The sequence below is a fragment of the Haloarcula sediminis genome (genome assembly GCF_035656455.1).
Lineage (GTDB): Archaea > Halobacteriota > Halobacteria > Halobacteriales > Haloarculaceae > Haloarcula > Haloarcula sediminis.
The window spans coordinates 1-55559 of the sequence record NZ_JAYMGA010000004.1 but is presented as its reverse complement, the minus strand read 5'-3'; the positions used below and the strand labels follow the sequence as shown (position 1 = coordinate 55559).

At 68.3% G+C, this 55559-nt stretch carries 53 protein-coding genes, 1 tRNA gene and 1 rRNA gene (1 of these 55 running past the window's edge); 26 read left to right on the top strand and 29 right to left on the bottom strand.

Annotated elements, in window-relative coordinates; genetic code table 11:
- Nucleotides 1-94 carry the 5' portion of a DUF7838 family putative zinc beta-ribbon protein gene (locus tag VJ162_RS08940; RefSeq protein ID WP_324663758.1) on the bottom strand. 77 nt of this gene lie to the left of the window's left edge, so the window shows 94 of its 171 coding nt (coding positions 1-94); its start codon is at nucleotides 92-94; its stop codon lies beyond the left edge, outside the window.
- A gap of 138 nt (nucleotides 95-232) precedes the next feature.
- Between VJ162_RS08940 and msrA the strand changes: the two genes are divergently transcribed.
- The 3 genes from msrA (at nucleotide 233) to VJ162_RS08925 (ending at nucleotide 3058) form a co-directional block, all read left to right on the top strand.
- Nucleotides 233-901, top strand: a complete 669-nt coding sequence (msrA, locus tag VJ162_RS08935; RefSeq protein ID WP_324663757.1) for a peptide-methionine (S)-S-oxide reductase MsrA — start codon at nucleotides 233-235, stop codon at nucleotides 899-901.
- Between the two features lie 58 nt (nucleotides 902-959).
- Nucleotides 960-1496 carry a cob(I)yrinic acid a,c-diamide adenosyltransferase gene (locus tag VJ162_RS08930; RefSeq protein WP_324663773.1) on the top strand — a complete coding sequence of 179 codons (537 nt, stop codon included), beginning with the start codon at nucleotides 960-962 and terminating at the stop codon, nucleotides 1494-1496.
- A gap of 191 nt (nucleotides 1497-1687) precedes the next feature.
- Nucleotides 1688-3058, top strand: a complete 1371-nt coding sequence (locus VJ162_RS08925; RefSeq protein WP_324663756.1) for a methyl-accepting chemotaxis protein — start codon at nucleotides 1688-1690, stop codon at nucleotides 3056-3058.
- 189 nt (nucleotides 3059-3247) lie between these two features.
- Here the strand turns inward: VJ162_RS08925 and VJ162_RS08920 are convergent, their stop codons facing one another.
- Nucleotides 3248-3424: a DUF7317 family protein gene (locus VJ162_RS08920; RefSeq protein ID WP_324663755.1), complete on the bottom strand. Its 177-nt coding sequence runs from the start codon at nucleotides 3422-3424 to the stop codon at nucleotides 3248-3250.
- A 225-nt stretch (nucleotides 3425-3649) separates the two neighbouring features.
- On the opposite strand from VJ162_RS08920, the gene mvaD reads away from it, so the two are divergent.
- Genes mvaD through VJ162_RS08905 form a run of 3 tightly spaced genes read left to right on the top strand, consistent with a single transcriptional unit; the run spans nucleotide 3650 to nucleotide 6316 of the window.
- Nucleotides 3650-4624, top strand: a complete 975-nt coding sequence (gene mvaD / locus VJ162_RS08915; protein ID WP_324663754.1) for a phosphomevalonate decarboxylase MvaD — start codon at nucleotides 3650-3652, stop codon at nucleotides 4622-4624.
- 45 nt (nucleotides 4625-4669) lie between these two features.
- Nucleotides 4670-5068 carry a hypothetical protein gene (locus VJ162_RS08910; protein WP_324663753.1) on the top strand — a complete coding sequence of 133 codons (399 nt, stop codon included), beginning with the start codon at nucleotides 4670-4672 and terminating at the stop codon, nucleotides 5066-5068.
- A gap of 51 nt (nucleotides 5069-5119) precedes the next feature.
- A complete protein-coding gene (locus VJ162_RS08905; protein WP_324663752.1) occupies nucleotides 5120-6316 on the top strand; it encodes an NAD(P)/FAD-dependent oxidoreductase in 1197 nt (398 codons plus the stop codon).
- Nucleotides 6317-6349: 33 nt separating this feature from the next.
- Here the strand turns inward: VJ162_RS08905 and VJ162_RS08900 are convergent, their stop codons facing one another.
- The gene (locus VJ162_RS08900; RefSeq protein WP_324663751.1) at nucleotides 6350-7375 is read right to left on the bottom strand and encodes a PGF-CTERM-anchored ABC transporter substrate-binding protein; all 1026 of its coding nucleotides are present in this window, start codon (nucleotides 7373-7375) and stop codon (nucleotides 6350-6352) included.
- Nucleotides 7376-7434: 59 nt separating this feature from the next.
- Between VJ162_RS08900 and btuC the strand changes: the two genes are divergently transcribed.
- The 3 genes from btuC to VJ162_RS08885 are packed head-to-tail and all read left to right on the top strand — an operon-like array spanning nucleotide 7435 to nucleotide 12165.
- Entirely contained in the window at nucleotides 7435-8505 is a 1071-nt protein-coding gene (gene btuC / locus VJ162_RS08895) for a vitamin B12 ABC transporter permease BtuC (RefSeq protein ID WP_324663750.1), read from the top strand.
- A complete protein-coding gene (locus tag VJ162_RS08890; RefSeq protein WP_324663749.1) occupies nucleotides 8502-9767 on the top strand; it encodes a heme ABC transporter ATP-binding protein in 1266 nt (421 codons plus the stop codon). Before btuC ends, VJ162_RS08890 begins: the two co-directional genes overlap by 4 nt.
- Nucleotides 9768-9789: 22 nt before the next feature.
- Nucleotides 9790-12165 carry a DEAD/DEAH box helicase gene (locus VJ162_RS08885; RefSeq protein WP_324663748.1) on the top strand — a complete coding sequence of 792 codons (2376 nt, stop codon included), beginning with the start codon at nucleotides 9790-9792 and terminating at the stop codon, nucleotides 12163-12165.
- Here the strand turns inward: VJ162_RS08885 and VJ162_RS08880 are convergent.
- The 6 genes from VJ162_RS08880 to VJ162_RS08855 form a co-directional block, all read right to left on the bottom strand.
- On the bottom strand, nucleotides 12157-13029 hold the full coding sequence (locus VJ162_RS08880) for a mechanosensitive ion channel family protein (RefSeq protein ID WP_324663747.1): 873 nt from the start codon (nucleotides 13027-13029) through the stop codon (nucleotides 12157-12159). The genes VJ162_RS08885 and VJ162_RS08880 overlap by 9 nt on opposite strands.
- Before the next feature lie 58 nt (nucleotides 13030-13087).
- Nucleotides 13088-14095 carry an AIR synthase family protein gene (locus tag VJ162_RS08875; protein ID WP_324663746.1) on the bottom strand — a complete coding sequence of 336 codons (1008 nt, stop codon included), beginning with the start codon at nucleotides 14093-14095 and terminating at the stop codon, nucleotides 13088-13090.
- 52 nt (nucleotides 14096-14147) lie between these two features.
- Complete coding sequence (locus tag VJ162_RS08870; RefSeq protein ID WP_324663772.1) at nucleotides 14148-15161, bottom strand: ABC transporter ATP-binding protein; 1014 nt, start codon at nucleotides 15159-15161, stop codon at nucleotides 14148-14150.
- Nucleotides 15162-15187: 26 nt separating this feature from the next.
- Nucleotides 15188-16882, bottom strand: coding sequence for an ABC transporter permease (locus VJ162_RS08865; protein WP_324663745.1), 1695 nt, complete (start codon nucleotides 16880-16882; stop codon nucleotides 15188-15190).
- Nucleotides 16883-17944: a thiamine ABC transporter substrate-binding protein gene (locus VJ162_RS08860; protein ID WP_324663744.1), complete on the bottom strand. Its 1062-nt coding sequence runs from the start codon at nucleotides 17942-17944 to the stop codon at nucleotides 16883-16885.
- A 184-nt stretch (nucleotides 17945-18128) separates the two neighbouring features.
- On the bottom strand, nucleotides 18129-18542 hold the full coding sequence (locus tag VJ162_RS08855; RefSeq protein WP_324663742.1) for an Lrp/AsnC family transcriptional regulator: 414 nt from the start codon (nucleotides 18540-18542) through the stop codon (nucleotides 18129-18131).
- A 102-nt stretch (nucleotides 18543-18644) separates the two neighbouring features.
- On the opposite strand from VJ162_RS08855, the gene carA reads away from it, so the two are divergent.
- Nucleotides 18645-19691 (top strand): glutamine-hydrolyzing carbamoyl-phosphate synthase small subunit, encoded by a 1047-nt coding sequence (gene carA / locus VJ162_RS08850; RefSeq protein ID WP_324663741.1) that lies wholly within the window; start codon nucleotides 18645-18647, stop codon nucleotides 19689-19691.
- 380 nt (nucleotides 19692-20071) lie between these two features.
- Here the strand turns inward: carA and VJ162_RS08845 are convergent, their stop codons facing one another.
- The 9 genes from VJ162_RS08845 to VJ162_RS08805 all read right to left on the bottom strand — a co-directional run bounded on the left by VJ162_RS08845 (nucleotide 20072) and on the right by VJ162_RS08805 (nucleotide 29151).
- Complete coding sequence (locus VJ162_RS08845; protein ID WP_324663740.1) at nucleotides 20072-20695, bottom strand: hypothetical protein; 624 nt, start codon at nucleotides 20693-20695, stop codon at nucleotides 20072-20074.
- 166 nt (nucleotides 20696-20861) lie between these two features.
- On the bottom strand, nucleotides 20862-24113 hold the full coding sequence (gene carB, locus VJ162_RS08840; protein ID WP_324663738.1) for a carbamoyl-phosphate synthase large subunit: 3252 nt from the start codon (nucleotides 24111-24113) through the stop codon (nucleotides 20862-20864).
- Nucleotides 24114-24234: 121 nt separating this feature from the next.
- Nucleotides 24235-24465 (bottom strand): hypothetical protein, encoded by a 231-nt coding sequence (locus tag VJ162_RS08835; protein WP_324663737.1) that lies wholly within the window; start codon nucleotides 24463-24465, stop codon nucleotides 24235-24237.
- 155 nt (nucleotides 24466-24620) lie between these two features.
- Complete coding sequence (locus VJ162_RS08830; protein ID WP_324663736.1) at nucleotides 24621-25157, bottom strand: DUF5815 family protein; 537 nt, start codon at nucleotides 25155-25157, stop codon at nucleotides 24621-24623.
- Nucleotides 25158-25205: 48 nt separating this feature from the next.
- Nucleotides 25206-26036 carry a hypothetical protein gene (locus tag VJ162_RS08825; RefSeq protein ID WP_324663735.1) on the bottom strand — a complete coding sequence of 277 codons (831 nt, stop codon included), beginning with the start codon at nucleotides 26034-26036 and terminating at the stop codon, nucleotides 25206-25208.
- Nucleotides 26037-26098: 62 nt separating this feature from the next.
- On the bottom strand, nucleotides 26099-26518 hold the full coding sequence (locus tag VJ162_RS08820; protein ID WP_324663734.1) for a DUF7124 domain-containing protein: 420 nt from the start codon (nucleotides 26516-26518) through the stop codon (nucleotides 26099-26101).
- A 421-nt stretch (nucleotides 26519-26939) separates the two neighbouring features.
- Nucleotides 26940-27560, bottom strand: coding sequence for a histidine phosphatase family protein (locus VJ162_RS08815; protein ID WP_324663733.1), 621 nt, complete (start codon nucleotides 27558-27560; stop codon nucleotides 26940-26942).
- A gap of 47 nt (nucleotides 27561-27607) precedes the next feature.
- Nucleotides 27608-27823 (bottom strand): hypothetical protein, encoded by a 216-nt coding sequence (locus VJ162_RS08810; protein ID WP_324663732.1) that lies wholly within the window; start codon nucleotides 27821-27823, stop codon nucleotides 27608-27610.
- Between the two features lie 77 nt (nucleotides 27824-27900).
- Nucleotides 27901-29151: an NAD(P)/FAD-dependent oxidoreductase gene (locus tag VJ162_RS08805; RefSeq protein WP_324663731.1), complete on the bottom strand. Its 1251-nt coding sequence runs from the start codon at nucleotides 29149-29151 to the stop codon at nucleotides 27901-27903.
- Nucleotides 29152-29338: 187 nt separating this feature from the next.
- Here VJ162_RS08805 and VJ162_RS08800 point away from each other — a divergent pair, with 187 nt between their 5' ends.
- Nucleotides 29339-29914, top strand: a complete 576-nt coding sequence (locus VJ162_RS08800; RefSeq protein WP_324663730.1) for a DUF6149 family protein — start codon at nucleotides 29339-29341, stop codon at nucleotides 29912-29914.
- A 30-nt stretch (nucleotides 29915-29944) separates the two neighbouring features.
- Here the strand turns inward: VJ162_RS08800 and VJ162_RS08795 are convergent, their stop codons facing one another.
- Entirely contained in the window at nucleotides 29945-31309 is a 1365-nt protein-coding gene (locus VJ162_RS08795) for an NAD(P)/FAD-dependent oxidoreductase (RefSeq protein WP_324663729.1), read from the bottom strand.
- Nucleotides 31310-31320: 11 nt separating this feature from the next.
- Nucleotides 31321-33528, bottom strand: coding sequence for a sensor histidine kinase (locus VJ162_RS08790; RefSeq protein ID WP_324663728.1), 2208 nt, complete (start codon nucleotides 33526-33528; stop codon nucleotides 31321-31323).
- A gap of 115 nt (nucleotides 33529-33643) precedes the next feature.
- Here VJ162_RS08790 and VJ162_RS08785 point away from each other — a divergent pair, with 115 nt between their 5' ends.
- Complete coding sequence (locus tag VJ162_RS08785) at nucleotides 33644-34519, top strand: homoserine kinase (RefSeq protein WP_324663727.1); 876 nt, start codon at nucleotides 33644-33646, stop codon at nucleotides 34517-34519.
- 188 nt (nucleotides 34520-34707) lie between these two features.
- Here VJ162_RS08785 and VJ162_RS08780 read toward each other — a convergent pair whose 3' ends face one another.
- The gene (locus VJ162_RS08780) at nucleotides 34708-35160 is read right to left on the bottom strand and encodes a peroxiredoxin (protein ID WP_324663726.1); all 453 of its coding nucleotides are present in this window, start codon (nucleotides 35158-35160) and stop codon (nucleotides 34708-34710) included.
- 110 nt (nucleotides 35161-35270) lie between these two features.
- On the opposite strand from VJ162_RS08780, the gene VJ162_RS08775 reads away from it, so the two are divergent.
- The 5 genes from VJ162_RS08775 to VJ162_RS08755 all read left to right on the top strand — a co-directional run bounded on the left by VJ162_RS08775 (nucleotide 35271) and on the right by VJ162_RS08755 (nucleotide 38709).
- Entirely contained in the window at nucleotides 35271-35921 is a 651-nt protein-coding gene (locus tag VJ162_RS08775; RefSeq protein WP_324663725.1) for an adenylate kinase, read from the top strand.
- A gap of 33 nt (nucleotides 35922-35954) precedes the next feature.
- On the top strand, nucleotides 35955-36845 hold the full coding sequence (locus VJ162_RS08770) for a DUF106 domain-containing protein (RefSeq protein WP_324663724.1): 891 nt from the start codon (nucleotides 35955-35957) through the stop codon (nucleotides 36843-36845).
- A gap of 270 nt (nucleotides 36846-37115) precedes the next feature.
- Nucleotides 37116-37694: a (d)CMP kinase gene (gene cmk, locus VJ162_RS08765; RefSeq protein WP_324663723.1), complete on the top strand. Its 579-nt coding sequence runs from the start codon at nucleotides 37116-37118 to the stop codon at nucleotides 37692-37694.
- Complete coding sequence (locus VJ162_RS08760; protein WP_324663771.1) at nucleotides 37691-38581, top strand: RNA-guided pseudouridylation complex pseudouridine synthase subunit Cbf5; 891 nt, start codon at nucleotides 37691-37693, stop codon at nucleotides 38579-38581. The genes cmk and VJ162_RS08760 overlap by 4 nt, the downstream gene beginning before the upstream one ends.
- A gap of 57 nt (nucleotides 38582-38638) precedes the next feature.
- A tRNA-Pro gene (locus VJ162_RS08755) sits at nucleotides 38639-38709 on the top strand.
- 264 nt (nucleotides 38710-38973) lie between these two features.
- Here VJ162_RS08755 and VJ162_RS08750 read toward each other — a convergent pair.
- The gene (locus tag VJ162_RS08750) at nucleotides 38974-39915 is read right to left on the bottom strand and encodes a phosphotransferase family protein (protein ID WP_324663722.1); all 942 of its coding nucleotides are present in this window, start codon (nucleotides 39913-39915) and stop codon (nucleotides 38974-38976) included.
- 8 nt (nucleotides 39916-39923) lie between these two features.
- Complete coding sequence (locus VJ162_RS08745) at nucleotides 39924-40586, bottom strand: HAD family hydrolase (protein WP_407066847.1); 663 nt, start codon at nucleotides 40584-40586, stop codon at nucleotides 39924-39926.
- A 176-nt stretch (nucleotides 40587-40762) separates the two neighbouring features.
- Here VJ162_RS08745 and VJ162_RS08740 point away from each other — a divergent pair, with 176 nt between their 5' ends.
- The 4 genes from VJ162_RS08740 to VJ162_RS08725 are packed head-to-tail and all read left to right on the top strand — an operon-like array spanning nucleotide 40763 to nucleotide 45386.
- On the top strand, nucleotides 40763-41632 hold the full coding sequence (locus VJ162_RS08740; RefSeq protein ID WP_324663720.1) for a universal stress protein: 870 nt from the start codon (nucleotides 40763-40765) through the stop codon (nucleotides 41630-41632).
- A 51-nt stretch (nucleotides 41633-41683) separates the two neighbouring features.
- A complete protein-coding gene (locus VJ162_RS08735) occupies nucleotides 41684-42958 on the top strand; it encodes a Single-stranded DNA binding protein (protein ID WP_324663719.1) in 1275 nt (424 codons plus the stop codon).
- The gene (locus VJ162_RS08730) at nucleotides 42955-44589 is read left to right on the top strand and encodes a hypothetical protein (protein ID WP_324663718.1); all 1635 of its coding nucleotides are present in this window, start codon (nucleotides 42955-42957) and stop codon (nucleotides 44587-44589) included. The genes VJ162_RS08735 and VJ162_RS08730 overlap by 4 nt, the downstream gene beginning before the upstream one ends.
- Nucleotides 44590-44636: 47 nt before the next feature.
- Nucleotides 44637-45386 carry a metallophosphoesterase gene (locus VJ162_RS08725; protein ID WP_324663717.1) on the top strand — a complete coding sequence of 250 codons (750 nt, stop codon included), beginning with the start codon at nucleotides 44637-44639 and terminating at the stop codon, nucleotides 45384-45386.
- A 15-nt stretch (nucleotides 45387-45401) separates the two neighbouring features.
- On the opposite strand, the gene VJ162_RS08720 is transcribed toward VJ162_RS08725, so the two are convergent.
- The 3 genes from VJ162_RS08720 to VJ162_RS08710 all read right to left on the bottom strand — a co-directional run bounded on the left by VJ162_RS08720 (nucleotide 45402) and on the right by VJ162_RS08710 (nucleotide 47497).
- Complete coding sequence (locus VJ162_RS08720) at nucleotides 45402-46247, bottom strand: class 1 fructose-bisphosphatase (RefSeq protein ID WP_324663716.1); 846 nt, start codon at nucleotides 46245-46247, stop codon at nucleotides 45402-45404.
- Nucleotides 46248-46316: 69 nt separating this feature from the next.
- The gene (locus tag VJ162_RS08715) at nucleotides 46317-47087 is read right to left on the bottom strand and encodes a creatininase family protein (protein WP_324663715.1); all 771 of its coding nucleotides are present in this window, start codon (nucleotides 47085-47087) and stop codon (nucleotides 46317-46319) included.
- A 47-nt stretch (nucleotides 47088-47134) separates the two neighbouring features.
- Nucleotides 47135-47497: a winged helix-turn-helix transcriptional regulator gene (locus tag VJ162_RS08710; protein WP_324663714.1), complete on the bottom strand. Its 363-nt coding sequence runs from the start codon at nucleotides 47495-47497 to the stop codon at nucleotides 47135-47137.
- Nucleotides 47498-47626: 129 nt separating this feature from the next.
- On the opposite strand from VJ162_RS08710, the gene VJ162_RS08705 reads away from it, so the two are divergent.
- Nucleotides 47627-49045: an FAD-dependent oxidoreductase gene (locus VJ162_RS08705; protein ID WP_324663713.1), complete on the top strand. Its 1419-nt coding sequence runs from the start codon at nucleotides 47627-47629 to the stop codon at nucleotides 49043-49045.
- A gap of 2 nt (nucleotides 49046-49047) precedes the next feature.
- On the opposite strand, the gene VJ162_RS08700 is transcribed toward VJ162_RS08705, so the two are convergent.
- The 3 genes from VJ162_RS08700 to VJ162_RS08690 all read right to left on the bottom strand — a co-directional run bounded on the left by VJ162_RS08700 (nucleotide 49048) and on the right by VJ162_RS08690 (nucleotide 53444).
- Nucleotides 49048-50256 carry an iron-containing alcohol dehydrogenase family protein gene (locus VJ162_RS08700; RefSeq protein WP_324663712.1) on the bottom strand — a complete coding sequence of 403 codons (1209 nt, stop codon included), beginning with the start codon at nucleotides 50254-50256 and terminating at the stop codon, nucleotides 49048-49050.
- Between the two features lie 99 nt (nucleotides 50257-50355).
- Nucleotides 50356-52233: a molybdopterin biosynthesis protein gene (locus tag VJ162_RS08695; protein ID WP_324663711.1), complete on the bottom strand. Its 1878-nt coding sequence runs from the start codon at nucleotides 52231-52233 to the stop codon at nucleotides 50356-50358.
- Nucleotides 52230-53444 (bottom strand): molybdopterin molybdotransferase MoeA, encoded by a 1215-nt coding sequence (locus VJ162_RS08690; protein ID WP_324663710.1) that lies wholly within the window; start codon nucleotides 53442-53444, stop codon nucleotides 52230-52232. The genes VJ162_RS08695 and VJ162_RS08690 overlap by 4 nt, the downstream gene beginning before the upstream one ends.
- Before the next feature lie 69 nt (nucleotides 53445-53513).
- On the opposite strand from VJ162_RS08690, the gene VJ162_RS08685 reads away from it, so the two are divergent.
- The 4 genes from VJ162_RS08685 to VJ162_RS08670 all read left to right on the top strand — a co-directional run.
- Nucleotides 53514-53663, top strand: a complete 150-nt coding sequence (locus VJ162_RS08685; RefSeq protein ID WP_324663709.1) for a hypothetical protein — start codon at nucleotides 53514-53516, stop codon at nucleotides 53661-53663.
- Nucleotides 53664-53898: 235 nt separating this feature from the next.
- Entirely contained in the window at nucleotides 53899-54135 is a 237-nt protein-coding gene (locus VJ162_RS08680; protein WP_262180983.1) for a UPF0058 family protein, read from the top strand.
- Nucleotides 54136-54309: 174 nt separating this feature from the next.
- The gene (locus VJ162_RS08675; RefSeq protein WP_324663708.1) at nucleotides 54310-54606 is read left to right on the top strand and encodes a translation initiation factor eIF-1A; all 297 of its coding nucleotides are present in this window, start codon (nucleotides 54310-54312) and stop codon (nucleotides 54604-54606) included.
- Nucleotides 54607-55238: 632 nt separating this feature from the next.
- Nucleotides 55239-55559 (top strand): 16S ribosomal RNA (locus VJ162_RS08670); the annotation flags it as partial.

Here is a 55559-nt window from a genome sequence, read left to right as displayed (position 1 = left end):
CTTTCCGCCCGAGATGCATCGTCGTGCTGGCGACCTTCCAGAACTCGCTGTACTCCTCGCACTTCGGGCAGTAGTGCTCCAGTTCGAGGCTCATGGCAACCGGTTGTACGCCCGCGCCATTGAAGCTCCCGGTTCTGACACGTACTGCGTCTGCCGGAGCGGTCGGGACCGGTGCTATCAGTATCCGCTCTCGGACCCGAACACGCAAACCGTCCGCCCCCCTACCAGGGGTATGACCACGGTCGAGGACGACAAGGCGCCACTGACAGCGCTGGCGGTCGACGCCGATGCACTCTCGCCCGCCGAAACGGACACCGCGACGTTCGGGATGGGCTGTTTCTGGGGGCCCGACGCCCGGTTCGGGGCGATGGAAGGCGTTGTGCGGACCCGCGCCGGCTACGCCGGCGGGACGGAGCCGGACCCGAGCTACTACTCGCTGGGCGACCACACCGAGGTGGTACAGGTCGAGTATGACCCCGACGCGGTGGGCTACGAGGAGCTGCTGGACGTTTTCTGGGCGAACCACGACCCCTTCTCGGCGCCGCACAAGCGCCAGTACCGCGGCGTCGTGCTGGTCCACGACGACGCCCAGCGGGCGGCCGCCGAGGCGTCGGCGGCAGCGCTCTCCGAGCGAACCGGCCAGTCAGTCGAGACGGCCGTCGAGTCGCTCGACGCCTTCACGCTGGCCGAGGACTACCACCAGAAGTACGAGCTGCGCTCGACGCCGGTACTGGGCGACGAGCTGGCAGACATCTACGGCCCGTCGCTGGTCGATTCGACCGTCGCGGCGCGGCTCAACGGCTTCGTCGCGGGCCACGGCGACGCCGACCAGCGGGCGGCACTGCTTGCCGACGTGGCTCTTTCGCCCGCAGCGCTGTCGGAACTCGAACGGCGGCTGTGACGCGACGGTGTCGGGTCGCCGGCGAGCATATAAGGCCATGGCAGCCCCAGCCATCGACATGACCATCTACACCGGCCGCGGCGACCAGGGCCAGACCGACCTGCGAACGATGGACCGCGTCTCCAAGGACTCCCGGCGTATCGAGGCCTACGGCACCGTCGACGAGGTCAACGCACTGGTCGGTGTCGTCCGGCCGACCGGGCACGACGACATCGACGACGACCTGCGGACCGTCCAGAACCACCTCCACATCGTCCAGGCCGACTTCGCGAACCCCAGCCCCGACGAGGACGACCCCCAGATAACCGAGGACCACGTCGAAGAGATCGAGGACATGATAGACGAGGCCGACGAGGAGCTGGACCAGCTGTCGTCGTTTATACTGCCCTCGGGGTCGGAACCGGGCGCGAAGCTCCACCACGCGCGGGCGGTCTGTCGCCGGGCGGAGCGACGCTGTGTCTCGCTGGCCGCCGAGGAGGCCGGCGTCAACGAGACGGCCATCATCTACCTCAACCGGCTCTCGGATACGCTCTTTACGCTCGCCCGGCTGGTCAACAAGCGCGAGGGCGTTCGGGAAGAGAGCCCGGAGTACTGAGCGTGTCAGCCGTCGGGGTCGGCCAACGCCGACCGCGAGTGACGACTCCGGCTCATCAGCCTTTTCCGTAGTAGGGACGCTTGCGTCGGGTGCCCAGGGTTCGATCAGCCTGCACCACAACGACTCCGACAGTTTCAGCCTTGATAATTGCAGGAAATGGTTTTTATCAATTCAGAAGTCCTATCTTGCCGATGAGTTCAATCGAACAGGGAGAGACTGATTCTGTGGAAAAAGGTGGGAGTCTGAGCGATAACCTCTGGGATTCGTACACGGACGCGGCCGACTCGGAGCTCTCTGCACAGGACGAACCCGAGCGACTCCGACACGAGCGGGACTTCTGGCGGGCCATGTTCGACCAGCTCGTCGAAAGCTTTCCCGAGGGGGTGTTGGTGACGACGGCTGACGGGACGCTCACCCACTGGAACGACGAGCTCGCCGCTCACCTGAACATCCCCTCGGCGGACGCGCTCGGCGAGAACGCGTACGACGTTATCGGCACTGAAAACAAAGACGAAACGCTCGCAGAGACGGTCGCGCGCACCGGGGACGTTATTCAGGAGGACGGCGTCCGGGAAGTCCCCACGACGGACGCGATATTCCAGACCTACGGAGTGCCGCTTCGGGGTCCCGACGGTACGGTGGTCGGCGCGTTTGAGGTCGCTCCTGACGTCTCCGAACATATCGAACAGCAGCGGCAACTCGAAACGCTTCAGGAACAGGTCAGCGGGACGGTCCGTGGCGAGCTTTCGGACCTGTCTGATGCGATCGACGACATCGTCGCGCTCACCGACAGTATCGAGACCTTCGCAAAGCAACAGACGGACCGGGTCGACCAGGTCTCGGAGGAAGTCGCTGGCCAATCGGCGGTGATAGAGGAGATCGCGTCGAGCACCCAGCAGGTCAGCCAGTCCGCAAAGCGAGCACAGTCACGGGCTCAGGAGGGCGAAGAGACCGCCGAGGCTGCCATCGACCAGATGGAAGGCGTCCGGGAGTCGGCCAGTGCCGTCGGGGACACGATCGACGATCTCACCAACCAGGCCGACGAGATGAGCGAGATCATCGACCTGATAAACGACATCGCGGACCAGACGAACATGCTCGCACTGAACGCGAGTATCGAGGCCGCGCGTGCGGGCGAAGCCGGCGAGGGGTTTTCGGTCGTCGCCGATGAGGTCAAATCGCTCGCGGAGGAGTCACAGACCCAGGCCAGCGAAATCGAGGAGATGGTCACCGAGATGGTCGACGCCACCGAACGGACCGCGGCCGAACTCAGAGAGACAACTGACGAAATCGCCGATGCAATCGACGCGGTCGAGAGGACAGTCAACTCCCTGAACGAGATACACGAGCAGGTCAACGAAACCGCAACCGCCGCAGAGGAAGTGGCCGACGCCACCGACGACCACGCCGCAAGCACCGAAGAGGTGGCTGCGACGATTGACGAGGCGGCTGACGAGCTTGCCACGCTGAAACAGCAGCTCTCCGACCTGAGCGCCGTTGCCGACGAACAGTACGAACAGGTCGAGGAAATCGAGGGCTCGGTCGACGAGCTAGTTTCCTGACTGACTCGTCCACCGGCTCTTATCGGACCCGACGGCTGGGCAACGCCCCAGCCCGCCGACCAGCCGGCAACGCACACCCGCTGTGGGGACGGAAACTTGGCCCGGTCACGTGTCTGAGGGCCTCGTGACGTGGTGCCGAGCGGCTGAGTTTTCAGCGGTCGGCTCCCAGAGCGCCCGCTCCGGGGCCGCTCAGTTCGCGGTCTCGGCCAGGACGTCCCAGTCTTCCTCGCGGATGTCAAAGCCCCGCGAGCGAAGCTCCGAGGCCAGCTTGCCGGTCTCTACCCCGCCGTAGCTGGCAGCCTGCTTCAGGCTGAGGGTTCCGCCGCGGTACAGCGTCAGCGCCGTCGTGAGGGAGGTGTATGACATCGTGTCCTCGACTGAGAGATGACGCGACTCGGTCTTAAAGTTTCTCAGACAATAGCTAGCATTCATTGGGGATTAAACGCCGTATAATTGGTTGAACATACAGAAAAACAAATCTAGACTGGAGACATTAGAATTTGGTATGGTCGTATCGCGGCTCGATACAGACGAACGCGCGGAGCCGGCCCGGTTCGCAATAGCAAAGTGACCGGCCCGGAACGGTGAGGTATGAAAGCGACCGCGAAGGCTCACCCTATCCAGGGGCTGGTGAAGTACCACGGGATGCGCGACGAGGCGCGGCGGATGCCGTACCACGACAGCATCTCCGTCAGTACGGCGCCGAGTCGGACAAAGACCACTGTCGAGTTCGACCCGTCGCTCGACGCCGACCGCTACGTCATCGACGGCGAGGCAGTCGAGGGGCGGGGCGCCGAGCGCATCGATTCGGTCGTCGACTACGTCCGGGAGCTGGCCGGTATCGACCACCGCGTGCGGTTCGAGTCGACCAACGATTTCCCGACGAACATCGGCTTTGGCTCGTCCTCGTCGGGCTTTGCCGCGGCGGCGATGGCGCTGGTCGAAGCGGCCGGCCTCGATATGACTCACCCCGAGATATCGACGGTCGCGCGCCGGGGCTCCGCGTCGGCCGCCCGCGCGGTGACGGGCGCGTTCTCCCACCTCAAGACCGGCGTCAACGACCGTGACTGTCGCAGCGAGCGAATCCAGACCGACCTCGAAGACGACCTGCGCATCGTCGCCGGGATGGTCCCCTCCTACAAGGAGACCGAGCAGGCCCACAAGGAGGCCGCCGACAGCCACATGTTTCAGGCCCGGATGGCCCACATCCAGCGCCAGATATCCGATATGCGCGATGCCCTCTACGACGCCGACTTCGGCCGCGCCTTCGAACTGGCCGAACACGACTCCCTCTCGCTTGCGGCGACGACGATGACCGGCCCCGCCGGCTGGGTGTACTGGCAGCCACGGACCATCGAGATCTTCAACACCGTCCGGGAACTCCGAAACGAGGAGGACATCCCCGTCTACTTCTCCGTCGACACCGGCGCCAGCACCTATGTCAACACCACCGAAGAGTACGTCGACCGCGTCGAAGACGCCGTGGCCGACTGCGGTGTGGACACCCGTGTCTGGGAGGTCGGCGGTCCCGCCGAAGTGCTGGACGAATCCGAGGCGCTGTTCTGAGCGGACGAAAAGACTTTTCATTCTCACGACGGCCACTCGACAGTGATGGACGCCAGACGGCGACTCCTCCTGAGCCACTTCACTCTGGGTCTCGGCGGACTCGGGGTCTTTGCCCTCACCTGGCGTCGACTCCCGACGCTCGTCGACATCCCGGTGATGACCGTCGTCGCGCTGGTGGCCGCCGGTAGCCAGTACCTCTCTGAGCGGGAGGCGTTCCCGGCGTGGCTGTACGCGGCGCGGGACTACGGCCGTGCACACCCGCTCGTGCTCGTGGCGGGCACCACCGTCGTCGTCGCCGTCGTTCTCACTCCGATGTACGTCGCCCCGTCGACGATTCGGTGGTACTACGACGCGTTCTTCGGCCTCTATCTCGGGTTCATCGGCCACCGCATCGTCTACGGGCTGGTCCTCCCGGTTCCGGAGGCGGCGCTCGACCGCGTCTGAACCGGCCGTTGGCACAGGGTTAATCGGTCTCGACGCCAAGATGACGACACAATGCGTGTCGCCGTTCTCGGAGCCGGCTACGCCGGTCTGACACTCGCCCGAACGCTCGAACGGACCCTTCCCGCCGACGCCGACCTGGTCGTCGTCGACGAGTCGACCGACCACCTCGTGCAACACGAGCTCCACCGGGCGGTCCGCCGGCCGGGACTGGCCGACGAAATCACCGTTTCGCTCACCGACGCGCTCGACTGCGAAGTCAGGCAAGCGACGGTCACCGACGTCGACGCCGACGCCGGCGTCGCGACGCTCGAAACGCCGACGGGCGGCGAGGAGACGCTGGAGTACGATGTCGGCGCGGTTTGTCTCGGCGCCCGGACCGCTTTCTACGGGCTCGATGGGGTCCGAGAGCACGCCACGCCGCTGAAACGCCTGGCGGACGCCCGCGAGATACGTCGGGACTTCCTGGAGTTGGCCGACGGCGACCGCGTGGTCGTCGGTGGCGCGGGCCTTTCGGGTGTGCAGGTCGCGGGCGAACTGGCCGCGCTGGCCGACGAGGAGGGGATGGACGTCGAGGTCTGTCTGCTCGAACAGGCCGCCGAGGTCGCCCCGGCGTTCCCCGCCGCCTTCCAGCGAGCCGTCCACGACGCCCTGCTCGACGCCGGCGTGTCGGTCCGAACCGGGACCGGCGTCTCGGGGGCCGAGGCCGAGGCCGTCACGTTCGACACCGGCGAGGCGCTCGACTACGACCAGTTCGTCTGGACCGGCGGTATCCGGGGGTCGCCGGCTCTGGACGACGAGCGGCCGGTCGTCCGCGCGGACCTCAGACTGGGCGCGTCGACCTTTGCCGTGGGCGATGCGGCCCGCGTCGTCGACAGCGACGGCGCGGCCGTCCCGGCCAGCGCGTCGGCGGCTATCCGCGAGGCGAGTGTGGCCGCCGACAACGTCGCGGCGCTGGTCGAACACCGGCGCAACGGGGGCGGCGGGTTCGAGCCCCGGCTCGCCCGATATCGGTTCAACGTGCCCGGCTGGCTCGTCTCCGTCGGCGACGACGCCGTGGCGAAAGTGGGCCCCACGGTCCTGACGGGCCGGCCGGCGCTGGCGCTGAAAACGACTGTCGGCGCAGGGTATCTGGGCAGCGTCGGCGCGATACGGGAGGCCACGGACCTCGTCCGCGAGGAACTGGGTATCGGCGGCGATGCGGTCCCGGCGGTGCCCGACGACATCGTCGACGTCTCCGCGGCGGAGTGAGCCGACTGAACCACGCGACAGCGCGGCCGCGACTCACTGCCGTCGGCGTGCGAGCAGCACCGCTCCAGCGAGGGCACCGACTGCACCGACGGCGGTGAAGCCGGGGCCGTTCCCGTCGGTCGTCGCCGTCGGCGTGGCCGTCCCGGTCGCGCTGGCGGCCGCGTCCGGCCCGAAGTACAGCTGTCGGGTCAGGTTGCGGGTCACGTGGACGACGCTGCGCGGGGCCGGCTGGTTGAGGTCGCGGACGTTGACCCGAACGGTCGCGTTCGTCTGCCCGGCCCGCGTGCTCGCGAACGGTTCCTCGCTCGCGATGCCGGCCGTGCGCTCGGTGACGACCAGCACTTCCGGGTCGAGCTGTAACACGACCTCGTCGCTGAGCTGTGGGTAGCCGGTGTGGTCGCGCGCGGCGACGTTGTCGGCGCCCACGACGTCGAACAGCTCGTCGATGAAGGTGTCGCCGCCGGCGACGTAGCCCCCGCCCAGCGAGTACAGCACTCTCGGCCGGTCCTCGATGTCGGCGGTGAGGCTCCGGACGGTGTCGACGTTCGCGTTCATCCAGGTGTTCGTCTCGGCCGCGCCCTCGCAGTTGCCCGTCAGGCGGCCGATGGTCGCCGTCTTCTCGGCGATGTCGTCGACGGTCTTGGCCTCCCGCAGGTGATACACCGTCAGGCCCGCGTTGCGGAGCCCTTCGACGTCGCCCGCGCTGGCGTTGGGCGCGAGGACGAGGTCCGGGTTCGTCCCGGCCACGCGCTCGACGCTGACGCCGAAGCTGGCCGAGACGTTCGTCCGGCGCTCGGCGCCCTCCAGGTACGAGGCGTACTGGCTGAGCCCGACGACCTGGTCGCGGCCGCCGATCTCCCACATCGTCTGGGCGGCCGAGGGGTTCGTCGTCACCACCCGGTCGGGGCGCTCGCCGAGCGTGACCTCGGTCCCGGTCGCGTCGGTCAGCGTCACCGGGAACGAACAGTTCTGGCCGGCCGTCTGCGTGCTCGCGGCCACCGGGGTCGCAAGCGACGCGAGCACGAGGAGTCCGGCAACGAGTATCGCGAATCGTCGCATCGTCTGTCCGGGGGCGGAGTAACAATAAATATTTACCTACTGCAAGTCGGTTTTCAGCCGTGCGAACCCCCGGACGAACGGCCGCGTGGTCGCTGGCCCTCGCGGGGCTGCTGGTCGCCGTCATCACGGCGAGTGCAGCCGTCGGTCCGGTGTACGTTCCGCCGGGAGACGTCGCGCGGGTGCTTCTCAACGCCGTCGCGGTGCCGACGGCCGTCGAGTTCTCGGGGGCGGCCGCCGATGTGACGACCGTCCCGCTCTTCCGGTTCGAGGTCTCGCGGCTCCAGGAACAGATAGTGCTGGGGATTCGGCTCCCGCGCGTGCTGCTTGCCGCCATCGTCGGCTTCTCGCTGGCCGCGGCCGGCACTATCATGCAGGGCATCTTCCGGAACCCGATGGCAGACCCCTCGATAATCGGCGTCTCCTCGGGCGCGGCCGTCGGGGCCGTCGGCTTCATCGTCGTCGGCGGCTCCCTGCCGTTCGGTCTGGGGCTGCGCGGGGCGGCCTTTGCCGGCGCGCTCGTCGCCGCATTCGGCGTCTACCTCATCGCGACGGAGAACGGCCGGACGCCCGTGGCGACGCTCCTGCTTGCCGGCGTCGCCGTCCAGACGTTTCTCGGGGCGGTCGTCTCCTTTCTCCTGCTCAACGCCGGCGAGAGCATCCGCCGGGCGCTGTTCTGGCTGATGGGGCACCTCAAGGGGGCGTCCTGGCCCGAGGTGTGGTCGAGCCTCCCCCTCGTCGTCGTCCCGTTCGCCCTGCTGTTGCTCTACGCCCGGGACCTGAACGTCATGCTGCTGGGCGAGGAGGACGCCGCGAGCCTCGGTATCGAGGTCGAACGGACCAAGCGGATACTGCTGGCGCTGTCGGCGCTGGCGACGGCGGCCGGCGTCGCCGTCGCGGGTATCATCGGCTTCGTCGGCCTCATCGTCCCCCACGTGATGCGGCTGCTCGTGGGACCGGACCACCGAATCCTCCTCCCGACCTCGGCGCTGGCCGGGGCCTCCTTCCTCGTCGCGACGGACACGCTGGCCCGCTCGGGCAGCGCCGAGGTGCCGGTCGGCATCGTCACCGCCGCGCTGGGTGCGCCCTTCTTCCTCTACTTGCTGCGCCAGCGGGAGGTCCACGAGCTATGAGCGACTCCGAGCCGGGCCAGGATGGAGAGCCAACACCGATGCTCAGCGCAGAGGACATCTCCGTCTCGCTGGGCGGGACAGCGATACTCTCGGACGTGTCGCTGACCGCTGAGCGTGGATCCGTCGTCGGCCTCGTCGGCCCCAATGGCGCCGGCAAGACGACGACGCTGCGGGTGCTCCGGGCGACGCTCTCGCCCGACAGCGGAACCATCCGCGTCGCGGGCGACCCCATCGCGGGCCTCTCCTCGAAGCAGGTGAGCCGGCGCGTCGCCAGCACGCCCCAGGCGACGACGCTCTCGTTCGATTTCACCGTCCGCCAGACCGTCGAGATGGGACGGACTCCCCACCTCGGCCGGTTCGAGCGGGCCGACGGCGACGACGAGGACGCCGTCGCGGCCGCCATGGAGCGGGCCGACGTGGCCCGCTTTGCCGACCGGCCCGTCACCTCGCTGTCGGGCGGCGAGCGCCAGCGCGTGCTGCTTGCGCGCGCGCTCGCCCAGGAGACGCCTGTTCTGGTACTCGACGAACCAACGTCGAGTCTGGACATCAACCACGCCGTCAACACGCTGGAGCTGGTCGCGGCCCTCGCCCGGGAGGGCAAGACCGCCGTCGCGGCCATCCACGACCTCAATCTCGCCGCGCGCTACTGCGACGAACTCGTCTTGCTGGCCGACGGCACCGTCCGGGCGGCCGGCGACCCACGCGAGGTGCTCAAGCGACCGACGCTCCGGGACGCCTTCGACGCCGAGACGCTCGTCACCGACCAGCCGGGGGCCGACGCGCCGCTCGTGACTCCCTTCGCCGACCGCGAGCCGGTCGACCGGACCGTCCACGTCGTCGGCACCGGCGGGCCGGCCGCCGCGGTCGTGGCCCGACTGGTCGCCGCCGGCGCGACCGTCTCGGTCGGCGTCGTTCCCGCCGGCGACGCGGCCGCCGAGCGGGCCCGCGAACTCGACTGCGAGGCCGTCACCGTTCCGCCGTTTGCCGGCGTCGACGATAGTTCCCGCGAGCGGGCGACCGACCTGGCCCGGGCGGCCGACGCGGCGGTCGCGGCCGGCGGTATCACCGACGCGAACCAGTCGGTCCTCGCCGCGGCCGACCGGGTCGTCGCCGTCGACGGGGCGGACCTCCCCGCTATCGGGTCACCGCGGACGACGGTGGCGACTGTCGACGCACTGCCCGAGGCCGTTGCTGTGCTCCCCTCGGGCGCCAACGCAGGCGGTGACCGCCGCGTCGAGTCGGCAGAAGGGCAAGACCGATAGCCTCCCCGGCCCAACCCCGTCCGTGGACGAGACTATCGCGTGGCTGCGCGACCGGCCCTACTACGAGGGCCAGATTGTCGACGAGCGGACGGTCCCTGGCCGGGCGGCGACGACGGCCGACTGCGACCTCGACTCGCGGCTCGCCGGGGTACTTGCCGACGAAGGTATCACCGACCTCTACGCCCACCAGACCGCGGCTATCGACGCTGTCAGGGACGGCGACAACGCCGTCCTCGCGACCGAGACCGCGAGCGGCAAGAGCCTGGCATACACCGTCCCCGCCTTCGAGCGGGCGCTGGACAGGCGGGCGACCACGCTCTACGTCGCCCCGCAGGTCGCGCTCATCAACGACCAGACCGAGACCCTCTCGGAACTGGCACAGGGACTGGGCTTTGCCTCCGGCGTCTCGATCGCCCAGTACACGGGCCGCCAGTCCAAATCGGAGAAGGAGGCCATCCGCGAGCGCCAGCCCACCGTCCTGTTGACGACGCCTGACATGCTCCACTACGGCATCCTCCCCCACGCCCACCGGCTGTGGGACTGGTTCTTCCAGCGCCTGGAGACCGTCGTCATCGACGAAGTCCACGGCTATCGGGGCATCTTCGGGAGCCACGTCTCGCTCGTGATGCGCCGCCTGCAGCGCATCGCCGAGCGGTTCGACAGCGACCCCGAGTGGGTCTGTTGCTCGGCGACCATCGGCAACCCCGTCGAACACGCCGCGACGGTGACCGGCCAGTCCGAGGACTCCTTCGCGCTGGTCGACGAGGACGCCTCCGCCAGCGGCCCGCGCCACTGGCTGCTGTGGAACCCGCCCGAGTACGACACAGGGGAGGGATGGGGCAGCGGCCGCCGCAAGTCGAGCCACGTCGAGACCAAGCGGCTGTTCGTCGACCTCGTCGAACGGGGCCTCCAGACCGTGGTCTTTGCCGGCTCCCGCCAGACCGCCGAGCGCTACGCCGGGGACAGCGCCGACGAACTCCGCTCGCGGGGCCACCACGACCTCGCCGACGGCGTGGGGGCGTATCAGGCCGCCCTCACCAACGAGAAGCGCCGCGAACTCGAATCGCGGCTCCAGTCGGGGGACCTCCGCGGGGTGTGGTCGACCAGCGCGCTGGAACTGGGCGTCGACGTGGGCGGGCTCGACGCCGTGCTCATCGACGGCTACCCCGGAACCCGGATGCGGGCCTTCCAGCAGGCCGGGCGCGCGGGCCGGGATACCGACCCCGCGCTGGTCGCGCTCGTCGGCGGCGAGGACCAGCTCGACCAGTACGTCCTGCGGAATCCCGAGACGCTGTTCGAGCGGCCCGCCGAACAGGCGGTCACGAACCCCGAGAACGACCAGCTCTTGCCCGACCACGTGCTCGCGGCGGCGGGCGAGAACTGGCTCTCCCCCGACGACGACCGCCACTTCGGCGCGACGTTCCCCGATGTGGTCGCGGACCTCGAATCGGCCGGCAAACTGGACCGCCGGACCACCGATAAGGGGGTCCGCTGGACATCGAACGGCCGGCCCCACCACGACATGAGCCTCCGGACGGTCGACGACCGCGAGGTGAAACTGGTCGCGAAGGGCGACGTCATCGCGACACTCCCCTTCGAGGACGCCCTGCGGGACGCCCATCCGGGCGCCATCTACCACCACCAGGGCCGCCGGTACGAGGTGACCGACCTCGACCTCTCGGCCGGCGTCGCACAGCTTGACCGGACCTGGGCGGACTACTACACGCGCGTCCTCCACGACAAGACCATCACGGTCGAGGCCGACTTACAGGAGCGTCCCCTCCCCACGCGCGAGGACGTGCCGGTCCGTTTCGCGTCAGTGACGATGCGCAAACAGATTACCGGCTACGAGCGCCGCGACGGCTCCTCGGGCGAGGTACTGGGACAGCGCCCCCTCGACCTCCCCGAGACGAGCCTGGAGACGAAGGCGATGTACTACACCGTCCCCGACGACCTCGAAGGCGACATCCGCGCCGGCGAGTACGGCGCGAGGGCCGACACGGCGTCGGAGGAGGCCGACGCGGCCACCGACGGCGGTTCGGACATCGGCGACTTCCCCGGCGCCATCCACGCCGCCGAACACGCCATGATATCGATGTTCCCCTTCGAGTATCTCTGTGACCGGGGCGATATCGGCGGGCTCTCGACTCCCGAACACCCCCACACCGGCGAGCCGACCATCTTCATCTACGACGGCTATCCGGGCGGTATCGGCCTCAACCGGGCGGCCTACCACGACGTGGCGCCGCTGATGGCGACGACGCTGTCGATGCTTCGCTCCTGTGACTGCGAGGCGGGCTGTCCGGCCTGCGTGCAGTCGCCCCACTGTGGCAACGCCAACGACCCGCTGGACAAGGCCGGCGCCGTCCACCTGCTTGATGGACTCTGCTCACCCTGAGGGGGACTCGTCCGTTGACGGCTCGTGGACCGTCACCTCGCCGGAGAGCTCGGTCCCCGAGTCCTCGCTGAGGTCGATACCGGCGGCCCTGCAGGCCTCGTGGACGTTCCGGATGAACGCCGCCCGGACCGCCGGCACGCGGTTCTTTCGCTCGATGGGGAGCCAGATACGTGCGACGACGAGCACCGAACTCGCCGTCAGTTCGTCGACGGCGACGGTCGGCCTGGGCCGCTCGGCGACGTGGTCGAGGTCGCGGGCGACGTTGCGGATAATCCCCTGGACCTCGTCGAGCTCCGTCTCGTAGTCGACGCCGAACTGATAGGAGATACCGACCGGGTCGGTCACGGTCTGGTTGGTCACCGCCGTCGTCGCCAGCTCCGAGTTCGGGACGATGATGCGCTCGTTGTCCAGCGTCCGCACGCGGGTCACGCGCAGGTCGATATCGACGACCGTCCCGCGCTTGCCCTCCCACTCGATGGTGTCGCCGACGTTGAGGTCGGGGTCGCTGACGATGAACGCCCCCGAGACGAAGTTCCCAAGCACGTCCTGTGCGGCCAGGCCGACGGCGACGGTGATGCCGGCTGCGACGAGCGTGGTGCCCGCGAGACTTCCGCGGAAGCCGGCCGTACTCGCGCCGACGATGACACTGGACACGACGACGAGGAGGTGGACGCCGCTGACCAGCGCGCTCTGGACAGTCCGGTTGAGCGCGGACCGTTCCAACCCCCAGCGGACGCCGGGGACGACCAGCAGGCGACCGACCGCATAGAGGAGCGCCACGACGGCGAGGAACGTGGCGCCGTCCTCGGCGAGCTGTGCGTACACGGAGACGATGTCGACACCGGAGGCGCCGGGGAACTGCATATCCGTCCTTTCGCCCCGCGCATCATGAATATCGGGCGTCCGCGACGCCGCCGTGTCGCTACGCCCCCGAGAACCGCTGGAAGACGTCCCACGAGGGGTCGCTCTCGGGGGCCGACAGCCGCTCGCCGTCGACGAAGACGCCGTCGCCGTCGGCCACCGAGCCCACCACCGCGGCGTCGGTCCCGCGGGCCCGGAGCGCCTCGACGACGCCCGCGCTCGCGTCCGGCTCGACGGCACACAGCAGCGTACCGGCGCTCGATACCGTCCAGGGGTCCACGTCGATTGCGTCACACACCGCCGCGACGCCCGGGGCCATCGGCATCCGTTCGGCGTCGATGTCGAACCGGACCCCCGCGCCGCTGGCCATCTCCACCAGCCCGCCCGCGACGCCGCCCTCCGTCGCGTCGTGCATCGCGGTGACGCCGCCGGCCTCGAAGGCGGCCCGCGCGTCCGCGACGGCCGCGATGTCGTCGACGCGCTCCTGTGCGGTCGCGACGGCCTCCGGGGACAGCCCCAGCTGTTCGGGAAAGAGCGTGGCGAGCAGTCCCGTGGCCTCCGCCCCCGGGCCGGTGGTCACGACGATGTCGTCGCCCGGTGTCGCGCCGTCCGGCCGGACGACGTCATCGTGGTCGCCCACGCCCAGCACCGTGGCCCCGCCGACCCACGAGGTGTCGATGCCGGGATACCGGGCCGTGTGACCGGAGACGATGCTCACGCCGAGGCGCTCGGCGTGGTCCGCGAAGCCGGTCCAGCACGCTTCGAGGTCGTCGTCGCTCCAGGATGGCGGCAGGGTCAGGCTGACGGCGAGATGCGTCGGGGCGACGCCGGAGACGGCCACGTCCGAGAGGACGACCTCCAGCGCGAACCGGCCGGCCCGAGCCCAGCCGAGCTCGGGCAGCATCGATATCGGGTCGGTCGCGACGACGACCGCCCGGTCGCCGATGTTCAACACGCCGAAGTCGACGCCGTGGCGCGGTCCGACCGCCACGTCCTCGCGGCCCGCGCCCAGGTTGGGGTAGATGACCTCCTCGAAGACCTCGCGGTCTATCTTCCCGAAGTCGCTCATTGTCCCATGCTCGACCGAGGCGACCTAAAGCGTCCCGACTCCGCGGAACCGCTCACAGCACCTGCGCGTCGTCCGCGTCGAACCCGAGCGTGACCTCGCCGGCCGGCGGCGCCGACGCCGTCGACTTACACTCGATGCGCCGGCCCCGCCACCGGCAGTGGACCCGGTAGGCGTCGCCGAGGAACTCGACGGTTTCGACCGTCGCGGCGAGCGTCGTGTCCGCGGACGCCGCCCCGTCGTCGATTTCAATCACCTCGGGCCGCACCGCGAGCGTCACTGACTCGCTGGGCCGCCGGTCAGACCCCGCCGGCAGCGGGAGCGCCGCCCCGTCGACGGCGACGCCCGCACCGTCGTCGGTGACGGTGCCGTCGAAGAGGTTGTTGTCACCGACGAACTCGGCGACGAAGCGCGAGGCGGGGTTCCGATAGACGCTTTCGGGGGCCGCGACCTGCTCGACCCGTCCGTCCTGCATGACGGCCACCCGGTCGCTGAGTGCCAGCGCCTCGGCCTGGTCGTGGGTGACGTAGACGGTCGTGATGTCCAGCTCCTGCTGGATGGTCTTTATCTGGACCCGGAGCCGTTTGCGAAGCCGGGCGTCGAGCGCCGACAGCGGCTCGTCGAGCAGGAGCACGTCGGGCTCGGGTGCGAGCGCGCGCGCCAGCGCGATGCGTTGCTGCTGGCCGCCCGAGAGCTGCTCGGGCGACCGGTCGGCGACGCCGGCGAGGTCGACGAGGTCGAGTAGTTCGGCCACGCGTTCGTCGTCGGTGCGGCCGTCGAGGTCGTGAAAGCGCAGGCCGTAGGCGACGTTCTCGTGGACGCTCATGTGGGGAAAGAGCGCGTAGTTCTGGAACACCATGCCGACGTTGCGCGCCTCCGGCGGGGCCGATGTCACGTCCCGGCCGTCGATGGCGACGCGCCCCTCGGCCTCGTCGGTCAGCCCGGCGATGGAGCGAAGCATCGTCGTCTTCCCGCAGCCCGACGGGCCGACGAGCGTGAAAAACTCCCCTTCGTCGATGGACAGGGACACGTCCCGCAGCGCCGTCACGCCGTCGAACTCGGCCCGCATTCCTTCGACTTCGACGCCGGGCTCGGTCACTGGTCCCACCCCCTGCCGACCCGGTCGATGAGCACGAAGCTTACGGTCGTCACCGCGAGCAAGAGGGTGCCCATCGCCGTCGCCGGCCCGAGGTTCGGGCCGAGCGAGCGGTTGCCGGTGTAGCGTTCGAGCGCGACCGGCATCGTGGCGCTGTCGACGCCCTCGGCCAGCAACACCGTGGAGTCGAACTCGCCGACGCTGATGGCGAAGGCGAAGGCCGCCCCCGCGATGAGCGCCGGCACGACGAGCGGGAGCTCGATGTCGAGCAGCGCCGTCGTGCGGTCGGCCCCGAGCGCGCGGGCGGCGTCGACGAGCCGGTCGTCGATACTCCCCAGCGCCGGCGTGACGTTCCGGGAGACGAAGGGGTAGGCCGCGACGGCGTGGGCGGCGACGACGGCGACCGGGCCGGTGACGGTGATGCGGTAGCCAAAGAGCGTCGTCCCGAAGACCAGGGTCCGGAGCATCCCCAGGCCGAGGACGATGCCGCTGACGGCCAGTGGCGCCGTCAGCAGCGCCTCCGTGAGTCGGGAACCGCGGCTGTCCCGCGTGGCGACGACGGAGACGACGACGCCCATCGGCAGGGCGAGCACAAGCGCCCCGGCGCCAAACAGCAGCGAGTTCCGTATCGCCGGCAGCGGGCGGACCGTTCCCGTCGCCGCCGAAGCCTGCTGGGCGAGCAGGAACTCGTAGTAGTCGAGCGTGAACTGGCCGCCGGGCGTCGTGACGCTCTCGACGACGAGGCTCACGAGCGGGCCCACAAAGAGCACGAGCGCGCCGCCCGCGTAGGCAAAGAGCGCCAGCCGTTTCGGGTCGACCAGCGACCGCGGGCCGGCGACGAGCGGCGCCCGCGCCCGTCCGCGTGACTCGCCGCGCGCGTTAACCTGTGTGGCCTCGAAGCGCAGGTAGACATATATCAGTCCCAGCGACAGCGCCGTCTCGATGGCCCCAAGCGTCGCCGCCTCGGCGAGGGCCAGACTCTGGACGCGGGCAAAGAGCCACACCTCGACGGTCGCGAGTTCGAGCCCGCCCAGCGCCAGCACGATGGGAAACGACATGAAAGTGAAGATGAAGGTAAGCACCGACGCGGTCAGCAGCGCCGGCAGCAGCTGTGGCAGAGTCACGTCACGGAAGGCCCGAAGCGGCGAGGCCCCGAGGGTGCGAGCGGTCTCGACGCGGGCCGGGTCGACCGACTCCCAGGCGGCCGTCACCAGCCGCGTCACCAGCGGCGCGTTGTAGAAGGCATGCGCCAGTACGATGATTTCGAGCGTGAACGTCAGCTCCACCGGCCCGAGACCGACGGCGCCGAGTACGTCGTTTACCAGTCCGGTCCGGCCGAACATCGCCAGGAAGCCGACGGCGACCATGATGGAGGGCAAAACAAAGGGGAGGATGGTCACCGAGCGGACGAACCGGCGACCGGGGAACTCGAACCGCGCGAGCAGGTAGGCGCCGGGGAGCCCGACGGCGACGCTGGCGGCCGTCGAGAGCAGCGCCTGGTAGGCGGTAAAGGCAAACAGGTCGTGATAGAACGGGTCGCCGGCCACCGAGCGCAGCGGCGCGAGCGTGAACTGCGCGCCGTCGTACACGGCCCCGACGAGAACGCTCCCGACCGGGTAGTAGAAGACGACGACCAGCGTCGCCAGCGTGGCGGCGGCGCCGACCGGCAGCAGGCGGCCGTCCCGGATAGCCATTCAGTTGCTCACTATCTCGCGGGCCCACTCCTCTATCCAGCCGTCGACGTTGCCGGCGAGTTCGTCGTAGCTGAAGGTGACTGGCTCGGGGGGCTCCAGCGCGTACTCGCCGAAGTCCCCGCCGGGTTCGACGCCCTCGACCGCGGGGAACTGGACGTTGCGCACCGCGATTTCCTTCTGGGCCTCCTCGCTGAGCACGAACGACATGAACTCCCGGGCCAGGTCGGCGTTGTCGGCATCGGCGAACTGGGCCATCCCCTCGGGGTTCGCATACCCCTGGTCGTTGAGGAAGCCGACTTGGTGGCGGGACATGTCAACGCCCTCGCCGTGGTAGTACACCTGGTCGGTGGAGTAGGAGACGACCATCGGCGCCTCCTCGTTCGTGTAAGCGTTGTACGCTGGCTCCCAGTCGGAGAGTATCTGGACCCCGTTGTCCGAGAGGTCCTGCCAGTAGTCGAGATAGCTGTCGGGGCCTTTCTCGTGGATGGTCCACAGCAGGAAGGCCCGTCCCGGGTCTGACTGCTGGGCGTTCTGGGCGATGAGGCCGTCCTCGTAGGCCGGATCCAGCAGCGCGTCGAAGGTGCCGGGGTTCTCGACTTCGCCCTCGTCGTAGACGAGGCTGATGTAGCCCGTGTCGTATGGAATCACGCGCCCGTCGGGGTCGAAGTTAAGCTCCGACTTGACCGAGTCGGCGCCATCGACGTCCGCCGTCGCGAACAGCTGGTCGTCCAGTTGCTCGTCCGCGCGGACGAGCTCGCCGGTGTTGAGCCCGACGAACAGGTCCGCCTCGATGGGCGCGCCCTCGGACTTGCGCTGGATGAACTGGCTGACGCCGTTTTCCGGCGTCGTGAACTCGACTGTCGCGTCGTGCTCGGACTCGAAGTTCGATTTGAGCCAGTTGCCCGCGCTATCCTCGCCGGTGAAAGAGGAGTACGTCGCGACCGTGAGCGTGTTGTCCGACTGACTTGGCGTCCCCGTCTGATTTACCCGGTCGGCGCTACAGCCCGCCAGTGCGATGGCCCCAACCGAGCCGGCACCGGAGAGGAACGTCCGTCGTTTCATACTCCGGTGGTTACACCAAGTAATACTTCAACCCTCGCTTTGCCGACCGGGTCAATTCCGGGCCGAACGCGCCGCCAGAAACGCCCTCTCCGTCGCTGTCACGAACCCGAGCGCTGTCTCCCTCGCTCGTCCAGAATCAGTCTCAATCGACGAATTCCGGGTCAACGAGTGGAGTCGCTGTCGCTCATCCAACTCGCTCGTCCAGAATCAGCCGAGTCTTGGTACTCACCACGTCATCTAGCTCCCGGGCCTTCGTGATGAGGTCGTTGACCGCGCCGGTATCGGCCGCGTCCACGACGACGACGATGTCCTCCTCGCCCGACACCTGCCAGACGAAATCGACCGCGGGCCACTCGGCGATGTGGTCGGTGACGGCCGCCGTGTCGACGTTGACGTCGACGCCGACCTCTATCATGGACTTGACGTTGCCGGTGCGGGTCGCCACGGTGAACCGCTCGATGATACCGTCGTCGACCATCCGGTCGACGCGGTTGCGCACCGTCCCTTCGGAGGTTCCGACTTGGTCTGCGATCTCCGTGTAGGGCGTGCGGGCGTCCCGCCGGAGTATCGACAGAATCTCCCTGTCCAGTTCGTCCATCGAGGTGTGAGCGTTTCGACCCGCTGGACTTGAGGATTACGAAAATCGTAACTCGGCTTCGAAAGCAATCCTTATGGCCGCGAATCCTGTACGCATCTCGTAATGGCTGACGCATACGTGGCACTGGAGGGTGACCGTGTCATCGAGGCACGCGCTCGCGCTCCGGGGTCGACACGCGGCGAGGTCGTGTTCACAACTGCCTACACTGGCTACGAGGAGAGCCTGACCGACCCGTCCTACGAGGAGCAGATTCTGACGTTCTCCTACCCGCTTATCGGGAACTACGGCGTCCGGGAGGAGCGCTTCGAGGACGACCGCGTCCACCCACGGGGCGTCGTCGCCCGCGAACTGACCGACGACGTGGCCGAGTGGCTCGAAAGCGAGGGCGTGCCCGCCGTCGACCACCTCGACACCCGCGACATCGTCACGGAGATCCGTGACGAGGGGGCGATGAAATGTGGTATCGCCGCCGGGCCGGACGCGACCGAACAGGACGCGCTGGACGAGCTCCACCAGTGCAAGCACATGTCCGACCACGTCGACATCGGCGCGCAGGTCTCCGTCGACGAGGTCGAGACCTACAACGAGGGCGGCGACGGCTCGACCGTCGCGCTGGTCGACTGCGGCGCCAAGGGCTCTATCATGAGCTCGCTGGTTGAGCGCGACGCCGTCGTCCACGTCTTCCCCTACGACGCCAGCGAGGCCGACATCGAGGCCGTCGACCCGGACCTCCTCTTTATCTCGAACGGGCCCGGCGACCCGGAGAACTTCGAGCAGGCCGGCGAACTCGTCGAGACCTACGTCGGCGACGTGCCGCTTGCGGGTATCTGTCTCGGACAGCAGGTCGTCGCCAACGCCCTGGGCGGCGAGACGGAGAAGATGGAGTTCGGCCACCGCGGCGTCAATCAGCCCGTCCGTGACCTCCGCACGAATCTGGTCGTGATGACGACCCAGAACCACGGCTACACCGTCGCCGACCCCGGCGACAAGCTCGACGTGACGCAGGTCAACGTCAACGACGACACCCCCGAGGGCCTGGAGAACGACGACCTGGGCATCATCACGCGCCAGTACCACCCCGAGGCCAACCCCGGCCCGCACGACTCGCTTGGCTTCTTCGACGACGTGCTGGGAATGGTAGAGGAGTAGGAGAGCCCGAGCGTAGCGAGGGGTCTCCAAATAGGCGAGCGGGGAGCGTAGCGACCCGCGAGAAGTAGTTGCGCTGAGCGCAGCGAAGCGCAACTGAACCGCCGAACGGCGAGCGTAGCGAGCCGTGAGGAGTAGGGAGACGCTGAACGAAGTGAAGCGTCTCCGACTACACGAGCGAGGCGTGACCGGAGGGAACGCCTCGGCAGCGACCGGCGCAAGCCGTGGGCAGCGAGCCGCGAGTGGTTGCGCCTCACTCCGTTCGGCGTAACTGGACCGCCGAGCGGCGGAGCCGCGAGAAAGCGACGTTTTCGACACTCGCGAGCGACGAGCCCAGCGGTCCGTGAGCGACGTTGACGTTTGGTGTGTCCCCGGACGGCCGCTCACTCGGAGTCGTCGTCGACCGGCAAACCCCGGTACATTACCGTCTGTTCCTCGTCGCTGGCGGGCGAATCGTCCCCCTCCGACTGCTGTTGCATGGGGAGGCCCCGATAGTGTACGCGGCTGTCGCTGTCCATCTCTTCGGGGATCTCCTGCTGTCGGTCCTCGATGAACGCCCTCACCGCCGCGAGTACGTCCTCGTCGGTCTTCCGGTTAACCCAGCAGTGATAGATGTTCTGTGGCGTCTTGAGTGCCAGCCGATGGGCGCGAAAGCCGGTCTTGTAGCTCGCCTCGGCGATGGACTCGTGTGGCACTTCGATAACGCGGTCGGTCGACCCCTGGCCGACGAGACAGAGCGTCCGTCGGCCGGTGACGAGTATCACTGTCTCGTACGCTCGGTTGGGGGCGACCGTGTTCCGCTTGGAGCCGAGTCCGACGCCCCGTTTGGCGTTCGAGAGCACGTAGGCGGGCGACTCCGCCGGTTCGAGATACGAGACGGGCGGCTCGTGCAACGGCGGCGTCGCGAACCGACCGTCGGCACCGGAAAGCAGCGGCGCTGTCACCGAGTCGCTGGGGGCTATCTCCGCCAGCGTCTCCGCCCGGTCGTAGGTGGCCCGGTCCGTCATCGCGCTCCAGCCCTCCCGGTAGGTCCCTGCGTTCTCACGGTCGCACGCTCTCGCCCGCTTTTAATCACATTTCTGTATGTAGTGTTATTACTCTCGAAGGGCGTTATGTGTCGAGTCGAAAAATTCGCCGGATTCGCGACCGGCTTTCGCCGGGGTCGCCCCCTCGCTATTCGCTTCCCCACTCGCGTGTCGTCTTCGGGCGCTCGCTGATCGCTTGCACGGAGAGGGGTTGGTCGGCGGAGTTGATGGCTTCCAGGGCCGCTTCGGCGCTCTCGCGGGTCGAGAAGTACGTGACCGTCTCCTCGACACAGGCCTCGAGTACCTCGCGGTCGCGGGAGGCCACGAGGTCGATATCGCCGTTCTGGATGGCCCGGATGACGGCGTCGGTGTCCTCGTAGTCGTCGAGGCTCTTGACCTCAAAGTGCTCTTCGTAGCCCAGAATAGGCAGGTCGACAAGCGCCGTGCCTTCGAGCGGGATGGGCTTGTCGACACTCATCTGTGCCTTCTGGTAGGCCTTGCCGAAGGAGCCGGCGGTCCCCATGACCTCGCCGGTCGATTTCATCTCGGGGCCCAGGCGCGGGTCCGAACCCGGCAGGCGGTCGAAGGGCAGGACGACCTCCTTGACCGAGACCTGCTCGGGAATCTGCTCCTCGATGTCCAGCTCGGCGAGGGACTCGCCGGCCATGACGCGGGCGGCGATTTTCGCGATGGGGACGCCCGTGGTCTTCGAGATAAAGGGGACCGTCCGCGACGAGCGGGGGTTCGCCTCCAGCACGTAGACCTCGTCGTCACGCACCGCGAGCTGGACGTTCAGCAGGCCAACGGTGTCAAGCGCCTCGGCGATGTCCTCGGTGACCTCGCGGATGCGGGGCATCACGTCTTTGATCTCCTGTGAGCGGGGCGGGATCATACACGCGGAGTCGCCGGAGTGAACCCCGGCAGTCTCGACGTGTTCCATCACGCCGCCGATGAGCACGTCGTCGCCATCGGCGACGGCGTCGACGTCCAGCTCGACCGCGTCGGCGAGGAACTCGTCGACCAGAATCGGTTTGTCGGGGGAGACCCGGACCGCCTCCTCGATGTACGTTTCGAGGTCGTCGTCGTTGTAAACCACGTCCATCGCGCGCCCGCCCAGCACGTAGGAGGGACGCACCAGCACGGGGTAGCCGATGTCGTGGGCCAGCTCCAGGGCCTCTTCCTTGCTCGTCGCCGTCCCGCCTTCGGCCTGTGCGATGCCGAGGTCGTCCATCAGCTTGTTGAAGCGGTCGCGGTCCTCGGCGAGGTCCATCGCCTCGACGGACGTGCCGAGAATCTCGCAGTCCAGGCCGCGACGGGCCAGTTCGTCTTCCAGCGGTTCGCCGATGTCGACCGACGTCTGCCCGCCGAACTGGACCATCACGCCGTCGGCGCCGGTCGACTCACAGACGTCGGCCACTTCCTCGGCCGTGACCGGCTCGAAGAACAGGCCGTCGGAGGTGTCGTAGTCCGTCGACACCGTCTCGGGGTTGTTGTTGACGACGTGGGCGTCGATACCCATCGCTTCGAGGGCCTGGACGGCGTGGACCGAACAGTAGTCGAACTCGACGCCCTGGCCGATGCGGATTGGGCCGCCGCCGACCACGACGACGCTCTCGACGTCGGGGTCTACGAGGAGTTCGTTGCGGTCGATGCCCGAGATCGGGTCCCGCGTCGAGTAGTAGTACGGCGTCGTCGCCTCGAACTCGCCGGCGCAGGTGTCGACGAGCTTGTAGTCCCGGTGGACGGTCTCGCTTTCGACGTCTTCTATCTGGACGCCGGAGCCGTCGGTCGCGGCCTCGATGTCGGCCTCGCCGCCGTCCTCGGCGTCCAGCCCGGCCGGGAGCCAGGAGACGTGGGTGTCGTTGAACTCCCCGCCCGCGAGCGCGGTGATTTCCTGGTCGGTGAAGCCGGCCGCGGCGGCGGTCTCGTAGTCGCCCGCGATGGCGGCCTCGGCCGCGTCTGCGACCTCCTCGAAGCGCTCGACGTACCACTCGTGGATGTCTGTCAGCTCGACTATCTCCTCGACTGTGTAGCCACGCAGGAACGCCTCGAAGATGGCGTAGGGTCGGTCGGGGGAGGGCCGGACGAGGTACTCCGCTTCGAGCTCGTCGTCGCCGACCGTCTCGAAGTCGACGGCCGGGTTGTACTCGGAGGAGCGCAGCGCCTTGAGCAGCGACTCGGGGAAGGTCCGTCCGATGGACATCGCCTCGCCCGTCGACTTCATGGCCGTCGACAGCTCGAAGTCGGTCTCGGTGAACTTGTCGATGGGCCAGCGCGGGACCTTCGTGACGACGTAGTCGATGGCGGGCTCGAAGGCGGCCGTGGTCTCGCCGGTGATCTCGTTCTCTATCTCGTGGAGGCACTTGCCCAGCGCGACCTTCGCGGTGACGCGGGCGATGGGGTAGCCAGTCGCCTTCGAGGCCAGCGCCGAGGAACGCGAGACGCGGGGGTTCACCTCGACGACGCGGTACTCGCCGCCGGGCGTGCCGTCGTCGCGCCAGGCGTGCTGGATGTTACAGCCGCCCTGAATCCCGAGTTCGCGGATGACTTTCAGCGCCGAGTCGCGCATCTGCTGGTGACCCTCGTCGGGGATGACCTGCGAGGGCGTGACGACCGTCGACTCCCCGGTGTGGATGCCCATCGGGTCGATGTTCTCCATGTTGCAGATGATGATACAGGAGTCGTCGGCGTCGCGCATGACCTCGTACTCCAGTTCGACCCACCCCTCGATGGACTCGGTGATGAGGACCTCGCTGTTGCGGGAGAGACGCAGGCCCTTGCGGACGCGCTCGACGAGCTCCTCGAAGTCGTCGACGACGCCGGAGCCGGAGCCACCCAGCGTGTAGGTTGTGCGGGCGATGACCGGGAGGCCGCCGACATCGTCGACGGCGTCCTGGATGCGCTGGCGGAAGTTTGCCTCGTCGAAGTCCGTGACCGACTCGTCCTCGTCGAGCGAGATAGTGGTCGAGCGCGGGACCGGCTCGCCGATCTTCTCCATGCGCTGGCGGAACAGGTCGCGGTCCTCGGTGGCGTAGATAGTGTCGAGCGGCGTGCCCATCACCTCGACGTCGTACTCGTCGAGGACGCCTTCCTCGGCGAGTTCGGCGGTGACGTTGAGCCCGGTCTGGCCGCCCAGGCCGGCGATGACCCCGTCCGGGTTCTCCTTCCGGATGATCTCCGTGATGGCCTCGGTGTTGATGGGTTCGAGGTACACCTTGTCGGCCATGTCCGGGTCGGTCATGATCGTCGCCGGGTTGGAGTTGACCAGTACCACGCGCGCGCCCTCCTCCTGGAGGGCCCGACAGGCCTGGGCGCCGGAGTAGTCGAATTCGGCTGCCTGGCCGATCTTGATGGGGCCGCTCCCGATGAGCAGGATCGTGCGGTCTTCCTCGGCTGTCATTACCCGAATCGAACCTACACATCGTAATAAGCCCGGCGAAACGGTACGCTTCTCGAAGCTCGATTTCGAATATCGTAATGCGAGCGGCTCACACGGGGGGACCTCACACCCCCGTAGCCCCCTACTCGCTCTCGCCGGTGACGTCGTACCGGTAGGGCTGTTCCCGGATGACCTCGACGTCGCCGGCCTGGGCCCGCCGACCCAGTACCGTGGCGACCCTGTGAGCGCTGTCGAACTCCTCGCCCTCCTCCTCCAGCAGCTCCAGAATCTCCCGGGCCGTCAGGGGGCCGTCTGCGTCGGCGTCGGCAAGCACCGACCGGATGCGCTCGAACTCGCCGTGGCGGATGGCCATACCTACGTACAATAGCCCAAAACCCATATAACACCGTCAGACTGGTGTCTGACGCCGTTTTCGGCCAAACCAACGGACGGCGGCGGGACCCGTCCTGTGGGTTGTTGTCATACGCTGTCGGCGTAAGTATCGAGCGGATGTCACTTACTTGCGACTCAGACCGCCGAATCGTGTTCGTCCTCGAAGTTCCGCTCCGCGCGGTACTGGTCGACGAACGCCTCGATGTCGAACTCCAGCATCTGGGACTCGAACTCGGCGGCCATCTCGTCGTCCTCGGCGTGGGAGACGGCGTGGTCCATCAGCTCGACGATGAGCTCGACGACGATTTCGTGGAGCCGGCGGGCGTCGAAGTCGGTCACCCAGGCCATCGAGAAGCCGACCGCGCCGTCCTCCGTCGCGTCGGCCACGGCCACCTGCTCGGGGAACTCCTCGATGACGACCCCCAGCAGGTGGGCCATCGTGAACTCGTCGTGGTCGTCGGCCGGCTCGATGGTCTCGGTGAGCACCTGCTCTAAGAACTCCGGCACGAAGCGGGCCAGCGGGTGCATGTCCAGCACGACGGCGTGGCTCGCCCCGCAGGCGCAGTCGTACTCGCGCATCCCCAGGTCGAGGTCGTCGTGGGTACTGATGACCTTCCCGCAGGGGAGTTCGAGCTCGGACTCGCGCCCGCCGGGCACGCGCGGTTCTGCCATTACTCCGCGTTGGCCACTCGGGGGGTTAAAGTCCGCGATACGACCCAGTCAGGCCGCCGACTCGCGGGCGCTCGTCCGGACCTGGAGGTATGCGTCGGTGACGACGGCGATGCCGAGCGTCTGGAACACGGCCCCGAGCACCGTCGACAGCAGGCGAGCGAGGACGGACACGGGCAGGCCCGCGACGGCGGCGTCCCCGACGACGAACCCCGTGACCAGGCTCGGGAGGCCGCCGACCAGCCCGAAGAGACCGAGCACGAGCAACAGGACCACGATGGAGACGGGCTCGTCCATGAACCGGGCGACGCTGTTCCTGACCGTTTCGCCGTAGCCGCCGTCGTTCAGGGCTATCTCCTGGCGGAGGTAGACGAGGACGGTCAGCAGCGCCAGTCCCGCGAGCGGGCCGACTATCGAACCGACGAGCGTCGTCGCCAGCCCGCCCAGCTGGCCGACCACCGGCAGCACCGACTGGAACAGCAGTACCGTCAGCGCGACGGCCCCGCCGAGGACGACCGCCATGCCCGCCCTGTCACCGAACTCGTCCGTCGCCGTCGCCGACGGGCCGGCAAACAGCCGGATGCCCCAGTACCGGACCAGTTCGCCGGCGAGCGCGACGATGACGACAAGGACTGCGGTGAGCGGGAGGCCGAGACCGAGCGCGAGGGGCGCCCCGCTTCCGACCGACTCTATGGCCGCCCGCTGTTCGGCGGTGTAGACACCGCTCTCGAAGACGAGCTCCAGCAGCTCGACCGAGAGGCTCTCGTTGGCGACGAGCGCACCGAGGTTGTACAGGAGAAACACCGCGCCGACCAGCAGGCCGGTCTCACCGGTGATGTCGTCGATACCGCTCCGGAGGGCGTCACCGATATCCAGGGACATACCGCCGGCTGCTCGTCACGGCAACATAAAACCTCCCGCTCGAAACGGGCTGTGACGGGCGCTTACGGCCAGTCGTCGCGCTGTTCGTCGCCCTCGTTTGCCGTCGCCTCGGGGGCCTCGGGCTCGCCCAGCTCCCAGTCGGCCGCCTCGGCGGCGTCCGTGACCGGGAGGAACTCCCAGCCCGCCGTCTCGGCCAGGTCGGCGTCGGCCTCGCCGGCCCCGACGAAGACGTGGCGGTCGGTGTCGAACTGCTCTTTGACGTTCTCCAGGCTCTCCTGGCGGCCCCGCGGCCCGGAGAAGAAGTCCTGTCTGATGCGGTGTTTACGCGTGAAGTTCGTCACGACGTAGGTGGGCTGTTCGGAGATGACGCCGACGTACTCGGACCACTGGCGCGCGTCGGTGAACACGCTGTCGGGGTGGGCCAGCTCCTTGAGGGCGTCGAGGTCGAACGCGAGTGTCATATCGCCGCTGCCGCCGTCCATACCGGCTACTCCGCCGTCAGTCGAAAAAAGGGCGTCGTTCCCGTTCGCGGTCGCCGGAGGTTTTAGTGATTATAGTTGGTCATGCAAACCGACTGTAAACAGCCAGAAAGCCCCGGCCAGCTAAACTCGGGGGTGGTTCGAGAGAGCAAAGCTCTCTCGTGATGCTGCAAGACCGGAGGTCTTGCACAGATCGCGAATCTTCGATTCGCTCACTCACGAAAGGCGCTGTGCGCCTTTCGGACGACAGCGAGTCGCGGGTCGCGAGGGACCGAAGGTCCCTCGTCTTGGCGAGCGGGCCTTGCGCGGCGCTACGCGCCGCGAAACCGAGGCGGTGAAACCGCCTCGCGCGGCCCGCGAGCCAAAGCTGAGAGACCGGGGGCTTTCTGGCTCTCTGAGAATTTCTTGCTGAACTAAACACTACCTAGTCGTCCAGATGGCTCGTGTCGCCGGAGAACACCAGCCGCCAGTCCCCGCCGTCCCTGACGAGGAGGGAGAGTCCACACAGCGGCGCCGCGACCCCGTCGGCCGACCCCACGAGCCCTTTGACGACGCCGCCGACGGTGAGTCCGTGGCCGACGAACAGCACCGTCCCCTCGGTTTCGGCGACGAGCCGCCGGGCCGTCTCGCCGGCCCGGTCCATCGCCTCGCTGTGGCTCTCGGGGAACTCCGGAACGACGAGCGGGTCGTGGCGCAGCTCGACGGGGTCGAACCACTCGGCCAACCGCTCGGGGGCGACGACCTCGGGCTCGGCGTCGAACCAGTCGGCGTTGCGGTGTTCGCCCAGCCCGGGTTCTAACAGCACCTCGTTGCCCGTCTCACGAGCGATTTCCTCGGCCGTCTCCGCGGTCCGGAGAAACGGCGAGGCGTAGACGGCGTCGAACTCGACGCCCGACTCGACGAACCGGCGCCCGGTCCGCCAGGCCGCCCAGCGGCCGAGGTCGGTCAGGGGCGGGTCGTGGACGCGGTCGGCGCGGGCGTCCCACTCGGGGTCGACGCTGTCCCGGCGCTGGCCGTGTCGAACGACCCAGACGGTGTCTGCCATGCGTGTTCGTGGGAACCGACGTGTACCTGACGCCAGCCGGGCTCACGTCATCGCCGGTGGCGGTCCTGTTCGTCAAGCAGCTCGGCTTTCTCCTGTATCTGGGCCATCTCGCGGGCGGCTTCGCCGCGGCCGCCGTCCGGCCCGTGGCCGTAGTTGACCGACCAGTCAAGCAGCGAGCCGGCAAACTGGCCGTCGTCGTCGTCACTGCCCTCGCCGTCACCGGATATCGCCGCCAGCAGCCGCCGGAGCAGTAGCCTGGTCACGTACAGGGGTACTGTCCAAACGCACAAAAAAGTGCCGAGCTTTCAGAAACTATCGGGTTATAGCGGGCAAAGCGCGTTTATTCGGCCGGGGCGGCCGTGTTCGCCTTCACTTCTTCTAAGTCGACGTCTTTCTCCAGGAGCAGCTCCTTCTGGTCCGCGACTTTCCGCTCCTCGCGGATGAGCTTCTTGAACGTGGACTGCTGGGAGAGGTCTCCGATGAGCACACCGCCGATGAGCTGGCCGTTCTCGAAGGCGAGTCGGCGCCACTCGCTGTCGGAGTACTTCCGTTCGGCCTCGTCGTCGCCACGCGTTGGGTGGCCAAAGGAGAGGAACGGGAAGTCAAAGTGGGTGATCGAGTACGAGGAGACCCAGCGGAACTCCTCTTCTTCGCTGTCGGCGACCATGTTCGTCCCGGCGACCGACCCCTGCTCCTTGGCCGAGCCCCACGAACCGTTCTGGGCCGGCGAGTTCAGGATGGTGTCGTAGTACCGGGTCAGGTCGCCGGCGGCGTAGATGTCTTCCACGCTGGTCTGCATGAACTCGTCGACGACGATACCGTCATCCATCTCTAGCCCGACGCCGTCGAGGAACTCGGTGTTGAAGTTGAGCCCGATGGCGACGCCGGCCCATCCGCCGTCGAACTCCTCGCCGTTGGGGTCGATGGCACCGGTGACGTGGCCGTCGTCGTCGACCGTGAAGTGGTCGACGCCAGAGTCGAAGACGGGCTCGACGCCGTTCTCGCGCAGGGCGTCGTGGATGATTTCTGCGCCGTCGCCCGAGAGGGCGTAGCGCCACCAGCGGTCCCCGCGCATCAGGTACTTCGCGTCGATGTCCTGGGCCGCACAGACGGCGGCGAAGTCGATTCCCAGCAGGCCGGCGCCGACGATGATGCCCTGCTCGGTCTCTTCGGCGTGCTCTCGGATGCCCCGGGCGTCCTGGAACGTCCAGAAGTGGTGGACGCCCTCCGCGTCGCTGTTCTCGACGGGGAGCTGTGCGGGCGTCCCGCCGGTCGCGATGAGTAGCTTGTCGTACTCGTAGGTGTCGCCCTCGTGGGTGTGAACCTCGTGGGCGACCGGTTCGATATCCGTGACGTGGGTGTTCAGCTGGAGGTCGATGTCGCGCTCGTCGTACCACTCGGGCTCGTGGATGGAGATCGGGGCCTCCGGCAGTTTCCCCTTGGCGAACTCCTTGATGAGAATCCGGTTGTAGAGGGCCTCGCCCTCGTCGGTGATGACGGTCACTGATGCGTCAGGGTCGGCCTCCCTGATGGTCTCGGCCGCGGACGCTCCCGCGATACCGTCCCCGATAATCACGTGTGACGTGCTCATGTTCGGACGCTTCGGAACGACGCCTAATGTGGATTGCTATCTGCGTATCGTTTGCGAGACGCCGATGGCGGATGTGGCAGGTGCTAGGTGAAACGCGCCTCGCTCGGGGGACTCCGTCCGGCCTGTGACCCGAGCGGCGCCCCACCCGGCGAGCCTTTCAAGACGCTCGAATCCTAACGCGGAGGCGATGAAACTCCGCCAGAACGTCAAGCACTTCGCGGCCAAACAGGCGCTGACGCTGCCGGTCCTCGGGGAGAAGGTCAACGACCGGCTCGTGGACCTGCACACGAACGTCTTCGCCGACAAGGCCGACGCCGACCGGGCCGACGAGCGCCGGGACCACTTGGACGACTTCTTCGACGCGACGATGGACACCTACGTCGCCGCGCTCGAAGCCGGGTTCCCGGAGGCCGAGGCCCGCGAAATCACCCATATCCAGGCCAACTTCGACTTCTACAACCACGGCTGGACGGAGATGATGGAGTTCCCAAGCGACGAGCTACAGGCCCACTACGACCGCTACGAGGACTTCTTCGGGAAGTACGGCATCACCATCTCGGACCCGCTTGGCGAGTTCCGTCCCCGGGGTGGCATCACCGAAGCGCCGTCGACCCCGGAGAAATTGGACGACCCCGACCACCCCCACGCGGTGGGCGGGTTCGCCGACGACGTCTACGTCGAGACGGAGGGCGGTGAACTGGTCGTCGGCGGGCAGGAGGAACCGGGGGACGTCGACCCGAGCGAAGCGCCCGGCGTCGAGTAAGGCGAGCGCACGACGAACTGCGTTTGGCAGCTACGTCCCGTCGATTCGGTCGGCCACTTCGTAGCCGGCGACGATGCCGCCGTTGAGCGACCGCTCGGGGTACTGGGCCTCGGAGGCCATCCCGGCGTAGTAGACGCCATCGGCGACCTCGGCCGAGAGGTCGTAGGGGACGACCATATCCAGGTAGCCCCGCTCGTAGATGGGCGCGGTGCGAGGGTTGCGGGCCGTCTTCACCCAGTTGACCGACTCGCGGTCGAACTCGGGAAACAGCGACTCGATGCCCGAGAGCCACGTCTCACGGACCTCGTCGTCGTCCTGCTGCCAGACGTCTTCCTCGGGGGACTGGATGTAGCGGGCGACGTACAGCAGGTGGTCGCCGTCCTCAGAACTCTCCGAGTTCTGATGTGCTCGCGAATCATCCGATTCGCGACCGCCGTAGCGCTCGCGCTCCACGAAGTTCGTGTGTTCGATGAGCGCGCCGAACGGGGCCTCGTCGGCGATGTTGAGCCAGTAGGTGTCCATGAGCGGTTCGTCCATGCTGATGACCGAACACACCGTGCCCTGGAAGTCGATGTCACAGGGGTAGCCCGTGAGGTCTTCGAGGACGTCGGGCATCGCCGCGACGACGACACTGTCGACGTCGTGGGTTGTTTCGCCGTCCCCGCTCTCGGCCGTCAGCCCCGACACCGCGCCATCGCTGGTTTTCACGTCGGTCACGCGGGTCCCCGTCTCGATGTTGTCCCGGCCGACAGCGTCCACGAGGGCGTCCAGCAGGCGGCCGAAGCCGCCGTCGAGATAGCCCAGAACCTCGCCGTTGAGGATGTCCCGCTCGCCGCGGAACTTGATGCGGCCAAGCAGCCAGGCGGCGCTGACGTCGGCCTTGCGGGAGCCGAACTTCGCGTCCAGCAGCGGCTCGAAGAAGGTCTCGTAGACGTTCTGCGTGGTGTGTTCGCGGGCGAACTGCTCGACGGGGACGTCCTCGAAGTCCTCGAGCCGCTCGTAGGTGTCGAACTTCGGAACCCCGCCCCGAACGTCGATATCGAGCGTCAGCATCCCCAGACGGAACTTATCGTAGAGGCTCCAGTGGGGAAAGGAGAGTATCTCCCAGGGCTTGTCCATCGGGTGGACGACGCCGTCGACGTAGTAGGCGTTCTCCCCGATGCGCCACTCGACGTCGTCGCCCAGCCCCAGCTCCTCGGCGAGCTCGACGATGGTCTCCTCGGATTTCGAGAGGTGGTGATAGAACTTCTCGATGGGGTCGCCGCCGGTCTCGTACACCGCGGCCAGTCCCCCAACGTCCTCGCTCGCCTCGAAGACGCGGACCTCGTGTCCGTGCTGCTGGAGCCGATACGCCGCTGCGAGGCCCGCGACGCCGCCGCCGACGACACCGATCATACCACCGGGTTTCAGTCGTCGTGGGATTTACTTTGTGTTTCGAGCCCCGGGGCGTCCGCGCTGGCGGTGCTCGGGTCGGACGCCCCGTCTGCCCGCTGGAACTCCAGGATCGCGACGGCGCCGTGGGGGTCGTTGTCCTCGTACCACACCTTCCCGCCGTAGAGGTCCATCATTACCGAGACGAAGTAGAGGCCGAAGCCGCCGGCGGTCTGGTCGTTGGAGATAGAGCGCTCGAACATCCGCGTCTTCAGCTCGTCGCTGATGCCGGGACCGTTGTCGGCGACGCGGACCTGTATCCAGTCGCCGGCATCACGCGTGTCGATCTCCACGTGGGGCCGGTCGCTGGTGTTGTGCTCGACCGCGTTCTCGATGATGCTCCCGATTACCTCCTCGGCGAGGTGGTTGGCCAGCACCCGCTCGTCGTCTATCGCCATATCGACCGTGACGTCGCTGTCCGCGACCGACGATTCGACGGCGCCCTGCATGGCGGCCGACAGAGAGATCGGCTCCAGCTGCTCGCTCTCGCTCGCGGTGACCGTCTCGTTGATGTCCTTGATTGCGTCGCTCATCTCGTTTAACCGCTCACACCACGCGGTGATGCTGTCGATGTGGTGTTCGTCGCCGCTGTCGACGCTGTCCCGGAGATAATCGGCCCGTCCCTGGACGACGAGCATCCCGTTGCGTATGGAGTGTCTGAGGACGCCGTTGAAGAACTCTATCTGGTCGTTGCGCCGCTCGACGGAGTTTCTACTCCCCCTGAGCTCGCGCTGGCGCTGGAGCTGTTCGAGGGCGACCTGCGTGGTCTGGGCGAGAATCCGGGCGTACTGGCGGTCTTCCGTGGGGTAACTGTCGTCGTCGGACGCGATGGCCAGCACGCCGCGGTCGCCCATGGGCACCATCAGCGCTCGCTCCATTGGCGCGCCACAGCCCTCACAGCCCGCGATGCGCTGCTTGCCGCTGTCGTAGGTCCGCCAGACGTTGTGGTCGGACATCGTCTCCGGGCAGATGGTCAGGTCGCTGGCGGCCCCCGCGATGACATCGCTCACCGCGGCCGGCTCGAGCCGGCCGTCGTCGGTGGCCAGGAAGACCGCGGCGGCGTTCTGATCGAGCATCCGCGTGGCAAAGCGCACGGTCAGTTCCGCTACTGTCTCGGGCTGGTCGGCCTCGACGAAATTCTGAGTGGCTGCCTGCAACGCCTCAAGACGGTCCTGGCGGCGCTGCTGGCCGGTGACCTCCCGCAGGACGACCAGCCGGCCCCGCACGCCGCCGTGCTGGTCCGTGATAGCGCTCGTCCGCGGGTCGTAGTACGACAGGGGTTCCCCGAGCGCGAACACCTCCTTGCGCTCGATGTCGTCGAGCAGCCCCTCGCTGACGTCGTCGACGGGGCGACCGCCAAGCTCCTCGGACCCCAGCAGCGACGCCGCGGCCGCGTTGTAGTCGATGATTCGGTCCTCGGTATCGAGCGCGAGCACGGGGTCGGGGAGCTCATCAACGAGCAGGTCGCCGGCCAGCGGCGTGACCGAGACGAAGTCGTATCGAAGCAGTGCGACCCCCACGAGGGCGCCGTTGAGCGCGAACGTCAGCGGCGTGATGTCGAACCCCGGGTGTGGGGTCGCCCCGAGGACGAACAGCCCGTGGGCGCCGGCGGTCAACAGTCCGGCCGTGAGGATGACAAACGTCTGCTTGCGATAGAGGTTGCGCGACCGGAGCAGGTACTCACCGAACAGGCCGTAGCCGGTCGCGATGAAGCCGACCTGTATGGCTGTCTGTGCCGCGTACACTGGGCCGGTCTCGCCGACGAACAGCGTCAGACCCGCCTCGGTGACTCGCGACACGCCGACGGTGACCAGCCCGTGGACCGGGTTCGAAAGCGCCAGCAGCCCGTACAGCGACGGCACCAGCAACAGGCCCGCGACCCGGGCGGGCGTCAGCCACGCCGGCCGGCCCGTATACGAGAGCGCGAAGACGACCCACAGCCCGACGATGAGGCCCGAGACGAGCCGCGTCAGCAGGAACACCACCCTCGCCGCCTCCGGGTCCGCGGTGGTGAGCCAGGCGATGTTCAGCAGGCACCAGCCGGCAGCAGCGACCATCAGCCAGGCAAACGGGCCCGTCCCCGGCATGGACCGGTCCCGCCACGCGCCCGCCGCCAGCACCCCACTGACGACCCCGCCCGCCGCGCTACCGGCGACGAGTATCGACACGAACTCGGCGTGCATCCTTCTACTGCCAGAATTCATCTTCGGGATTTATGGCTTTGGCTCGTGTTCTCAATACTGAGAGCGTCTCCGGCGACCCGCTACCTTTTTGACCACACTGCAAAAATTCGCAGGCATGCTAACCGTCCGGGCGCCGGCTACCAGCGCGAACCTCGGCAGCGGCTTCGATGTCTTCGGCGTCGCGCTGGAGCGTCCGGCCGACGTCGTCCGCGTCTCGAAGGCCGACCGGACGACAATCGAGGTGACCGGCGCCGGCAGCCAGTTCATCCCCGAGGACCCCGAGAAAAACACCGTCGGCGCCGTCGCCGAGGCGCTGGACGCCCCCGCACACATCCAGATAGACAAGGGGGTGCGCCCGGCCTCGGGACTCGGTTCCTCCGCCGCCAGCGCCGCCGCCGCGGCCGTCGGCCTGAACGAACTGTACGACCGCGGGTACAGCCGGGAGGAACTGGTCCCCATCGCCGCCAAGGGGGAGGCCGTCGTCTCCGGCGACGCCCACGACGACAACGTCGCGCCCTCTATCCTGGGGGGCTTTACCATCGCCACCGACGCGGGCGTCCGGCAGGTCGACGCCTCCATCCCCCTGGTCGCGTGTCTCCCCGACATCGTCGTCTCGACGCGGGACGCCCGCCGCGTCGTCCCCGAACACACCCGCGTCGAACAGCTCGTCGAGACAGTCGGCAACGCCGCCACCCTGACGACGGGGATGCACCGGGACGACCCAGGACTCGTCGGTGAGGGGATGCACGACACCGTCGTCACGCCGGCGCGGGCGGAGCTCATCGACGGCTACGAGTCCGTCCGGGAAGCCGCCCTGGAGGCCGGCGCGACGGGCGTGACGATCTCGGGCGCGGGCCCGTCGGTCATCGCGGCGTGTTACGAGGGGTCCCAGCGCGCGATCGCCAGCGCGATGCTCGACACGTTCGGCGAGCGCGGCATCGACGCGCGCGCTTACCAGAGCCGCATCGGGCAGGGTGCCCGGATTTACTGACGGCGGTCGGCCGAGCGCGGACGGGTGCTATGCCCTTCCGCCCGCGCGGTGCCGCACCACCGCGAGTGAAACGCATACAGGCCCCTGTCGGTGTCCGTCGCGGACCCGTCGAATGTCGTCCAGTGGACCAGTTGACGTGAGCGAGCCCCGCTGGCGGGAGCGGACGCCGCTTGCGGGCCGGCCGCTTCTTACCCGCCCTGGACGAACTCGTTGCGCGTCTCCACCAGCACGTCCTCGGCGTGGCCCTCGGGGTCGTAGCGGTCGGGGTCGTAGACGCGCTTGACCTCGCCGTCGGCCAGTACGAAGGTGTACCGGTCGACGCGACCGCTGCTCGTATCGAGCCCGAAGGCCTCCCCGACCTCGCCGTCGGGGTCGGCAAGCAGGTCATAGAGCACGCCCATCTCCTCGGCGAACTCGTCGTGACTCTCGACGGAGTCCATCGAGACGCCGTAGACGGCGATGCCGCCCTCGCGGAACTTCGGCATCGTCTCCTGGAAGTCCCTGGCCTCGATGGTACAGCCCTCCGTGAAGTCCTCGGGGTAGAAGTAGACGACCGTGGGCTCGGAGAAGTCGGGCGTCACCGTCTCGCCGTACTGGTTCTGTGCGCTGATCTCGGGGGCCGGGTCGCCGGGTTCGAGCATACCTGAAAGACGGGTCCGCCGGCTTTACGGATTTGGGTGGGGGTCAGACCTGCCCCGGCATCCGGCCGCGTTTGGACAACCCTTTAACCTCGCCGTCGGAAGTCGCGAATATGTCGCAGCCACGACTCCTGATTCTCGGTCCGCCGGGAGCAGGGAAAGGGACACAGAGCGCGAACATCGCCGACGAGTACGACGTGGCCCACATCACGACCGGCGACGCGCTCCGGGCGAACAAGGACATGGACATCTCCGACATGGACACGGAGTACGACACCCCGCGTGAGTACATGGAAGCGGGCGACCTCGTCCCCGACGCCGTCGTCAACGCCATCGTCGACGAGGCGCTCAATTCGGCCGATGGCTTCGTCCTTGACGGCTACCCCCGCAACCTGGAGCAGGCCGAGGAACTCGAAGGGATGACCGACCTCGACGTCATCCTCTCGCTTTCGGTCTCGCGGGAAGAACTCGTCGACCGGCTCACCGGCCGCCGGGTCTGTGACGACTGCGGCGCGAACTACCACGTCGAGTTCAACCAGCCCGAAGAGTCGGGCGTCTGTGACGACTGTGGCGGCGACCTCATCCAGCGCGACGACGACAACGAGGAGTCGGTGCGCAACCGACTCGACGTCTTCGAGGACAACACCGCCCCCGTCATCGAGCACTACGAGGACCACGACGGCTTCGTCGCTATCGACGGCGAGCAGACCCCCGACGAGGTCTGGGCGGACATTCAGTCGGCGGTCGACGAGCGGACAGAATAAAGTTCATACGTCGCGGCCGCTTTCCACACCACAATGGCACGAACCGCGCCGAAAGTAGAGCGACTCGCTGACGACGGCGAAGCACTCACCGACGCGCTGGAACGGGTGCTCGATGTCGCCGAGGAGAAGGGGACCGTCACCTGGAGCGACGTCAGCGACGACATGAGTAGCGGCGAGTGGGGGCGGCTCATCGAGTCCGGCCTGCTCGTCGACGCCGACGGCGCCGGGTTTGTCATCGAGGACCCCGAGGCCGTCCGGGACGCACTGGCGGAGACCGACGCCGACCCCGAGGAGGGCGACGACGACGGGTGGAGCCAGTGGGACAAACTGGCCGCGCTCGGCACTGTCGGGCTCTTTGCCGGCTACTCCATCAACTCCATCCGGGACGCCATCGGCGGGACCATCGACATCGCGCTCGGTCCGCTGGCCGAGGTACTCCCCTTCTACGTCCTCATCCTCGTCTTGGCCGTCTTCACCGGGGCGACCTCCTCGATTCTCCAGGACAACATGATGGACATGTCCGGGATGGGTGACCACCAGGAGAAAATGGAGAAAATAAAGGAGCGCCGCAAGGAGGCCAAAGAACGGGGCGACGACGAGGCCCTCGAACGCATCGAGGAGGAGCAGATGGAGCTGATGACCGACCAGCTGGGCATGTTCAAACAGCAGTTCCGCCCGATGGTCTGGATCATGCTCATCAACATCCCCGTGTTCCTCTGGATCTACTGGATGGTCTTCGGTCCCGGCCTGACCATCGCCTCGCCGGTCGTCACGCTGCCGATATTCGGCGAGGTCGAGACCTGGCGACAGGGGCTCGTGGGCCCGATGCAGGCCTGGATCGTCTGGTATTTCCTGTGTTCGCTCTCCTTTACCCAGGTCATCCGGAAGGCACTGGACGTCCAGACCTCGCCGACCGCCAGCTAACACAGACGCTCTCTGACTTTCTCGGACGAGCGCTCTTACTCCGCCTACTGCCTCTCTCGACAGCAAGAAAGCCCCACCCGTAGCCGGCTGGCCAAACAGCGCTGGGCGGGACTGAGCGGCGCCGACGGCTCCGCAAAGGCCGGGAGACGCGAAGCGTCTCCAGGGGCTTTCTGGCTGTACTGCGCGACCGAGACCCAAGTGAAGCCAGTAGCCAGGCCAACTCCGCCTGCAAGACACAACTCCTTTTATCCGTAGTCCCGGAGGTCCACCATGTTGATTACCGTCTCCGGCCCAGCGGGCAGCGGGAAGAGCACGCTCGCCCGGAGCCTGGCCGACGCGCTGGACTACGAGCACGTCTCCGGCGGCGACATCTTCCGCTCACTCGCCGAGGAGCGGGGGATGACGCCCCTGGAACTGAACAAGGCCGCCGAGGAGGACGCCCAGATAGACCGCGACCTCGACCGGCGCCTGCGCGACATCGCCGCCAAGCGCGACGACGTCGTCCTGGAGTCGCGCCTCGCCGGCTGGATGGCCGGCGACCACGCCGATATCAAGCTGTGGCTCACCGCGCCGCTTGACGTCCGAGCCGACCGCATCGCCCAGCGGGAGAACAAACCCTTCGAGCAGGCCCGGACCGAGACCGAGGAGCGAAGCGTCAGCGAGGCACAGCGCTACCGAGAGTACTACGACATCGACTTCGACGACCTCTCGATTTACGACCTCGCCATCAACACGGCCCGCTGGGACCCGCCGGGGACCCTGAGCATCGCGCTGCACGCCGTCGACTCCTTCGATACTGACGCCGACGAGGGGCAGGCCCCCGTCGAGGGCATCCGCTACGAGTTCTGATGGTCCGCGCCCCGCCCGACGAGCGAAGCGTCGACGACCTGCTTGCCTTCGGCGTCGTCAACCTCGACAAACCGCCCGGCCCCTCGGCCCACCAGGTCGCCGCCTGGGTCCGCGACGCCACCGGCCAGGACCGCATCGCCCACGGCGGGACCCTAGACCCCAAGGTGACCGGCTGTCTCCCCGTCCTGCTGGGCGACGCCGCCCGCGCGGCCCGCATCTTCGACGACGCCGTCAAGGAGTACGTCGCCGTCCTGGAACTGCACGACCGCGCCCCGCCGGACTTCGACGCGGTGGTCGCCGAGTTCGAGGGCGAGATCTACCAGAAGCCACCGCGCAAGAGCGCCGTGAAGCGCCAGCTCCGGACCCGTCGGATTCACGACCTCGACGTGCTGGAACAGAGCGACCGCCGCGCACTGCTGCGGGTCCGCTGTGCCTCGGGCACGTATATCCGCAAGCTCTGTCACGATATCGGGCTGGCGCTTGGTACCGGTGCCCACATGGGTGACCTGCGCCGGACCGCTACCGGCCAGTTCGACGACCGGTCGCTCGTGGCGATGCACGACCTTATCGACGCGCTGGCGTTCGCCGAGGACGGGGACGAGCGCGACCTCCGCGAGTTCGTCCAGCCGGCCGAACGCGCCCTGACTCACCTGCCACGGGTCACCATCGCGCCCAGCGCCGCCGAGGCCGTCGCCGACGGCGCACCGGTGTACGCACCGGGAGTTATCGAGGCCACGCCGGCCAAAGCGGGGGACGCCGCCCCGAAGCAGGGTCAACTCGTCGCCTGCTACACGCCCGACGGGGCAGCCGTTTCGCTTGGGACCCTGGTCGGCGATCCCGACGCCGAGTCGGGGACCGTCGTCACGCCCGAGCGGGTGTTGGTCTGACACATGGCGGTCGCGAAACGACACCCTTAATTAACGAACCCTCCTCCTCCAAATCACGGGACCGTGGGGTAGCGGTATCCTCGGCGGATGGGGTCCGTCGGACCTGAGTTCGAATCTCGGCGGTCCCACTACAACTTTTCGAGGACAGGGCTTCCTCGCGAGCCGTCGGCTCGCTGCGAGGAGAGCGTGGCGGCGTCGCTGCCACGTCGTTCAGTGGTGGGCCCGCAACCGGCCCTCGCGAAAAACGGATGGCGGCTCGGTTCGGTGCCCTGTGGAAGCTACGGAACTGCACTGTCAGAACCCGCTCTGACGGCCAAGCGCCTTTCGGAGACTTCGGTTAGCGTATGCGCTGAGTCTTCGAGGGGTCAGCGGAGCTGCACCCACCATTCGGGTCAACCGTCCAGTGCCGACCGCAGCGCCGTTTGATGAAACGCCACAGACTCGGACCGACCGTACTCCGGGTACCCGGGGTTCGTCACGCCCCCGCGTGAGTCAACGGTGCTGTCGGCGATAGCCACAACCCGGTGGACCGGGTCCACGGTCGGCACCGGCCGCACTCCCTCGTACCCGTCCCGGAACGCCGCTCGCAGCGGCGTCGGGTCGTCGACGTACCAGTCGGCGACGAGATACTCGGCCTTGGCCAGCGCGAGCGCCGGCGGGGCGGCCATCGGCTGCTCCCAGTCGAGGACGGCCGAGACGGTGCCGTCGGTTACGAGCGCGTTCCCGGGGCGGAGGTCCCACGGGAACAGCCTCGGGGTCGCGCCGTCGGCGGTCACGTCCCGGAGACGGCCCCGAAGCCGCTCCCGCAGCGGGTCGAACTCGGTGGGTAACCGCTCGATGGCCCGGCGGCCGTACTCGACGAGCCAGCGGTGGTCGTCGGTGCCCGTCGCGATGAGTGCCTCGCCACTCGGCCGGCCCGCCGGTCGCGTGAGGTCGCCACACCCGTCGAAGGTAAAGGCCGCGTGTAACTCGCCGAGATAGCGGCCGAACTGCCGCGCGATGTCGCGCCGCACGGCCGGCGGGCTGTCGGCGAACGTGGTGTGGAGCTCCGTCCCCGACCGGTACTCGCTGACGGCGTAGGCCTGCTCATCGACCGTCCCGGTCGCCAGCACCGGCGGTACCGGCACGGCTGTCCGGTCACGCACCGCGCCGACGAGGGCCGCCTCGGTCCGGACCGCGTCGATGGTCTCAGAGCGCTGGACGACGAGCGGGGGGTGGCCGTCGAACCGGACCACGGCGGTCGGTCGGGTCCCGGCCCCAACGGGGTCGACCCCGGCGACCGTCCGCTGGGGGTAGTGCCGTTCGACGACGGCGGTGACCAGCGAGCGGTTCATCGACGGCGTCACCGGAGCACCGCGGGGAGGTCGGCGAGCGATTCGAGGACGTACTCGGGGTCGTAGGGGTCGGGGCCGTCGCCGTCGTCGAGATACGCCGCGGCCAGCCCGGCGTTGTGGGCGCCGGCCACGTCGTAGCCCAGCGAGTCGCCGACATAGAGCGCGCGCTCTGCTGTCGCGTCGAGAGTCGACAGCGTCGCTTCGAAGGGTGCGGCGTGGGGCTTGCGCCGGGGCATATCGCCGGCGTAGACGACGGTGTCGACACGCGCTGCCAGCCCGACGGCGCCGACTTTCGCGGCCTGGCGGGACTGTGGTCCGTTGGTGAGCACGGCCGTCGGCGCGGTTTCGCGAGCGGCCGACAGCGCCCGCTCGGCACCCGGGCGAAGCGTCACCTGCGCGTTGTCGACGCCGTCGACGAACGCCTCCGCGAGCGCGATGGCGTCGACCCGCCGGCCGTGCTGGGCGGCGAGACGGGCGAAGCCGGCGCCGAGGTACCCCACCTCGTCGGCGGGGTCCGGCGGGCCGTCGAGCACTGCCCACAGCTCCGCCGGGGCGGCGAAGGGCTCGATGCCGACCCGCTCGAAGGTACGCTCGTACAGCGCGGCGGTGTCTTGCGTTCGCTCGATGAGTGTCCCGTCAAGGTCGAAGACGACGGCGTCGAACGTCACGATGCAGTTGTCGGACCGAGCGGCAAAACCCCTTCCGCCCGGTCGCACCCGTCGCGCGGGTTGCTGTTGTCCCCTGGCGGTATCGTCGCTCCCGGCGCCGATAGACGGCGCCGCCACGGGATGAAATGTCACCAAAGCGATGCAAACACCTTACTGACGGCCCACCGTATTTTCCGCCCATGTACGACGATGTCCTCCTCCCGTTCGACGGTAGCGACGGCGCCGCGGCTGTGCTCCACCACGCGGCCGAGCTCGCCCACTGGGGCGACGCGACGGTCCATCTCCTGTTCGTCGCGGACACGTCGCGCGACTCTGTCACTGTCGTCGAGGGCCGGACCGTCGACGCGCTGGCCCGGCAGGGCGAGGACGTCGTCGCCGAGGGCGCCGAGACCCTCCAGTCTCTGGGCGTCGACTACGAGACGGATGTCGTTCAGGGGAATCCCGCGCCGACGATAGTAGCGTACGCCGAGCGGTACGGCCACGACCTGGTCGTGATGCCGACCCACGGCCGCGACGGGGTCGCCCGCTACCTGCTGGGCAGCGTCACCGAGAAGGTGGTCCGTCTCTCGTCGGTCCCGGTACTGACTGCGCGGATGGATGACGACGAACAGTTCGCGTTTCCGTACGAGGACGTGCTCGTCCCGACGGACGGGAGCGAGGCGGCGGTCCGTGCCGCCGACTACGGCCTGTCACTCGCGTCGGCGCTTGGCGCCACCGTCCACGCGCTGTCCATCGTCGACGACACCACGCTCGGGCCCGATGTCCGGTCGACTGCGCTCAGCGAAGCGGGCGAGACGGCCGCCCAGGAGGCCCTCGACGGGCTGGAGTCACAGGCCGGCGACCACGGCCACGCGAGCGTCGTCCGCCACGTCGAACACGGCCGGCCGGTGGAGGGTATTCTGTCCTGTGTCGACGCGAACGATATCGACGCCGTCGTCATGGGGACCACCGGACGGCGCGGGACCGACCGCATTCTGCTCGGGAGCGTCGCCGAGAAGACGGTCCGGTCGGCGCCGGTTCCGGTCATCACGGTCGGGGACCCGGACTAGTATCTCCGCCCCCACAAACGCTTTTGAATGCCCCTCTCGAAGCTTCCACCGATGTCTCTCGAAGACCATGTCGAGGAACTCGCCTCCGACCTCGACGTAGACAAAGAGGAGGTCAGACGCGACCTGGAGAACCTGGTGAACTACTCGGTGCCGATGGACGAGGCCAAACAGAGCCTCCGCCGGAAGTACGGCGACGGCGGGGGGAGTTCGGGGCCGTCGAGCAAGGCCATCGGCGAGGTCACCACCGACGACTCGAACGTGACCGTCACCGCGGTGGTGCTCAGGTCGGGCCGTCGCTCCATCCAGTACAACGGCGAGGAACACGTCATCCGCGAGGGCGAACTCGCCGACGAGTCGGGGACCATCTCCTACACGGCGTGGGATGGCTTCGACGGCGACCTCGAACCCGGCCAGACCGTGCAGTTCGGAAACGCCGGCGTCCGCGAGTGGGACGGCAAGCCCGAACTCAACCTCGGGGAGAGCACCGACGCCACAGCCGTCGACGAGCGGCTCGAAATCGACGCCGAAGTCGGCGGCGAGGCCGCCCTCCGGGAGCTGGAACCCGGCGACCGGGGTATCACCGTCGAGGTGCAGGTACTGGAGTGTGAGACAAAGACCATCGACGGCCGCGACGGCGAGACCGAGATTCTCAGCGGCGTGGTGGGCGATTCGACCGGCCGGCTCCCCTTTACCGACTGGGAGCCCCACGCCGAAATCGAGGCCGGGGCCTCGGTCCGCATCGAGGAGACGTTCGTCCGTGAGTTCCGCGGCGCCCCGTCGGTGAACGTCTCGGAGTTTTCCACCGTGACGGCGCTCGCAGAGCCCGTCGCGGTCGCCGAGGACGCCCCGCGGATGTCCGTCGGTGAAGCCGTCGAGAGCGGCGGCCAGTTCGACGTGGAACTCGTCGGCAACGTCATCCAGATTCGGGACGGCTCGGGGCTCATCGAGCGCTGTCCGGAGTGTGGGCGCGTGGTCCAGAACGGCCAGTGTCGCTCCCACGGCGCCGTCGAGGGCGAGGACGACCTGCGGACCAAAGCGATTCTCGACGACGGCACCGCGACGGTGACCGTCATCCTCGACGACGAGTTGACCGAGCAGGTCTACGGCGGCGGGCTGGACGACGCCCGCGAACACGCCCGCGACGAGATGGACAAGGGCGTCGTCGCCGACCGCATCGCCGACCGCGTGGTCGGTCGCGAGTACGTCGTCCGGGGCTCGCTCTCCATCGACGAGTACGGCGCCAACCTGAACGCAAGCGAGTTCAGCGAGTCGACGGCCGACCCGGCCGAGCGTGCGAAGGCCCTGCTCGCGGAGGTGGACGCATGAGCGAATCCGAAGACAGCGGACCGGGCCGGCGCGAGGTGGCCCACCGCCTCTTCGCCACCGAGTTCGAGGACAGCGAGTTCTCCTACTCCGAGTCCGACGAGGAGCGCGCCCCGAACTACGTGGTGACGCCCACGGGCGCGCGGGTCAACCGCCTGTTCGCCGTCGGCGTCCTCACCGAACTGGAGCAGGTAAACGAGGAGGTCCTGAGAGCCCGCGTCGTCGACCCCACTGGCGCCTTCGTCGTCTACGCCGGCCAGTACCAGCCCGAGGCGCTGGCCTTCCTCGAAGCGGCGACGCCGCCGCTGTTCGTCGCGGTGACGGGCAAGGCCCGCACCTTCGAGCCGGAGGACGGCGACCGGGTGTTTACCTCCGTCCGGCCGGAGTCCATCAGCGAGGTCGACGCGGAGACGCGCGACCGCTGGGTCGTCCAGGCCGCCGAACAGACCGTCGCCCGCGTCGGCCGGACGGCGAGTGCCAGACAGTCCGGCCTGTCGGGCGACGCGCTGCAGGAGGCGCTCGTCGCGGCCGGCGTCCCCGAGAGCGACGCCGCCGGCTCGACGCTGGCGCTCGAGTACTACGACACGACCGGCGACTACCTGCAGGCGGTTCGGGACCTCTCGCTCAACGCCGCCCGCGTCGTCGCTGGCGAGCGCGACGAGGCCGGCTCGCTGTCGCTGTCGCCCGGCGACGGTTCGGACGACACGCTGGCGGCCCTGGCGACGATGGCACTCGACGCGTCCGAGGAGGCGCCGCCGGCCGAGCCGAGCGACGAGCCGGAGAAGACGGCAGAACCGGCCACCGACACCGACGCTGCCGACGAACCCGCGGTCTCCGAGACCACGGAAGCGGACAGCACGACGGACGAACCCGTGACCGAAACGGCCTCGGAACCGTCGAGCGACCCCGTCGAAACGGCTCCGTCGACGAGCGACGAGCCGACGGACGAGTCGGCCGAGCCAGCGGCGGAGGCGGCGTCCGGCTCCCCCTCGGCCGAGACTGTGTCGTCCGCGGGCGACACGACTGAGTCGCCGACGGAATCGACAGCGCCCGCGAGCGAGCCCGACAGTGGAGCCGATTCGTCGGCGACGGGCGATACCGACAGCTCGGGGTCGCTCGGCGATTTCGAGAGTTCGGGCGAGGCCGGCGGCGAGAGCGACGACGTGGGCGAGTTCGACCCCGAGTTCGAACTCGACGAGGACGAGCGCGAGGAGATAGAAGAGGAGTACGGCACCGACTTCCAGAGCGGGACGGAGGTCGGCGAGGCCGGCGAGGCCGGCATCGAGACACCCGACCCCGAGGAGCTGGCCGAAGCGGCCGAGCCTGACGCCGATGCGGCCCCGGCGACCGATGCCGGGACCGACGTGGCGACGGACGCCACTACGGGGTCGAGCGAGAGCGAGCCGGCCCCCGAGGCGGACGGCGAACCCGCAGAGGATGTCGACCTCGAAGACGCGGTGATGGACGTGATGACCGACCTGAACGACGGGAGCGGCGCGGACCGCGAGGCGGTCATCACCGAGGTCGTCGAGACCTACGGCGCGGACCGCGAGGCCGTCGAGGAGGCCGTCCAGGACGCGCTGATGGGCGGGCGCTGCTACGAGCCCGACGACGGGAAGCTCACCCCCATCTGAACGCCGAGCCGCGCCGCTTTTCTCGCGCGGTCGCCAACGGGCGAGCGATGCGTGTCGAACCCGTCCCGGGCGTCCCCGCGGCCACCGTCGACGCCGGCGGCGAGCGGCTGCTCGCGCTCGCGGACTACCACGCCGGTATCGAGGCGGGACTGCAGTACGAGGGGGTGGAACTCCGGTCGGCCGCGAGCGAGCGCCGGGAGCGGCTGCTGTCGGCGCTGGAGCGTACCGGCGCCGACCGGCTGGTCGTCGTCGGCGACCTCGGCCACGCCATCGGCTCGCCGTTCGCGAGCGAACGCGAGGAGCTTGAAGCGCTGTTCTCGACGCTTTCCGTCCCAGTTACCCTCGTGAAAGGGAACCACGATGGGGAGCTGGAGACAGTCCTCGAAGAGCTCGACGCCGGGGTGACGGTGGCGCCGAGCCACGGGACGACAATCGGGGACGTGGGTTTCGCCCACGGGCACACCTGGCCCGCCCCGGCAGTCCTCGAATCGGCCGTCGTCTGCGTGGGCCACGAACACCCGGTAGTCAGGCTGGAAGACAAGGTCGGCGGCACGCGGAAAGAACGGGTCTGGCTTCGCGGGGCACTGGCCGGGGGCCCCTTCGAGGACCACTACGACCGACCGCTCGATGCCGACGGGGACCTCGTCGTCTTCCCGGCGTTCAACGACCGGTCGGGCGGGACCTGGGTCAACGTGGCCGGACAGGACTTTCTCGCGCCGTTCCTCCCGGCGGGGCTGGCCGACGCGGAGGCGTTCCTGCTCGATGGCACGCGACTGGGCCGCTACCGGGATGTCTGAAAACGCGGGTTCGGGCTACCCGCTCAGGGCGTCTTCGAGCCGCTGGATGAGCGACTCGTTGCCGAGGAACGTCGGGGTCCGGCCGTGGACCTCGTCGGGCTCGACATCGAGCAGCGACTGGGTCCCGTCCGAGGAGGCGCCGCCGGCCGCCTCGACGAGGTAGGCGAGCGGTCCCGCCTCGAAGTGGATGCGGAGCTTCCCGCCGGAGTACTTGTTGGTCGCCGGGTAGCCAAAGAGGCCGCCGTACTCCAGTACCTGTGCCAGGTCGGCGACCGTCGCGCCGCCGTAGCGCGGTTTCAGCTCGCGGGCGAACTCCTGGGCTATCTCGTTCATCTCGTCGCTGCGCTGGCTCCACTTCCCGGCCATCCCGAGCACCGTGGGCTCCTCGGGGAGGGTGAAGGTGCCCCACCGCTCGCTGTGGCCGTCCCGGAGGAGGTACTCCTGGACCACGTCGCGGTCCTCCCGGGCGATGGTCAGCGTGGTGTAGGGGCCGTACAGCACCATCATCGACGCGGCGAGGTGGCGCCCGCTCGCGGGCAGGTCGCTGTCGTAGACCCCGACGATGGTTCCGACGGAGTTGTTCGAGGCCAGGTTCGAGGAGCCGTCCAGGGGGTCGATGGCGATGGTGTACCCCTCGCCGAGGTCGACGATCCCCTCGCGCTCCTCGCTCGCGTAGCCCCCAACGCCCTCGATGCCTGACAGCGCGTCGAAGTAGAGGTCATCGGCCCAGACGTCGCCGCCGACCTGCTCCTCCCCGCTGGGGTTTTCGCCCGCGGCGCGGTGGGCGTGGTTCGCGAGGTTGCCGCTGACGTAGTGAGACGTGTCTTTCACTTCGCGCTCGATCTCGTCGAGGGTGTTCATCGGTCCCCCTCCGTTCGGCTATGTCGGTCGTCCATGATAGTTCTACATGGCAGCGGGGAGGCCTTAAGCCTAGACGTGTGGCTTCGGCGTGAGGTCCTCGAAGGGCTGGTCGGCGAGCCACTCACAGAGCTTACAGAGGTTGGTCAGGGCCGCCTCGAACAGCTCCTCGCCGACGGCCGCGGAGGCGTCGGTCTGGTCGCCCAACACCCCGTTGTCGGTGTTGTCGATGGCGTCGTAGAAGGTCCGTGACCCGTACTTTCGACCCGCCTCGGCGTCGAACTCGACGAGCCCGCCGTCGCGTGCGGCCTCGATACGGTCCTCGTGGACCAGGTCGCCCGCGAGATACTGGATGAGCGAGGTCTCCTTGGGGCCGCCGTGGGGGCCGGGCGTCTCGAAGGCGTCCTCGATGCGCTCGGTGATGGACTCGTCCCACATCCACTCGATGGCGTACATCGTCCCGTCGTCCCGGACCCGGCGGCCGACCTCGCGGAGGTGTTCGACGTTCCCGCCGTGGGCGTTGACGAAGACGACGCGGTCGATACCGTGGTACGCGAGGTTGCGGGTCAGGCTCTCGACGTAGTCCCGGAACGCCGGGGCGTCGGCCCACATCGTCCCGTGGAACTGCCGGTGGTGGGGGCTGACGCCCACGTTGATCGTGGGCGTACAGAGATAGCCGGTCTCCTCGGCGGCGGCGCGGGCGAAGGATTCGGCGATGATGTGGTCCGTCCCCTCGGGCAGGTGGGGGCCGTGCTGTTCGGTCGAGCCCAGTGGCACCAGGGCGAGCGACTCGGATTCGAAGTACGACTCGAGGTCGGGCCAGGCCTCGTCGGCGAGGTACATACGGGGGCATGCGGAGCCAGCGCCTTGAAACCGTATGACTGTCCGGCCTATGGCTCCTCGGCGGGCCGGAGGTGTTCTTTGCCCCAGGCCGCCATTTCCTCGATGACGGGCTCCAGCGACGCTCCGCGGTCGGTCAGGGAGTACTGGACCCGGAACGGCTGTTCGCTGATGACCGCCCGGTCGACGATGCCGTGTTCCCCGAGGTCGTCCAGGCTGTCCGAGAGCACTTTCGAGGAGATGCCGTCGACGTTCTCCTTTAGCTCGTTGAACCCCGAGGGCCCGTTCTGAAGCAGTCGGTGGACGATGACCGGATGCCACTTCTTCCCAATGAGCGTCGCCGTCGTCGTGATGGGACACCACTCCTCGCCGGCACACCAGACCGACAGCGGCTCGTCCGTGTCGCTGTTCACACGTTCCCGTTCCGGTCCCCGAAACTAATAGTTACGTATCGTAACCGCGTAACTGACTGTTATCTGCGACGCTCCCGGCTAACCCGGGGGTAACTCAACAGTTAGGTGACAGGCGCTCCTCCACCCGGTATGAGCGACCCGTTTGTGGTCGTCGGCGGCGACGCCGCCGGCCTCAGCGCCGCGAGTAAGTTCACCAGAGAGAACCCCGACGGTGACGTCGTCGTCTTCGAGAAGGGCCGGTGGGTCTCGTATGCCCACTGCGGGACCCCCTACTACGTCAAGGGGGAGGTCGACCGGCTCACCGACCTGCTGTCGCTGTCGCCCGAGGAGGCGACCGAGCGCGGTATCGACCTCCGGCGGGAACACGAGGTCGTCGCCGTCGACACCGAGGCCGAGACGGTGACGGTCGAGGGCGGCGGCGAGCGCTTCGAGCAGCCCTACGGCGACCTGCTGGTGGCGACCGGGGCCCACGCCGTCACCGACCCTATCGACGGCTTCGACCGGGACATGGCCTTCACCATGCACGGGCTGGACTCGGCGGCGGCGATCAGAGCCGCGCTGGCCGACCCCGGCGAGGCGGCCGTCGACACCAGCATCGAGTACGTCGACACCGACCTCGTCGACCACTACGCGGCGATAGAGCCCCCCGAACGGGTGGCCATCGTCGGCGGCGGCTACGTCGGCGTCGAGATGGCCGAGGCCTTTCGCGCCCACGGGCTCGAAACGCACGTCTTCCAGCGGGGCGCCCATCTGCTCTCGCCTTTCGGCGACGCAGTGTGTGAACGCGTCGCCGACCACCTCCGCGAGCAGGGCGTCCACCTGCATCTGAACACGGCCGTCGAGGAACTCGCCGGCGGGGACCGCGTCGAGGCGGTGGTCCACGACGGCGGGCGCGTCTCCGTCGAACTCGCCCTTGTGGGTATCGGGGTGGCCCCGAACACCGAGCTACTGGCGGAGACGCCGGTCGAACTCGGCGAGTCGGGCGCCGTCGCCGTCGACGACTACGGCCGGACGAACGTCGACGGCGTCTACGCCGCCGGGGACTGCGCCGAAGACGACCACGCCGTCACCGGCGAGCCGGCGTGGGTCCCGCTCGGACTCACGGCCAATCGCGCTGGTCGGGCCATCGGCCAGACCGTCGCCGGGGACCCCGAGCCGGTCGGCGAGGTGGCCGGCACCGCCGTCGTCAAGGCGTTCGAACTGGAGGCCGGCCGGGTCGGGCTCATCGACCACGAGGACGCGCGCGCGGCCGGCTTCGACCCCGTGACCGAGACCGTCACCGCCGGCTCGCGGTCGGGCTACTACCCCGGCAACGAGGCGACCACGGTGAGCCTGACCGCCGACCGCGAGAGCGGCCGCGTCATCGGGGGCGCCATCGTCGGCAAGGACCGCGCGGCCGTCCGCATCGACACGCTGGCGACGGCACTGGAGTCGGACCTGACGGTCACCGAGGTCGAACGGCTCGACCTGGCCTACGCCCCGCCCTTTAGCCCGGTGTGGGACCCGATTCTCGTCGCCGCGAAGGTGTTGCGCGGGAAACTCGACTGACGTTACCACGCCGCCTCCAGCACGCCCACGATGTCCTCGCGCGTGGGGGCCAGCTCCGGCGGCGCGTTCGCCATGAACGCGTCTTCGAGGACGGCCTCGGCCACGGCGGGAAACTCGTCTCGGCCGGGGCCGTCCACGTCCCGCAGCCGGGTCGGGAGGCCGAGACTGCCGGCGACGTCGGCGACGCGGTCGACGACTGCGGTCGCGGGGTCGGCCCCAGCCTCGACACCCAGCGCCTCGGCCAGCAGGTCGCGCCGGCCGTCGACGGCCTCGAACAGGTACGAGAGGGCGTGGGGCGCGACGATCGCGTGGGCCGTGCCCTGCTGGACCCCGTACGTGCGCGTGAGCCCGTGACCGAGGGCGTGAATCAGCGACAGCGTCGTCCCGTCGGGTCGGGAGATGCCGTACTGGACCAGGAGGACGCCCCGGGTGAGTCGCTGGTACGTGCTCCCGTCGGCGTCGCCAGCGCCGAGGGTTTCCATCCCGTCTGCCAACAGCCCGAGCCCGCGCGTCGCGGTCGCGTCCGAGATAGGCGTCCGGTTGCGGGCGTACAGCGTCTCGACGCCCTTGTCGAACCCGTTCATCGCGGACCCGGCGAGCACCCTCCGCGGGGTGGTCGCCACAAGCACCGGGTCGTAGCAGGCGGCGGCGGGCATCAGCGCCGGGTCGTCGACGGCGCCGCTTGCCGGCTCGTCGACGGGGCAGGTCGACGGGTCGGCGGTGACGCCGGCCACCTGCGAGAGGTCGGCGCCGGCCAGCGTCGTCGGCACCGTGACGACCGGCGGGAGGCCCGACTCGGGAACGGAGAGGGTCCCGCGCTCGACCAGCTCCGCGCCCACCGCGGCGGCGTCCCGGTCGGTCGCTACCAGCACCGACAGCACCGTCGCCACGTCGAGGCTGCTCCCGCCGCCGACGGCGATGATACACTCCGCATCGGCCTCGCGATACAGCGACAGCGCCTCGTAGGCCGTCCCGAGGCGCTTCTGTGGCGTGGTCCCGGCGAAGACGCCGGCGAGCCGGTCGCCGAGGCCCGCGCGCACGGGGTCCATCACCGCCGGCGTCTCGCCGACGGTCGACCCCGTGACGACGAGCGCACTCTCACAGCCCAGCGCCGCCACCTCGCTCGCCAGCTGTGAGGCGCTGTCCGGGCCGTAGCTGACGGTGGCCGGGTCGTACTCGAAGCGGAACGGGTCGGCCAGCGAGTCGGTCATCGCGCGGACCTCCACACCGGCTCGACAGCGTGGGACGGGGACAGTTCTGTTACCATTGTCCCCCGTAAGTGACCGGCACTTGAGTGGCTTACTGCGCCCCTACACCTCGAAGCCGTCCAGCGCCGCGGCGAGGTCGTCGACGTCCCCCAACAGCCCGGCCAGTCGCTCGACGCTTTCTTTCCCCGTACGGTCGCCGTTGGCCAGCACGCGGACGCGCTCGGTCCCGAGCGGGACGAAGTCGAGGCCGAGTTTCGCGGCCGTCGCCCGCAGGGCCAGCCCGGCGTCGGCCTCGCCGGCCGCGACCGTCCGGGCGGGGCTCTCGGTGGCGCCCGCAGTCAGCTCGTACCCGTCGATGGCGTCGGTCACCTCGGCCGACGACACGCCGCGCTCGTCGGCCAGTCGCGCCAGCTCGGCGTCGAAGCTGTGGCACAGTCCCGACCCGCCGTCGCAGTTGACGAAGCGATAGTCGCCGTCGACCAGGTCCGACAGCGCCGACACGTCGCTCTCGGGCGCGACCGCGAGCCCCCACTCGCGCGTCCAACCACCGAGCGCCTCGCCCGGCTCGTCGTCTGCCTCCGGGCCGGCGACGACGGCCACGTCCGGCACTGACTCGCGGAGCCGGCGCCGGCCGTCGGCCGTCCCCGTCGGCAGGTACCGCGGCGCGTCGAGGCGGTCGAGCAGCCGGCTCCACAGGGGGTCGTCCTCGCCGACGCCGAACAGGGACGGGACACGCACCTCCGGCGAGAACAGCGTCACCTCGACCGACCGGCCGGCGGGCAGGAGCTCAGTCTCAGGCTCGACGGCGACGGTGCCGTCCGCGTCCACGAGACTCGTCGTCGCGCCGCTGCCCTTGTCCACCGGGTAGACGAGCGTCGACCCGTCGCCGTCCTCGACGAGCCCGACGGGCATGTAGCGGAGCCGCCCCTCCGTGTAACGCTCCTCGACCGCCATCTCGCCGGTGACGGTCGCGGTCCGGGGCTCGGGCCGACCCGCCGCCTCGCGGAGCGCGGGCGCGACGAACACGCGGAAGATGGTCAGCGCCGACACCGGGTAACCCGGTAGCCCGACGTAAGCGGCCTCGCCGATAGTGCCCACGAGCATCGGCTTGCCCGGCTTGACCGCGACACCGTGGAGGCGGAGGTCGCCCCGTTCCTCGATGACGCGGTAGACGACGTCGACGGCGCCGGCGCTGGTCGACCCGGAGGAAAGCACCAGGTCACACTCCTCGGCGGCCTCGTGAAGCAGCGACTCCAGTGCCTCGAAGTCGTCGCCGGCGTGGGGGTACAGTACCGGCTCGCCGCCGGCGTCCTCCACGGCAGCCGCCAGCGTGTAGCTGTTGACGTCGTATATCTCGCCGGCCGCGCTGTCCAGTGACTCGCCGGGTCGGATGAGTTCGTCCCCTGTCGAGACGATAGCCACGCGCGGGCGCGCCCGAACCGTAACCTCCCCGACGCCCAGCGCCGAGAGCAGGCCGATCTCCCGCGGTGTGACCCTGGTCTCCGGGCCGAGCGCCCGCGCGCCGGCGGCGATGTCCGCGCCAGCGGGCATGACGTTCTCGCCCGGGGTGACCGCGGTGCGTATCTCGACGCCGCCGTCGGTCTCCGTGGTGCGCTCGACCATCACGACGGCGTCGGCCCCCTCCGGCATGACTGCGCCGGTCGATATCTCGGCGGCCGTGCCGGGGGCGACGGTCACATCGGGTTTCTCGCCGGCGTGGACCGTCCCCGCGAGGTGGAGCGTCTCCGGTGTCGCCTCGTCGGCCCCGAACGTGTCCCGGGCCCGCACCGCGTAGCCGTCCATGCTCGCGCGGTCGAACCCCGGCACGTCGAGTTCGGCGTCGACCCGCTCTGCCAGCACGCGGTCCCTGGCGTCGGCCAGCGCGACCGTCGCCATCCCGGGGTCGATGTCGAGCGAGTCGACGACTGCCCGGGCCTCCTCGGGCGCGGCGAGGTCGCGGAACTCCCGTCGGTCGCTCATACGCACCCCTCCCACTCCTCGACCACCACGGTCTTGCCCTCGGCATACCCCTCCCGCGCCTCGGGGACGACGACCCAGCCGTCAGCCAGCGCGACGCTTGCGAGGGCCCCCGAGCCCCCGGTCCGGGTCGGCGTGGCCGTCACCCCGTCGCCGTCCTCGTCCGCCGTTAGCGCCACCCGTGCGAACGTTCGAACGCCCGGTTCGCTCGGCACTTTCCGTGTCAGGCGCGCCTCGCTCGTCGGGTGTGCGGTCGGGGACGCGTGAGCGACCGCGGCGAGTGCCGGCCGGAGGAACTGGACGGCGCCGACGATGCAGGCGACGGGAGGGCCCGGGAGCATCAGAACGGGCGTCCGGTCGACGGCACCCAGTGCGACCGAGCGACCGGGGCTGAGCGCGACGCCGTGAGCGAACACTTCGCCCATCTCTGTGACCACGTCGGGGACCACCTCGCGTCCGCCGACCGATGTGCCCCCAGTCGTAACCACGACGTCGTGGTCGAGGTCGCGCTCGATAGCCGCCCGGAGGTCGTCGGTGACGCTCTCGCGGTCCGTGGTCTGGCCGCCCCACCGCTCGACGTACTGCGTGACGGTCTGGCCGTTCGTCTCGACCGTCTCGCCGGGCCCGGGGTCGGACTGGACGATCCCCTCTCCGGTCGGGAGAACGCTCACCCGCGGGCGGTTGTACACCTCGACGGGCCCGTGGCCCGCGGCCTTCAACAGGCCCAGGTCCGACGGTCTGAGCCGGTGACCGGGCCCGAACAGCCGCTGTCCTCCGGTCACGTCTTCGCCAACAGCGCTCACGTTCCCGCCCGCCGGGACGGGCTCGAACACCGCGAGGTCTTCGCCGGTCCGATCTGTCGACGCGGCCGCCACGACGGCGTCGGCCCCCGCCGGGAGCTTGCTCCCAGTGTGGACCCGGGTCGCGGTTCCGGACCGAACGCTGTCCCCGACTCCCAGCGACGCCGGCGACCGCTCGCTCGCCCCGAACGTGTCCCTCGCTCTGACCGCGTAGCCGTCCACGGCCGCTCGCTCGTAGTGGGGCACCGGCCGGCGGGCTTCGACGGCCGTCGCGACGACCCGCCCGTCCGCTTCCCGGAGCCCGACGCGTTCGGTGCCGTCCGTCGGTGTCACCGCCGAAAGCAACTGCGCTCTGGCCGTCCCCATCCGGGCGAATTCCTCGAATCCAACCCGGTGACGGTCGCTGTCGTCCATACCTCCCGGCTCGGCCCGGTCGGACAAAAACCCCGGTAGCGGTAACAGGCTTCGCCACCAAGTGAGGGTATGACACTTCGCTGTCGGCACTGTGGCGAACCGCTCACGACCGGCCTCATCGCCACCCAGCGCCGCCACTGCTGTCTCAATGACACCCCCATCGCGGGCGCGTGCCCGAACCACGGCCCGGTCGGGCCCCACGATGCGGTCGACGACTGACCGCGTCGGCGCTTACGACACCGTCAGCGAACGGTCGAGGGCGCGCGACTGCGGTTCTCCTCGGCCGGAGCGGCGGGCGCCGGATGACTGTGTCTCATTGTCTGTGTCCAAATGCGCTGTTTAGTGGCTGTTCTACCCGATATCGGTGCGAGGGAGGCCGCTACCATCCCGGTATATATTGGTAACAAGTGGCAAGATAATACTATAACCCTTCGTCCTTTAGGCGGTACTATCCATGAAGAAGCAAGAGCTCATTCATCTTCACAGCCTTCTCGCACAGGTACAGCACCACTACGAAGCGGACACCGGCACTGAAGTCGACCACGACGAGTACGCCGAACTCGGCGTCAAGCCGACATCGATCCACAAGTCGAAGACGGACCACAAAGCCGCCGTGTTTGCGCTTGCGGACGGTCTCACCGACGACATGGTCGCCGAGAGCGAGGAACCGCTGACGCTCGCCGCCGACTGAATTTCTCCCGGTTCTCGCTGTATCACCACCGCTACAACCCCCGGTTTCGCGTTCGATTCGACTTTTGCCTCCCGGCGCCGTTGTGCGTTCGCGTATCGCTGCCCGCCACCACTCTGTGGTACGCGCTATCGTAACCCTCAAACCACTTATACGCTGTGGGCGCCTATTGCCAGTGTGAGCGAAGATACAGGGCGGCGGAACCTCCGCATGCCAAATAGCGACCAGTTGTTTGCAGTCGTAACCGAACACCTCGGTGGGAACCACGTCCGCCTACAGTGCGAGGACGGCGAGACCCGCATGGGTCGTATCCCGGGCCGGATGAAGTTCCGAACCTGGATTAACGAGGACGACATCGTCCTCGCGGAACCGTGGGACTGGCAAGACGAGAAGGCCAACGTTGAGTGGCGCTACGACGGCCAGGACGCCGACCAGCTCCGCGCCGAGGGCCACCTCGATTCGCTGACTGCCTGAACTACCTTTTATACAGTGGTGTGTGACGCGCTTTCTGACCAGTGATACCGCAGCCATCCGTACGCAGAACCACTCGGTGTGCGCGCGGCTCCGGAGCAGTATAGTCTCTCAATAGCCTCGGGAGCCGGCCACCCCCAACCGTCTCCGCAGACAGTTCATTTACGAAGAGTAACTACTTTTCGTTATTCACCATCGCTGTCGGTCGGTTCAGTGTGTGACGGAGTCACGTCACGTGTGCGCTATGTGGGGTCGACACAGGGCGGCTGCGAGACGAGTCATTTATGTATTCCCCTCCCATCGGATATGATGCGAAGGTCGCCCCGGGCGGCGTGCCCGGGCCGACGGCTCGACGACCCACCTGGGTCGGCGGGTGTTCGCTCAGAGCGGACGGCCATCGGGCTTTCCGCTCGCACCATGAGGATTCCACCCCTGCGGTCCGCCGTCAAGATGGAATCTGATGTGAGCCCACGGACCCATGCAGTAGTCAACACTGGCGTAGGAACCAGTGTGTTCTACTTCCGGGTGTAACACACTGAAGAAATTCGCATTGCGAATATCTTCACGCCTTACAGCCGGCAGTAAGTAGCTTCCGACGGAGTGCAACCACTTCCGCCGCTGATGTATATCAGCACATTCCGGTTGATCCTGCCGGAGGCCATTGCTATCGGAGTCCGATTTAGCCATGCTAGTCGCACGAACTTAGATTCGTGGCATATAGCTCAGTAACACGTGGCCAAACTACCCTACAGACCACAATAACCTCGGGAAACTGAGGCCAATGGTGGATATTACTCTCATGCTGGAGTGCAGAGAGTGAGAAACGTTCCGGCGCTGTAGGATGTGGCTGCGGCCGATTAGGTAGATGGTGGGGTAACGGCCCACCATGCCCATAATCGGTACAGGTTGTGAGAGCAAGAGCCTGGAGACGGTATCTGAGACAAGATACCGGGCCC

Excerpts from the sequence above, each read along its gene's own strand:
- cmk (WP_324663723.1), top strand. The coding sequence starts at position 37,116 with ATGTTGATTACCGTCTCCGGCCCAGCGGGCAGCGGGAAGAGCACGCTC.
- carA (WP_324663741.1), top strand. The coding sequence starts at position 18,645 with ATGGCTGACGCATACGTGGCACTGGAGGGTGACCGTGTCATCGAGGCA.
- VJ162_RS08845 (WP_324663740.1), bottom strand. The coding sequence starts at position 20,695 with ATGACGGACCGGGCCACCTACGACCGGGCGGAGACGCTGGCGGAGATA.
- VJ162_RS08875 (WP_324663746.1), bottom strand. The coding sequence starts at position 14,095 with ATGAGCGACTTCGGGAAGATAGACCGCGAGGTCTTCGAGGAGGTCATC.
- VJ162_RS08770 (WP_324663724.1), top strand. The coding sequence starts at position 35,955 with ATGGCACGAACCGCGCCGAAAGTAGAGCGACTCGCTGACGACGGCGAA.
- VJ162_RS08725 (WP_324663717.1), top strand. The coding sequence starts at position 44,637 with ATGCGTGTCGAACCCGTCCCGGGCGTCCCCGCGGCCACCGTCGACGCC.
- VJ162_RS08930 (WP_324663773.1), top strand. The coding sequence starts at position 960 with ATGACCATCTACACCGGCCGCGGCGACCAGGGCCAGACCGACCTGCGA.
- VJ162_RS08905 (WP_324663752.1), top strand. The coding sequence starts at position 5,120 with ATGCGTGTCGCCGTTCTCGGAGCCGGCTACGCCGGTCTGACACTCGCC.
- carB (WP_324663738.1), bottom strand. The coding sequence starts at position 24,113 with ATGACAGCCGAGGAAGACCGCACGATCCTGCTCATCGGGAGCGGCCCC.
- VJ162_RS08685 (WP_324663709.1), top strand. The coding sequence starts at position 53,514 with ATGACACTTCGCTGTCGGCACTGTGGCGAACCGCTCACGACCGGCCTC.
- VJ162_RS08775 (WP_324663725.1), top strand. The coding sequence starts at position 35,271 with ATGTCGCAGCCACGACTCCTGATTCTCGGTCCGCCGGGAGCAGGGAAA.
- VJ162_RS08720 (WP_324663716.1), bottom strand. The coding sequence starts at position 46,247 with ATGAACACCCTCGACGAGATCGAGCGCGAAGTGAAAGACACGTCTCAC.
- VJ162_RS08825 (WP_324663735.1), bottom strand. The coding sequence starts at position 26,036 with ATGTCCCTGGATATCGGTGACGCCCTCCGGAGCGGTATCGACGACATC.
- VJ162_RS08740 (WP_324663720.1), top strand. The coding sequence starts at position 40,763 with ATGTACGACGATGTCCTCCTCCCGTTCGACGGTAGCGACGGCGCCGCG.
- VJ162_RS08820 (WP_324663734.1), bottom strand. The coding sequence starts at position 26,518 with ATGGACGGCGGCAGCGGCGATATGACACTCGCGTTCGACCTCGACGCC.
- VJ162_RS08780 (WP_324663726.1), bottom strand. The coding sequence starts at position 35,160 with ATGCTCGAACCCGGCGACCCGGCCCCCGAGATCAGCGCACAGAACCAG.
- VJ162_RS08855 (WP_324663742.1), bottom strand. The coding sequence starts at position 18,542 with ATGGACGAACTGGACAGGGAGATTCTGTCGATACTCCGGCGGGACGCC.
- VJ162_RS08925 (WP_324663756.1), top strand. The coding sequence starts at position 1,688 with ATGAGTTCAATCGAACAGGGAGAGACTGATTCTGTGGAAAAAGGTGGG.
- VJ162_RS08695 (WP_324663711.1), bottom strand. The coding sequence starts at position 52,233 with ATGAGCGACCGACGGGAGTTCCGCGACCTCGCCGCGCCCGAGGAGGCC.
- VJ162_RS08705 (WP_324663713.1), top strand. The coding sequence starts at position 47,627 with ATGAGCGACCCGTTTGTGGTCGTCGGCGGCGACGCCGCCGGCCTCAGC.
- mvaD (WP_324663754.1), top strand. The coding sequence starts at position 3,650 with ATGAAAGCGACCGCGAAGGCTCACCCTATCCAGGGGCTGGTGAAGTAC.
- VJ162_RS08790 (WP_324663728.1), bottom strand. The coding sequence starts at position 33,528 with ATGCACGCCGAGTTCGTGTCGATACTCGTCGCCGGTAGCGCGGCGGGC.
- VJ162_RS08680 (WP_262180983.1), top strand. The coding sequence starts at position 53,899 with ATGAAGAAGCAAGAGCTCATTCATCTTCACAGCCTTCTCGCACAGGTA.
- VJ162_RS08910 (WP_324663753.1), top strand. The coding sequence starts at position 4,670 with ATGGACGCCAGACGGCGACTCCTCCTGAGCCACTTCACTCTGGGTCTC.
- VJ162_RS08795 (WP_324663729.1), bottom strand. The coding sequence starts at position 31,309 with ATGATCGGTGTCGTCGGCGGCGGCGTCGCGGGCCTCGCAGCGGCGTAT.
- VJ162_RS08835 (WP_324663737.1), bottom strand. The coding sequence starts at position 24,465 with ATGGCCATCCGCCACGGCGAGTTCGAGCGCATCCGGTCGGTGCTTGCC.
- VJ162_RS08880 (WP_324663747.1), bottom strand. The coding sequence starts at position 13,029 with ATGCAGTTCCCCGGCGCCTCCGGTGTCGACATCGTCTCCGTGTACGCA.
- VJ162_RS08805 (WP_324663731.1), bottom strand. The coding sequence starts at position 29,151 with ATGAGCACGTCACACGTGATTATCGGGGACGGTATCGCGGGAGCGTCC.
- VJ162_RS08750 (WP_324663722.1), bottom strand. The coding sequence starts at position 39,915 with ATGAACCGCTCGCTGGTCACCGCCGTCGTCGAACGGCACTACCCCCAG.
- VJ162_RS08860 (WP_324663744.1), bottom strand. The coding sequence starts at position 17,944 with ATGAAACGACGGACGTTCCTCTCCGGTGCCGGCTCGGTTGGGGCCATC.
- VJ162_RS08730 (WP_324663718.1), top strand. The coding sequence starts at position 42,955 with ATGAGCGAATCCGAAGACAGCGGACCGGGCCGGCGCGAGGTGGCCCAC.
- VJ162_RS08700 (WP_324663712.1), bottom strand. The coding sequence starts at position 50,256 with ATGACCGACTCGCTGGCCGACCCGTTCCGCTTCGAGTACGACCCGGCC.
- VJ162_RS08890 (WP_324663749.1), top strand. The coding sequence starts at position 8,502 with ATGAGCGACTCCGAGCCGGGCCAGGATGGAGAGCCAACACCGATGCTC.
- VJ162_RS08830 (WP_324663736.1), bottom strand. The coding sequence starts at position 25,157 with ATGGCAGAACCGCGCGTGCCCGGCGGGCGCGAGTCCGAGCTCGAACTC.
- msrA (WP_324663757.1), top strand. The coding sequence starts at position 233 with ATGACCACGGTCGAGGACGACAAGGCGCCACTGACAGCGCTGGCGGTC.
- VJ162_RS08735 (WP_324663719.1), top strand. The coding sequence starts at position 41,684 with ATGTCTCTCGAAGACCATGTCGAGGAACTCGCCTCCGACCTCGACGTA.
- VJ162_RS08800 (WP_324663730.1), top strand. The coding sequence starts at position 29,339 with ATGAAACTCCGCCAGAACGTCAAGCACTTCGCGGCCAAACAGGCGCTG.
- VJ162_RS08690 (WP_324663710.1), bottom strand. The coding sequence starts at position 53,444 with ATGGACGACAGCGACCGTCACCGGGTTGGATTCGAGGAATTCGCCCGG.
- VJ162_RS08920 (WP_324663755.1), bottom strand. The coding sequence starts at position 3,424 with ATGTCATACACCTCCCTCACGACGGCGCTGACGCTGTACCGCGGCGGA.
- VJ162_RS08870 (WP_324663772.1), bottom strand. The coding sequence starts at position 15,161 with ATGCGGGCCGAGTTCGACGGCGTGACGGCGCTGCGGGACGTGTCCCTG.
- VJ162_RS08785 (WP_324663727.1), top strand. The coding sequence starts at position 33,644 with ATGCTAACCGTCCGGGCGCCGGCTACCAGCGCGAACCTCGGCAGCGGC.
- VJ162_RS08900 (WP_324663751.1), bottom strand. The coding sequence starts at position 7,375 with ATGCGACGATTCGCGATACTCGTTGCCGGACTCCTCGTGCTCGCGTCG.
- VJ162_RS08865 (WP_324663745.1), bottom strand. The coding sequence starts at position 16,882 with ATGGCTATCCGGGACGGCCGCCTGCTGCCGGTCGGCGCCGCCGCCACG.
- VJ162_RS08815 (WP_324663733.1), bottom strand. The coding sequence starts at position 27,560 with ATGGCAGACACCGTCTGGGTCGTTCGACACGGCCAGCGCCGGGACAGC.
- VJ162_RS08715 (WP_324663715.1), bottom strand. The coding sequence starts at position 47,087 with ATGTACCTCGCCGACGAGGCCTGGCCCGACCTCGAGTCGTACTTCGAA.